Below are 53,081 nucleotides of genomic sequence, written 5' to 3'. Positions count from 1 at the left end.
GGCGGCGACAGCGTCAGGATCGCCGGCAGCGGCGCGGCCTGCCGTCTCCCCGCCGTGCTCAGCTATGAAACGGTCGGTGCGCTCAAGGTAGGCGCGCGTCTCGGCGGAAGGCGGCGCCTTGCCGGCGCGAACCGCCTCGGCCACACGGCCGCCGCCGTTGTAGTGCGCCATGGCCGCTCGCCAATCCCCGTCGTACTGCTTGCCGAGGTCGGCGAAGAAGTCGGCCGCCGCGTCGATGCTGGCCACCGGATCGCGCACGTCGCGACCCTTGCCGTACTGGCCCCATGTGGGGTCCATGAACTGCATGATCCCCTTAGCACCGACTGGCGACGTGGCGGCGCTGCTTTTCGACCGCTCGCCAGCATTCTTTGCCGCAAGCAGCACCTCTGGCGGTACGCCGGCACGCTGTGCCGCCGTGACTGCGTAGGCGTCCAGTCGGGGATCGTCATAGCGCAGCGCCTGGCGCTCGCTGGCGCCCATTTCCACCAGCGCGCGTGAGGCGATCGGGTCAGCGCCGGGCGTAGCCGGCGGGGCATTGCGCTGGCCGCGCGTGTGTAGCGCGCCGAATGCGGCGGGCGCAAGCACTGAGACTGCCAGCCCAACCGGGTCGAACGGGTCGTACTGGTCCGAGATCTTCGTGTAGTCGGCGTTCTTCAGGATCTCGCGCGACGCCGCCTGCTGGGCGATATAGCTGGCCGGGCCGCCGGCCACGACGAGCGCGGTGGTGCGGCCGATCGTCGAGCCTGCCACCGGAAGCGCCGCGCCGATCGTGGACGCAGCACCTACTACCGCGCCCACCTTTGTCCTCGTCTCGATGTCCACGCCCTGCTCTTTCAACCGCTCGGCCTCAGACAGTGCTTCATCGGCGCCGAACAGGACTGCGCCGGGGACGGGGCCGGCGGCCAGCCCATAACCGACCGCCTTGGTGATGGCGCGGGCGCCGCCAAACAGGACGTTCTCGACTGCGCCGGACGTGGCCGGGTCGGGCAGCAGCGACCGAGACGATGCCCGGATGCCGGTGCCCACCGGGTTGCTGAAGGCCTCGCCGGTATCGAGCTGCTTACGCGCCTTGTCTGCGTCGCGGCGGCGCTGCTCCATTTCTTCCGGGGACAGCAGCAGCGTGGGATCGGCCTGCGAACCGTAGGCACCGGCCGCACCGAATGCGCCGACCACATCGGCCACGAACCCGCCTGCGTCGGTGCCGCCCACAGCGATGCCACGTGGCACTGCCGTGATCGTCGGCCAGAGTGAGAATCCCGACTGAGGCCGCGGCGGCGCTACCGGGCGCTGCTGCCGATCGTCCAGAGTCTGATCGATCGAGTCCTGGTACATGCTATCGAGCATACATACGCTCCTGCTGCTGGTGCAGTTGCTCGGCGTACGCATCGGCCTGTGCAGCGGTGCTGAAGCGTCCGAGGTGCTCGCCGGTCTTCTTGAAATGCGCGATCGCCTGTTCGTTGGTCACAACCTTGTTGCCGACGACTGTGGGCAGCAGATACGTGCCGTCGTCAAAGGTCACGGACACTGAGCGGACGGTGCTCACCGAGCCATCCTTATTCTTCACACGGGGTCGGGCCGTCAGGTCAAGGTTGCCTCGTTGCGTCAGCCCATCGGGGCTGGACACGGCCGTGAATTTGTCTGGCATGCCCTGCGCGCCGTTCGGCGGCGCCGCGGTCGGTCGCGACGGGTTCAGGTCGATGGTGATGCGCTGGCCGGCGCTGTTGGTGATGGAGCCCTGTCCCGCGCGGATGTTGTACCGCCCCTGCCCGGCGTGCACCAGAGACGCGTTGGGCAGTTGCTGGATGAACTGGTCGATCGGAATTTCGGTCTTGCCACTGAAGACTCTGCCATCCGGCGCCTGCTGCGCGAGGTCGGCCGGCGTAATGCCAGCCATGCGTTGCGTGAAGGTGTCGTCGCTCATTCCATATGGGCGCGGGATCTTCGTTCCGTCGCGCTGCTCACGCACGCCACCAGTCGCCAGATTCACCGCCTGGTCGATGTCCGGCGACTTGCCTTCGGCCACGAGCCCAGCGAGGATCAAGTAGGCCGAATCCTTCCACGCCCGCGTCGTGTCCTGATTGAGCGACAGGCCGTTGATTCGCTTCGCAAGTTCAGCCTTCCAACCCGTCTCCTTGGCGCTGTCCACCTTCGCCGTGCCATCCTTCAGCGCAGCTTGCCCGCGCAGCACGAGTTCGGCGGTATAGCGTCCTGTGCTGGTCTGCGCGTTGGCGTACGCCATGGCGTTGGTGATGGCAGAGTTCTCGGTGCCCATCTGCTTGGCTAACGCCGCCACACGGTCAGCATCTTTGATCGCCGAGCCGAAGGCGCCAAGCGCAGTTGCCGCCTGATCCGGCGGAAGCGATTGAATCACCTTGCCGACCGTACGCGCCTCATCCGGCTGCAGTGGGCTCTCCTTCTTGCCGGTCCATTGCTCGACCTGCCCGATCTGTTGCATGCGGTTGACGATGATTTGCTGGGCATCTTGCACGTTGCCGATGTTGACGGTCGGAGCGCGGGTGATGACCCCGCTCTCCTGCGCCGCCTGCCACGCGTTGTCCTTGACCGCACTGTCAATATTTGCGTCGATGCGCGCGAGGTGGTCGAGTTGCTTCTGCCGTGCAGGGCTGGTTCCCTGCCCCTGCGTCACCGCGGCAGCGTTCTCCTGCTCGAGCAACGCTTTGCGCTGGACGGACGGCATGGTGGCGAAGCGAGCGGACTCGCCCTGGTTCTGCACGAGCTGCTGGGCCTGCGCGGCATAGGGGGTGCCTGCGGTGGTGTCGGCCAGCCCGTTGATCGTATCCATGTCGAGGTACTTACCGCGCAGCACGATGTCGGTGGCGGCGTTGACCGCGTCCTTCGCCTTTTCCTCGCGCGCCTCGGCCTCGCGCTTGGCCTTCTCCTGTGCCCGTACGCCCGCCGCCTCGATGCCGTTCTCGAAGCCGTACGCCTTGGTGATGAGCGCTGTCCGCTTTGCCGGGTCGATCGGCTCGCCGTCCGCGCCTTCGATCTTCGCGCGGGCAGCACGCACGAGTTCGATGTTGCCGGTTTGCGCGGCGCCTTCCAGCGTGGCGTTCGCGAAGTTGTAGGTGGCCGACTCGGTGAACGCCTGCTTCTTCTGAGCGATCTGCTCCGGGGTCCACCCAGCCTGCGGGCCGAGCGCGTCCACCGCGCCGTGATAGTTGGCAATTGCGCCAGGCAGATCGCGCTGGGCATTGCGCTGGAACTGCTCGCCGAGGCCCTCGATGCTGGCGCCGATCTCGCTCTGCTGGCGCTTCACGACGACCCCCTGCAGATTTCGCTCGAGTGAGCCGGTCGTGCGCACGAGGTTGGGCTCGATCACCTTGCGAGTGTCGGCGTCCATCCCATCGAATCGCTGGCTCTGCAACTCGCCCACGCGGGTACGCAGCGCGCTGATCGCGTCAGACGCCTTGATCTGTCCGCTATCGACCTGCCGCGTGATCTCGTCGTGCGCGTCCCGGGCGTCGTTATCGAACTGCGCCAGGGACAGCGCGGCGTCAGCACGGCGCTGCGCCTCGGTATTCGCCTGCATCTGAACCCCGAGGTCCTGAACCGCGGCGCCAAGCCGAGCAGCCCCCTGCGCGATGGCGCCGCCGGTGTCCGGCACGTTGATGCTCGGCGAGGGGCGTGCTACCGCGTTTCCAAAGTTGCCGAGATTGATCTTCACGAGATTGCCCCCGTCGAGCCGGCGGTGGGTGTCTTCTTCGTCCACCCTGCCTTGTACGCGGAGGCGGCGCCGGACAGCAGTGACCCCGTACCGCTGAGAATGCCGCCCGTCAGCGCTGCGTTACCACTGGCATCCATCAACCCAGCCTGCGCGTTGCTGGCCGCCGCCGCTCGGTTCCCACTGAGAATAGTCTGATATGCATCCTGCTCGGACGTCTTGTAGATCTCCTGGCTGATCCGGACAGGGGTCCCTGTGCCTACCGACACCCCGGACGCCGCAAGCGTGGCGGTGGCTTCGGCCTGCTGCTGGCGCGCAGCTTTGCGGATCTTCTCGGCCTGGGCGACGGCAGCATCCTGATCCTGTGCGGCCTGGCGGCGATCGAGTTCGGCCCGCGCCTCGGCCTGCTCCTTTTGCTGGATGCCGCCGTAAATTGACGCGCCAGCGGCAAGCGCGGAGCCGGCAGCGAGCGCGATTGTGGCTGCAGTGGTGGCTGAAATCCCTCCGGACATGTCACTCTCCCGTGATGATGGTGGTGTTTCGTTCTGGATCCGCACGCGACATCAGGCGCTCGAAATCGTCGGTGAACTCGGCTTCGGCTTCGGCGACCGTCTGCGCGCTGGTGGGGAAGACCATGGTGATGATCGTGTCCTCATACGCCCGGAAAGCGGTCTTCCGCCCCGCCGCCGCAGGCACCACCGACACGCCCACGATGTGCAGCGCTTCCTCGTTACCGCGCGAGACGAGCACGTTGCCGGCCACGATCAGCATGGTGGGTACCTTCACCAGCGCCCCGGTCAGCACCGTTTTTGCGGGCATAGCGATCGTGCGGGCATACAGTCCGGCATGCAGCACGTGGAGCGTGTCGATCTGCGTCTGCGGCTGGGCAAGCATCAGGCGCTCGAGTTCGGCTACTCGTGCGATAGCGTCCGGTTGCATGGGTTGCAGGGCAAGGGTCATCACAGTTCCTTGTAGAAAACGCGGCTGCCCTCCCGGTAGCCGATGCCAGGCACGACACGCTCAAGCACGCCGCCGACAGGTGCACTCAACAACAGGACAGGCGCGCCGGCCGCGCGGGCAAGGTCCTCCCCAGCGCGGATCAACCGCAGACCGGCGCCGGTACTTCGGTGATCGGCCGCCACGAACAGGGATTCGCTGACACCCACGAGCCGACTGAAGTGCGGCAGCACGGTGGTCAGCAGGAACATGAAGCCGATCAGGTGACCATCGAATCGCGCGGCGAGTGGATGTAGCAGGCCGCCGGCCTCCATCGCGCGGTAGGTCGCGATGTCGGGGCAAGCTGGCCCGATGCCGCTCTTCGCCGACTCGGCTTCGTACTCGGCCAACAGCGCGGGCAGCTCGGGGGATGCCACGATCTGGGCCAGCGACTCGCGGCCGATGGTCACCTCACTCATAGTGGAACTCCAGTCCGATGGAACAACGCACGAACCCCAGCCGCTCATACAGCGCAGCGACCATTTCGGGCTCGAGGCCGGTTGATGTGCCCGCATGCAGCCACGCCGCGCCTTTGCGCTGTCCCCACGACACCAGCGCGCAGATCAGCCGGCCCGCTGCCATGCCACCGCGGTACTCGCTGTCGATGAAGAGCGCGACCTCCTGTGCGATCGTCGCATCGCACGCCCAGTGCTTGTCCAGCACGCCAGCGATGCCACCGACGACCATGCCATCGCGCTCGTAGAGGAAGACGACGCCGGTGCCGTGAATCAGCCTGATCATGCTTTCCGACGCACGGGCCGGGTCGAAAGGGATGCGAGACCACCGCGCCGACTCGGCATGCATCTGCGTGCCGAGCTCGACGATGCGCGGAACATCGGCGAGGGTTGCAGTGCGGATGCTCATGAGTTCACCGTGAACTTGCGCACGATGGCTAGGACATGGAACGGATACGGCTGGTCCTGTATGAGCGTCAGCGGCGAGTCACCGCGCTGCCATCCGAGTGTGCCCAGCGTCTCGAACCCGCTCAGGTTCTCTGGCGGCTGGTCGAGCACGGGCTCGTTCTCCAGCAGATGCCGGAACGGGATCTCGATTTCCTTGTAGTCCGGGTCGGCGTCCCCGGTATCGACCTTGCAACCTGTGGTGTTGAGGAACAGCGGGGTGACTTCGCTGGTGCTCATCTGATTGCCCTGTGCGCTGCCTTCGCCCGTCTGAATCTCGGGGCGCAGCAGCTTGATTCGGCTCTCGAAGTTGATGCCGATCTCGACTTCGAAGGCATTCCGTTCGATCGTGACCTGGCCATCATTCACGACGAACTCGCCCTGATAGACGCCGTCCGCCTTCACGTCTACCGTCTTGCCCTCCAAATACCCGAGACCGCCCCACGTCGCGGAGCCGACCTGATTCGCCCCCTTGACCGCGCAATCCGTGAAGCAGGTTGCGTCGAATCGCTCGACATAGCGCTTCGTCTCGCTGTTGACCGTGCGACGAACGATGGCCCACACCTCGTTGCCAGTTGCGTTGGGAATCGACGCGATCGACTCGAAGTCGCCGTCGGTGCGCTGGGGCGTCCAGGCGGTAACGCCCTCGTCGCGGTCCAGCGTCAACGTCGCCATACGGCCATCGTTGCGTACGCACCAGAGGACCGACCGCGGCTCCTGCTGGTAGGCCATCTCCTTGATACCCGACTGCGTGATGTGCTCGGCAAGCACCGTCAGGTCCGGCGCCTTGTAGCTATACGTGTCCGGGTCGTAAGACACCGCGCGCACCTTGCGGCCGGCGCGCTGCACGAAGAGCATCTCGGTTCCGATCTTGGCAGGCTTCACGTCGTTAGATCCGAACGCAGAGCGCTGTTTCATCTGAGGGTTGGTCGGTGTCAGCGGCTTTTCGACGCCGCCATACAGAGTGAACTCACCGCCGTTCGTCAGGGGGATCAGCACGGTGGACGATGTCATGCGATTGATCGGATTGATCTCGCCCGTAGAAGGCAGCGTGAAGCTGAAGCCCTCATCATCATCCGTGCCCTGCGTGAAGTCGAAGTAGATCGCTGTGCGGCTGCCCCACACGGTCTGTGGGTAGCGCGGCGAGCCGGCCGCCGTCAGCCGCTGCTCATAGAACGCGCCGGTGCGCGGATAGCCGTCACTCGCGTTCCACACTGGGCCGTTCAGCACCCATGCATTGGCCGGTGCGGCGACAGTCGCAGTCAACTCCTTCTTAATCACTCCGCTCACCGAATTGGCGTTGGTGAAGGCGGTGATCTGCACCAGACCGCCATTGATATCGACGAACTTCCCAACGTCTTCGGATCGCCATCCATTGATGCCGGATCCGAAGTTGAGGGTGATCACGGCACCGACTGGCGTATCGGCGGACGGCGTCAAGGCGCTCTGCGGTGAGTCCTCCAGCAGCCACGTGCCGGCCTGTACCGAAGTGGAGCCGAACGCCTCGAGGATGTCGATCGTGACGGTATTGGCATTCGTGACCGCGGTGATCACGGCGAGGCCAGATCCCTGCGCGGTAATCCGACGGCCAATGTCAGGCGCGAGAAACACACCCAACGGCACGGTGGCCGTGCGTCCCGCGCCCACCGTGGTGGCGCTGAGAGTGAGTGCCGTGCCGAATCGATGGCCGGTCTCATCGAACGGGATGACCGTGAATGGCGCAGGCTGCAGCGTCCAACTGTCCGATGCGAGGCGACGCAGGGAATGAATGAAAACGTCCTCGTGGAAGATGAGCATCGTGTCGGAGCCCTGCGTAAAGTCGATCTCCTGCACCACTGCCTCGCTGTACGGCGAGGCTATCTCATAAGGCACCGCGCCAATCAGGATCTGCCCGCCGCTCGCGATGTAGAAGCGGATGTAGAAATCGCCGAACTCGAGCATGTAGGCCTGATCGCGCGAGAACACGAAAGGAACCAGCCGACTCCGCTTCTTCGAGTCCTTTGTCGGGGCGACGAACAGCGTGCCCTCACGCCTCTCCCCCCCGCCGTGGATGTTCACGATGCAGTTCTCCATCGATTCCGCCCCGTTTTGGTAGCGCGAGACGTCCACGCGGCCGTAGACCTTGGGTGAGATCTCGCCAGCCGTAAAGTTCGTTTGATCGAGCGTGACGCGCGGCATGGCCTACCTCGTGGTGAACCGCGACTCGAGCAGCGAGCCCTCGGCGAATTCTTCGGGGGGATCGTCCTGGCCGTCCACGGCCTTGGCGACCTTGAACGCCCGCACGAACTCATCGCGGAAGCTGTCACGGATCGAGCTGCTCTTCGTAACCGCGTAGGCCATCTTCGCCGCCATCTGCAGTTCGGCGAGTTCCACGAGGTTGGTGGACCACGACTGCTCGACGTCGTTGCGGAAGATGTAGACGATGGGGAGCACCGTCACGCTCGCAAGGATGCACCTGCCTTCGGAGCGGTAGGACAGTGGTTGCCGCTTCTCGCCGACCTGCAGCGTCCGTAGCCAGTCGCCAGGCAGTTCGAACTGGTATCCGAAATCGAACTTCGGCGCATCCACCAGCGGGGCGAGGATGTCGCGCTTCGTGGCGCAGTTCCATGGATGGGCACGGAGCAGGTCGTCACGCACCGACTGATACAGGTTGCTGCACAGCCGCGCGTGCTCCGTCTTCTCGTCCAGTGCGTTGATGGGTTTCGCGCCTAGCATCAGGAGCGCGTTCGAGCAGATAGAGACTGCGGTTGCCATATGAGCGCCTCAACAAAAAACCGGGGCACGCGGCCCCGGGTTGGAAACCCCGCTCGCGCGGGCGGAGGACAAGCGCTGCCCGGTATCAGTCGGTCACGTAGCCGACCTCGAACTTCAGTGCCTGGTTGGCGGCAATGGCGGCACCGGCCACGGTTGCGTAGACATCGACCCACTCGGCCGTCACGTACTCCGCACCGTTGGCAATCAACGCCCCGTTGTTGGCCAGCTTCTGGCCCGCCGCCGCGACGTCCACGCCGGAGGCAATGCCGGTGGCGCTGATCACGGTCTGCGTGCGCGTGGAGCGGATACCGATGCTGACCGTCGAGGACGCGGTGCCGGCCGCGCAACTGACCTGGCTGTCCAGCGTCAGACGCGAGTTCGGCGGAATGCGGCCGATGAAGATCGTGTCGGCGATCTGCGGCGACGCATAGGTTGCGGGCATCTTCGAGGCGAGGATGCGCTTGCGGCCGGCCTGTTCGTTCGGCAGCAGCTTCTGGTTCGCAGCGAGCTTCGCCGCCTGGGTGGTGTTGACTTCTGCCATGGTTGGCTCCTATCGAATGGCGGTTGCTGGCTTAGACGAAGTCGATCTGGACGACCTTCTCTTCTTCGGCGCGACCGGCGCCATAGGAAGCGGCCATCGACACCTGCATCAGATCCTTCTTGTCCGGGCGGCGGCTGGCCTTGCCCTCGACGTATCCGGTGCCGATATGCACTGCGGACTTCGCCCACGCGGCAGTGGAGTACGTACCCGCCGTGTTGAGAATCCCTTGGTAGGGAACCCACGTGAAGCCCATCCAGTTCTTCGAGACGTCACCGTCCTGCAGCATCTGAACCGCCAAGAAGTCGGCGGACGTCAGCGTGGTGTCGGACAGGATGTCCTCGAGCATCTCGTCGTTGTAAGCGATGAAGAGCTGCTCGCCGTTGTGCTTGTCGGCCTCGTTGCGGCGGAAGATCTTGCGGGTCGTCAGCAGCTTCGCCTTCGTGAAGCCAGTGCCGCCGGCCACGATCTTCTGCTGCGACGGCAGCGCGATCAGCGAGCCATCCTTCGCCTGCGCGTTGCCGAGCAGCGCCGAGAAGATGACGCGGTCCTGACGGCGGTTGCGGGCGGCGATCAGCGACGTCATATACGAGCCGTTGAGCGGATTGGCGAGCAGCTTCGGCTCGTCGTTGCGGTCCACCGGCAGCGCCTGGTAGAAGTCGCGCATCAGCGCAACGCGCGCGCTGTGAGGTGCTTCCGACCATTCGGTGTCGCCGTGTCGGACCGTGTTCTCGGGGGTGTCTTCGATGGGCGCGAGGCGGTTCACCGTGAACGACTCGCCCGTGATGTTGCCGCGGTCCGTCACGGTGCTGAACAGGCGCGATTCCATCTGCTGCGCCTGCTGGCGGATCGTCGTATCCCACTGGATGACGAAGGCTGTGGTGATGGTGTTGGACATGGTCCAGTTCTCCAAAAGGTGAGGATGTCGATGTCGCCTTTCGGGGTGTCCGGAGACTCCGGGCCCGTCCTACCTTCCCCCTTCGCGACCGGCTCACGTCGCAGCAGGGAGGGCATTTGCTGGGTGTCCGCGCGCCACCGCGGGCCAGTTGATGACCGCGATGCTCGCGCTGTGGGGGTGTCGGTTTCCCGACAGAATGGAAAAGGCCCGCTTTCGCGGGCCCCCTCGGCTGCTGGATGAATCGGTTGCTATGCGACGGCCTGCGTGCCGTGCTTCTTCACGAACCACGCGCTCACGATCTTGCTGACCTTCTCGTGATCCGGGTGCCGCGGATTCTTGTAGGCCTCGCCGAGCATCAGTTCGTTGATCTGCGCTTCGGTGCTTGCGCCTCCCATCGACTCACCGCCCGCGCTGGTGTCCTCGGCGAACTCGGGGCCGATCGCGGCCATGAGCTTCAGGAAGTCCTTGTTGTTGCCCAGGCGACTGGGCTGCATGATCTCGTCGATGTTCATGCCCGCCTTCTGCGCAAGCGCCGCGGCGCCTTGGAACGACAGTCGGATCTGATGATCGAAGCCGCCCTTCGCAGCCCACTCCTGCGTCAGGTCCGCCTTCACGGTGCCGGCATCGAGAATCGCGGCACCGGCGACCAGTTGCGGCGCCATCGTGAAATACTGCTCCATCACGCCGTCCATCTGCTTCTGCGTCAGACCGAGCGCGTGCATCTTCCCGGAGAACGCCTTGAAGCCCTCATCGGCCTTCGGGTCGAACGCGTCCTTGAACGCGTCGGGCACCGTGACGGTGTATTCCTCAGCCGACTTGGGCGGGATGTCACCGCCACCGATGCGCTTCTCCGCCGCGGTATAGGCGTCTGCCAGCTTGCGGCTCGACGCCTCGAGGTCGAGCGTGTTGTCCTCCTTCATGACCCGATACTTCTCGGGAATGAACTCGGCCGTCTGGCCGCCGGCCCCACCGGCCAGCAGGCTGCTTGGCTCGCCTTGGACATCGGCACCGGCTGCCGCACCGCCAGCTCCGCCGCCCTCGCCCACGCCAGCACCGCCGGCACCGGCTTCTTCCATCAGGACGTGGAAACGTCGAATCAGCATGTCTACTCTCCTAGGTCTTCGTTTGGATCGTTCACGCCATTGGCGCGGTTGATCTGGGTGACGATGTGCTCGAGTACGCGCCGCTGGCCGTCGCGAACATAGGTCTGCAGAATGGCGTCCACGCCTCCGGTCGTGACTGCCGGGCGAGCAAACAACTGCGTGAGGTGTTCGAGGATGGCCGCACCGCGGCGGTCATCCTCGAAGATCTGCTTGTAGAGGTCCGGGGAGATCTGGCTCATGCTGCTGCAAGGTTCTTCGCCATCTGCTGGGCGGCGGGCTGCATGATTTCTTGCTGTGCGGCTTGCTGCTGCGCCTGTTGGACCTGTTGCGCGCGCTGTTCGCGCATGGCGGCCACAGCGTCGCGATCCCGGATGATCCGGGCCGGTGCGCTGCGCCCTGCACCTACGACGCGCACCGCCTCATCCGTGTCGATGTTGTCCCAGACGCTCGGGTCCCCCTTGAGGGTTGCCATCTGCCCAACGGAGGCGACCGTCTGCTCGACGGCAGTGACCTCTTCTAGCTTCTGCGCCTGCGCTTGCGGGTTCTTGAACGTGACGCGGAACTCACGATTGTCCAGGCTCTGCGGAGGCGGCGTGAGAATGCCCGCGCGGTAAGCCAGCCAGAAGCAGCGCACCACCATGCCCTGCAGCCATTCCGCCTGCAGCCGGCCATAGATCGGCCCCAGCAATTGGCGGATGAGCTGAACGCGCACATGCACTTCGGTTGCCGTCATGGCAGGACCGTCCTGCGGCTGGAGTTGGTCCGCCAGCATGATCTTGCGGATCTGCCGCTGCAGTTCTTCCTTCTTCGTGAAGGACAGGTTGAAGTTGGCGCCCGACACCAGCGGCTTCATGCTGTCCACCGAGTTCGCCACGATGATCTTGCGAGGACCGATCTTGACCGTGCGTGGGTTGAGCACGCCGTCGTCCTCTGCGATCCACATGCCAGCCACGGCGATGTCTGCGTTGCTGTCCTCGAGGTACACAAGCCGGTTGAGTTGCTTCACGTCCGGCAGCGCGTCGTACATCGGGCCCATCGCATAGGGGGTGTCCTGAACCACCACCCAGCGCGGCGCCACGAACGGGCACTCGTGATAGCCGGATTCGCTCAGCGTGTGCTTGCTCGCGATCTCGACCTTGCACGAGGCGAACGGCATGTTCTTCGCCCGCAGCGCCCCGACGGCGTGGATGCGGCGCGGATAGATCGAATGCAGAAGCTGGATCTTGTTGTCGAACTTCTCATCCTCGTAAAGCTGGCGCACCTGATCGCTCACGCCATCGAGACCGAACTCGTTCACGAGCTGCTCGACGGTCTGCTCGTAGCGACGAATGATCGTGTCGGCCTGACCGCCGGACTTCGATGCAGCGATGTAGCAGCCGGCCAGCGGCCACTGTTCGAACAGGTAGCCGCCCTTCTCACGATCCACGTCGATGTACATCACGAACCAGCCAGCGCCGACCATGTCTTGGCAGCACTCATAGCCGACGGCGTCGTAGTTGCTGGCGTGGATGTTCTCCCAGATCGTCTCGGCGTTCTCGTCGAACCACCGTTTTTCCTCGTCGGTGTCCTGGCCAGCGGAGAGACCGAACCACCGCGAGTTGCTGGGGGTTCCGCCGGACATCAGGGCGGCAGCGAGGATGCGGCCCGAGTCTGTGGACGTAGAGTCCAGCAACTTGGCGCGCTTCGTCTGCATGCTGGTCGCATCGTCCTTGTTGCCGAAGAAGCCATTCCCGCGCATGGGGAAGCAGTGGTCGAAGCAATCAAGCCACACCGATTCGAGATCGGAGCGGACACCCTGCATCGCCGTCAGACGGCGGAGAAGCTCGGTCGCGCGGGAATCGCCTTGCATGGTCACTGGCCGAGTTGGGTTTTGCCGTACGCCATCACGCTGCTGGTCTGCGGGGTACCGCCGTTGCCGCCGCCGGCCCCTGCGGCGAGCAGAGACGAGCGCTGCCGCGCGCGGCGCAACTCGGCGGTCTTGGCGTTCGCCGCGGAGGCAGCATCGGCGTCAGCCTGCTCGCGCTGGACCTTCGGGTCCTCGGCAGGAGGGAGAGAGGGACCGCCGCCGCACATGGTTAGCTCACCTTCGGCTTCTGGCCGGATTGGTCGGGCGCGACCCATCCGTCCTTGGTCAACACCGCGGCGACCAGCTTCTTCGGATTCACCTTGTCCGCGCTCATGGAGCGGTACTTGTCACGGTCGGCCCGGGTGATGGTGGCGTCGGCGCGCTCGTCGGCGGCGATCGACGCTTCGAGGTCAGCTTTGACCTGCTTCTCCACCTCGGCGTCACCCTTGAGCTTCAGGTTCTCCGCTTCCAGTTCGCGGATCTTGCGCGCCATCTCGTAGGCCGACATCTCGGGAGCCCCGACGTGGCCGGAGGCATCGAAGATGACCGGCGGCGTCTCCGGCGTCAGCGAAGAATTCGGGTCGGCTGCCGTGTCGTGATCGGTTTCCGGCTGCTTCGGCGCTTCGCCGGGGGTCTGGACTTTGAGGGTGCGGGACATGGGTCAAGCTCCTGTGGAGGTTGTCGCGGAGTTTCGCTGGCGCCGCATGACGGTTTCCCGACAAGATTGGGCCCCTGGTGAGCCGTGCTAGATTCGCTCCACCCAACTACGAAGGAGATGGAAATGGCGAATCCGCTGACTCAGGAAGAAAAGGCAAAGGCTCCCGATCTGGCGTGGGAGTGCAAGGAAATAGCGGATCAGGCTGAGGCACTCGCGAGCTTTCTGAAGAACACCCTGTCGCACGAGTACGAAGAGCATCGCGTCCGCGTCGCGGAGAGCGGTATGGGTGGGCTGGTAGGCGATCTGATTCTCGAGACGCCTCTCGGCCGTTTGGCTGGGCGATTTCGCTATGTTTCAACCCCGCGCGGCGTGATGGGAATTCTCGAAATTTTCGTGGTCAAACGCACGCTGCAGGCGACTACCGAACTCGAGTTCGTACATGCGATGGCTTTCGATCGAAACGGCCGGGTTACGTACGATCGAACATTCGACGGAAGTATGGACTTTGTTCTGTCCAATGCGTCTCCACAACTTCCAGCCCGCACCATCGCGAAGATATTGCTCACGCGGCAATTCCAAGCACTTACGAAACCCTGAGCGCCAGTATCTCAGCGACCAACCTTGGCGGCAGACATCTCTACAGGCCGCATGGGGAGAGCCTGCCGCTCCTTCCCAAGCGCCTGGCACCAGAAGGCGATCATGCGTTCGCCTGTCGGGTGGTTCGGTTGCGCCCCGCCGTTCTTCCATCCCATGAACGTGGAGCGCCGGATGCCAGTGAAATGCTCGATGTCGGGCGTGCTATAGCCCTCGCGCTGCAGTTGCAGGAACAGCGCGTTCCAATCGACGACGAAATCGGCTGGGGCATTCGCCATTTGGTCGCTTAATCCTCTGAGGCCAACGGCGCGTCGTCCCTCGCGCGCGAAATGCGCGCGCGTACGCGAAGCGTTGGCACGCGGGCGTGGAGCATTACCGCGCGCCCCCGCGATTGAACACTTCGTTGGCATGGATATTCAGCGTCTGGCCGTCATTCGTCTCGACCACCATGTAGCCTCGCTGCTGCCCCATGCGGACGAACCTGGCACGCAATCGGGCCCTCGTGGGCCCGACAACCTCGAGGGGGTATGCGCCACTCGCGTCGCCCTTTGTCACCAACGCAAGCGCTGCCTGGAGCATCGCCCGGATGGCGTCGCGGTCCGGGCGTGCGGAGAGCACGTCGCGTTTGGCTCCGGCGTCCAATGCTGCGTCGATCATGCTTTCGGTCACCATCAGTTTCATGCTGTCCTCCATTCGGCTTCTTGAGTCGGTTCTGGTTGTCGATTGAATTCGATGTGCGCGAACGGCCGGCGCGAGGGCGAGTTGCTGAACTGCATCGTCGCGCGGTTGAAGAAAAGCCCGAGCTTCTTGTGCTGAACATCGCCGTTGCGCTGCTTGTGTAACTCGAGTACGGCATCCGGTTCGTCGTTCGCCTCTTCACCGTCCTGCTTCTGCGCAGACCAGACCGAGAAAACGTTGTCTGCGCCGTTGGTCAGGTTGCCGCTGCCTGCAACGTCCATCTTTCCGGGAGCGCGCCGTTCGTCTTGCCCTTTCCGCGGGTGTGCGACCAGGTGAAGATGCGCGCCCGTGCTGCGAGCGAATGTCGTCAGCTTGCGCATCGCCTCCTTCTGGGCCGAAAGCGCACCAGCGCCGTCCTCCGGAACGTCAGTCATCATCAGGCTGTCGATCACGAAGTGCCGAATGCCGTAGCGGCGGTAGCCGTAGCCGAAAACATCGAGCAGACGATCGATCGACGCGTTGCCGAGCAGGTTGAAGATCCACGTGCGATCGCGCAGCCAGTCCCCCATGGCATCGAGGTAATCGAGCGTCGGGCGATCGACCCCGCCCAGTTGCTTCGCCATACGCTTACCCTGCTGCTCCGGCTTCATCTCGCCCGAGAACACGCAGACGCGCTCGTTCTGCAGCATGAGCCCGATGAGCACCTGATTCAGCATCAGCGACTTGCCGTGACCGTTGTAGCCGGTCCATATCGTGATCTCGCCGGGCCGGAACTCGAACCAGTATTGCGGCGTGCCGCAGAATGCGAGGACCGCGTTGGTGATCGCATCGCGGGCGGGATAGAACATCGCCTTCACGCCGTCCCAGAAGTCCGCGAGCGAGCGCAGTTCCTCCGGATCGAACGGTTGCGCCTTGCGCACGCAATGCTCGAAATCTTCGCCGCCGGCTCCGGCAAGCAGGTACTCGTTCGCATCCTTTGAGCCGTCGAACAGCACGATGCGGCAGCGCTCGAGCCCTAGACGATTGGCCACCTCCCGCACGCCTTTCTGCCCCGCCGCGTCGTTGTCGTAGCACAGCAGGATCTCGCTGAAGCGCTCCAGTCGCTCCCAGTCGGAGTCGATCCACTGGTGATTTCCTGCCCCCGCGTTCACCGACAGAGCCGGGATACCGGCCTGGTGCAACGTCATCGCGTCGATCTCTCCTTCGCAGATCGCAATGACGCGCTGCTTGGGCTCGATCAGGTGCCAACCGAACAGGCACGGTTCCGCGCCTGCTTCCTGCCGCATGTCGTGCTTGTCCGCGATGTTCCGGTGCTTCGCGTTGATGAACTCGCCGTCGCGCATGTACGGGAACACGCAGTAGGTCTTGCCGTTACGCTCTTGCTCCGCGATCTTGAAAGCCGCGATTGTCTCGGCTGTGAGTCCGCGCGACAACAGCCATTCCAGGCCGCCAGCCGTTGCGGTATGGCACTTCGGCTTCTCCGGACGCTTGTACGTCGGCCGCGCAGGCCGTTCGGGCATGGTGTCACGCACGCCCATGTACGCCTTCGCCTCGCGCATGGCTTCAGCGGTAGACAGGCCGCGGCATGCTGCCCACAGGTCCAGCAGGTCACCGCCCTCTCCGCTCGAGAAGTCCTTCCAAAGCCCGCGCTTGGCACCAGCCACCCGCACCGACAGCGACTTTCCAGTTTCGCCCGCCACCGATCCGACTTTCCACTCCTGCCCGGCCTTCTTGCCGTTCGGCAGCAGGTACTCGGCGATGTCGATCGCACGGTCGGCCATGACCTGGCTGAGTTCCTGCGCGTTCATGCGGGCTCTCCTTCCGACCACGGCTCGACGTAGACGCCCTGAATCGGGCGAATGGGTCGAGCTTGTCGCCACAGGTGCGCGTTGCCCTCGGTGCAGCCAGCGTTCTCCGCCTCCCAGCGTTTGCCGAAGCCTGCGATGGCCCACCACTCGGCTGCAGACAACGCCGCAGGCGTAGGCAGCTGCCCGGCGTAGTTCGCGTAGTTCGTCGCGTTGAACAGCGTCGCAGGCCGGAGGTAATCGGCCATCTTCGGGTCATTCGCCCACTGCGCCACCTTCGCGTCGATCACGGCCCGACACTCATCCGCGGTCGCACCTTCCGCGATCCTTGCACGGACAAGCCTGAGGTTCGACTCGACCGCCCGGTACGCATGCCCCGAGCGATCGTTGAGGTACGCGATGATGGCCGCTGGCTCACCGCCATCGCCGTCACCGACCGACGTGCCAGCACCTTCCTCCGCCTGCTCCCCTTCATCGGCAAAAAGCCCGGGATCGTCGGGCTTGCCCGACAAGGGTTTTTCTTTTATCTCCTGCTCCTGCTCCTGTTCCTGATTGTCGGAAGAAAACGGGGATGGCTTCGGGGAAGGCTTAACGGAAGGCTTCGGGGAAGGCTTTCGACAAGACTCGACGAAAGCCTTCGCGTAAGCCTCCGAAGCCGCGTCCAGATTGGCTCTCAGGGTTTCGTATGCCTCTCTTTTTAGGTCGCATTCGGGCACCAAATCCCACTCGTCGCGCCACGACTTGATGACGTTCGGAGACTCGGGTCGATTGCACCGAATTGCGTTCGGAATCCACACCACTTTTGCCTTCCAGTCGGCTTTCACCAAGCCTAAGCGGAAGGCTTCCGCGAAGGCTTCGTCGAAGGCTTCCGTGGTCCAGTTCAGCTCGTCCGCGAGCGCGGCGCGACCTGCGCGGAAGAGACCCGGAATGGGACCGGTCTGCGGGCCGGTCAACAGGAAAAGCCATAGACCCTGACCACAGGGCGGCAGCGGGCTCAGCGCGCGAAACTTCTCGTCGCTCCATATGCGGACCTCGATTTTCCGGTAGCGCGCCCGCTTTTCGGGCTTGGGCGCACGATCGCCCGTCGGCTGTTGCTTTGCCATGTTCAGTACCTGCCGAGTTCGAGGCGATCGAAGATGCGCTGCGTCTTGGCCAGGCTAATCCAGCCGCGGCAGTAAGCCAGCACGAGTAGGTGTTTCAGGGCGTATTTCATCGACGAGACACCTACCTTCGAGGGGAATGGGCGCGCACCCGCAGCCGTGACAGAATCGGCAACTCTCACATCGCCTCCTGACAAGGAAGGGGTACGCATGGATTTCTGGACAGCATTCATTACCTTGGCACTCGCATTCGCCACCGCCGCGGGCAGTTGCGCGGTTTCCGTCCCCAAGCTATTCGACGCGGCGCTTCCATCGCTGAAGCGGATCAATGGCCGCCTCTGGCTCGCTGCCACGGCGTTCTTCATCGGCGCCGTTTTTGAAGAATCTTTGATTAAGGACGCAATCGGCGCCGACCCCGGCGTGAGCCTCACGAAGCTGAACCATGCGTTGGGTCTTGGAGCTAAGGCTTACCTGATCGCGATCACCTATTGGGTGATCGGCCTTGCAAGCACGAGTACCTACAACCTCTTGCACAGCACGTCCACGGGCAGTCAGCCAGACGGGCAGCAGCGAGACGAAACAGCACCAGAGAAGCCAGCAGGCGAATCCTGACTTAGCTCTCATCGCTTGCTCCGCTAGGCAACAACCGATTCGTCGGACACCGCGACTTTTCGCCGTGAGGTCGTCTTGAATAGGTCGGGGTAAAGGTCCTGACGGCGAACGCCGGTGGCCTTTTCAAATGCGATCAGGCGCTTCAGAGGGACCTCGCCGGTGTTGCACCACTTGGAGACTGCCTGTGACGTACAGCCGATCTTCTTAGCCACAGCGGTCTGGCCGCCCGCGACCTCGACAGCCCTTTTGAGTTCTTCCGGCGTCATTCCATTACTCGCGAAAGTTTCAATACAACTGAAAGTTACAACAACATGCAGGGAATTGCAACAGCGAATTTCAATGGACATTGAAACCTATAGTTGTAGAATCACAGCATGGACAAACAAGAGATTACCCAGACGCTCTCAAAACTCATCGCCGCTGCACGCGAAGCAAAGGGGTGGAATCAGTCTGAGCTTGCTCGCGCTATGGGCGTAACACCACAAGCGGTTCAGAAGTGGGAGGCGGGGACCGCTGTGCCACGCATGGCCAAAATGGCAGCAATTGCCCGCGTACTAGGAATCAGGGAACAACAGGCAATTGTCGACGCATACGGATTCCAACTCGCGGCGGACAAAGCTCAGACCAAAATACCGATGCCCAAAGCGGTAGAGCGTGAGGATAACTTAGCGAATCTTTCAGACGAGGAGAGGGCTATGCTAGTGATCTTTCGCTCGCTACGCGCAGACCTTCGCGAGACCGCCATTGCACAGATGAAGGCTCTTGCGGTTCTAACGGCATCACGCCGCTCGGCGAGCTAAGCGCGCCGCTTTACCGACGCAGGTCCTGAGCGTCAGCTTGCGTTATGGCATACCGCTATGCGCGAGCATTGCTCTGATGGTCGCCAGCAGGGTCTCAAGCTCTCGTCGATTGCCCGGCTTGAGCAACCGCTCGGCCCAAACCTGTACACCATGATCGATCTTCGCGCCAGGCGGCAAGGTCCGCTCGGGGAGATCTGGTTCGCTTGCAATATCATCGGCGTCGAGCGAAAGCCGGACCCGCTCAATGATCTCGTCGCTCAGGGAGCGGCCATTTTTCTCCGCAGCGGCCTTCAGGCGCCCTTCAAGATCATCCGGAATTTGAAGCTTTAGCCAGCCTGGGGGTACGAAAACGTTCTGCCACTGCTCCAGAAACGACCCCACCACTGCGCTCATTTCTTCGGTGAGAGTTCGCCCCGACGCGGCAGCCCGTCGCCTAAGTATGCGTAGTTCTTCGTCCGTCAGATCGGCTACGAGTTCATGTCTTTTCGCGGGATCGTTAGGGTCGTGTCCATTTATCGGGCCCTCGGCCCGCTCCAGCCACAGCGGAGAGACGTCCAGAGCCGCCGCCATCTTGTGCAGAGTTTCGGGGCGGGGCGTTGCCTTGCCCTTCTCCCAGCGAGCCACTTGAGTCGCGGCGACACCAAGCTGTGTTGCCAATTCAGCTTGACTCATGCCCTGGGCTGCGCGCGCGCGCACGATCCGCGAGCCAATAGGTTCAGATTCGTTCATTTTGGTCAAAAAAGGCTTTACACGTGCTTGTGCAGTGGATATGCTAAACCTAAATAGACTTCAATGTACTTTTATTAACACTGAGTGTGGCATATGGACGACAAACGCACCGAAACCATCGCCGTCAAAGTGCGGCCCGAACTACGCGAATGGCTTGCTCGGCGAGCAAAAGGGGAGCTCCGCACGATGTCGGCGGAGGCGTGCCTGCACCTCGAGGCCGCTTTTCGAAAGGAACGCGATCAGATACCGCAACAAATCAGCCGTGGAGAAGACAGCATCAACTGATCCACCAAAAAGAAAAAAGCCGCGACCAGCCTTCGCAGGGCTGACGCGGCTCTCCCGGGAAATCAGCGTTCGCAGCGCCACTTCCCTAATCTCTAAGCATTGGACGGAACCATGCAAAAAGACACTACCTCGCAGAGGCAGGTGGGAACACCCACGCGACACACTGTAGCAAATGCTACGCACTTACTCAATGAGTGCTCGCAAGATGCTATCCGCGTCACTCGCGAAGATTCTCTGATGGGCCACAGTGCAAATGCAATGCGCTGGATCGGCGACAACATCGGCCAGCCGGCCGGCACCAAGATCGAGATCGTCTTCGCCGAGGCGGACGGCACTCAAGTCCGTGCCTCGGTCGCCAGCATGCTCATCATGAGCAACCGCATCCAGCCCGACGAGCGGCACCGCATCCTCAGCGCCCTCCGCCATCAGGCAGAACGTGGCGAACTACATCCCGAGGATCTGCAGGCATACCGCGCGTGGGAGCAGACCAACTGCACCGCGGCCGCGCTCAACGTTGGCCAGGTCACGTCCCTGCTGTTCTCGCTGAATTGGGCCGGCGAGAAGTGTGAAGCCGCCCACGACTTCGAACAGTTCCACGTGCTGGCCCTCGAACTCATGCCGCGCATGGCGTTGGTTCTCGAGCGCGCGGTCGAGCGCATGGGCTGTGCTCCGACCGGTCTGTTCGCCGCCGTGGAGGCCGCTCATGACTAACACGCTGCTCACGCGCAACGAGTGTCTAGGCGTAGCGCAACCAGAAGTGGTCCAGCTCATGGCGTGGATCGATCTTCACGACCGCCCTGCACTCACGCAGTTCGATCCTCAGACTGGCGAGCTCGTCGTCTACTCGATCGAGATCAAAGCCGGCAAACCGGTCGAAGTCTCCGAGCGCATTGCGGCCACGCTGCAGGCCGCCCGCGCGGTACTCGGATATTGAGGGACGCCGAACATGCACGAACTTACCAAGCCCCACAGTTTCGTCAGCGACGCGGCATTCGATTTGGCGGCCAGTGGCGGGCTGCCGCCCAAGCACTCTCTGGAATTCTTGAACCTGCTCGATACCGTGCGCGATGTCGCAGCCGGGACATCTCTCGTGCTTCGCATGGTGGTCAATGCAGACGTCATGGATGCCTGCGAAGGTCCGAAGCCGCAGATCTCGCGCACCGACCTTTTCATGCTGCAGACGCTCTGCCAAGCAGCCCAAGGCATGATCGAATCTCGTGTCGAAAAGCTTCTGGATGACATCAACGACGCGGCTGAAACCTACGAGGCGAGCCATGGATGAACACCGTTGGCAACTCCCGTGGACGGGTGACAGCATCGGCAGAAGCGCGACTGAACCCGCGACGATCGATCTGGTCAACGCCAATCTCGAACTGGTCTCCGTGTCCGTCAAGGAGGCTTTGGCACGGCTCGACCGCATCAAGGTTTGCGGTCGCGCACGAATCATCACCGGCCTGCGCCACGCGGCCGAGAACGGCACGCTGCATCCGGACGACCTCGCGGCATTCCGCAACTGGGAGGCAAGTCATGGCTGACATCATTCGCCTGCCGAATGCGGCGGCGGCGCGCGTATTGCAAAAGCGCGGCCGCGGGCGTCTGCCCAAGTCGGTCGCGACCCTCTGGAGCGCGCGTGCTGCGCGAGCTCAACGGCTGGAGGTGGAGGCGGCGGGGAGTCTCCACCCGGAGCCAAACGGCCGGATCGTCATCACGCCGCTGCCCGATGGGACGTGGGAGTGTCTCTCCTACGGCTGCTTCGCACGGGATGCGGAGCGCGCATGGGACGTGCTCCGATCCGTCACCGCGCACTTTGAATCTGAAATCGCCATGTCACGCAGCCAGCGCGGCCGTGCACTGTCACTCGTAACGGAGGGGAAGAAATCATGATGATGATGCTGAAAGAACTCCGTATCCCGGAGCAAACGACCACGATCGACATCGTGAGCGCTATCGAGAATTCGCTGCTGCAGTTGAGCGGCGCGGTGGTTGTCGCCAGACGCGTCGCAGGCCATGACGATGACGAAGCGCTGATGAATATGCTGTGGGGCGTCGAGGGCCACGTGTTCGAGTTGCAGGCGGCGTTCGACGCGCTGCGTGCGCGCCAGCGGGCCGCTCACTCTGACATCGACCGGCTCCGCAAGGTCCTCGATCGCGTGTCGCCAGAGGCGTTGGCCGCCGCGGGCATCTTTCCGCTCGCCGACGCCAACTGCGGCGACGACGAACTGCGGAAATTCGTGGACGAAGCGGATGATGTCGCGGCACTGTCGGAGGTCGCACATGGCTGAGCAGACTCAACAGCAGCATCGGCTGATTCGCCTGCCTGATGTATTGAAGCGCGTGGGCCTCAGCCGCACCAGCGTCTACACCCGCATCCAGGCAGGCACCTTCCCCTCGCCCATTAAGATGGGCTACTCGAGCAGGTGGGTGGAATCGGAAGTGCAGGCTTGGATCGATCAGCAGATCGCTGCGACGCGAGATTCAGCGTAACCTCGTTCCTTGAGCACACAGCGGCGGCCAGTGCGCCGCCGTTTCTCATTCAGGCACGCGGCCAACCAGCGCAACCGGAGACTACATGCCAGCAGAAATCACGCACCCATGGCAGCGCATGTCCGCACACAATGTGAAGCGCGCAACAATGCTTTGGCAAACCATCCAACGCGGGGCTGAGTCATCAGGCTTTTCCGTCTGCATTGAGGGAAACCGCACTTACGTCGCGCGCGACGGCTTCAGAATGTGGGCCCGTCTAATCGATCCGTCTGCCAAGGCGCAGGACATCGTGAATGCGCGCGCACAAAAGAGACCTAGCTCGCTAAAACTGGTTTTTACAGGCGGCTGGGCATCAGCTCGGTTTGAGGACAAGCCAGGCAGGCCACTGGAAGGTCAAATCCGGGAGATATGGAATCGCCTTAGCAGCGCAATTCGTCGAGAGGTAATCGAGGGCAAGAAGTTTGAAGCATCCCTCAGCGAGATGCGAGCACGCGAGGCAACTCGATTGGCAAAGGTTGCCGAGGCGTCAGCGCTAGAGAATGCGCGGAAAGAAGAAGAACGCGTCATGGCAGAGCGACGCGCGCAGCTCATCCTCGAAGCAGATCGATGGGGCCAGGCAACGCGTATCAGATCATATCTTGCGGCCGTGCGCGCAGCCTCTGCGGCGGCAGACCCAGAAGTTGCATGCGCGTTGAGCCGATGGACCACATGGGCCGAGTCCGTTGTTCTCGAACTAGACCCATTGCCGGGGCGGGTAGCCCGGATTGATGAGGGCGAGTGGAAATCCGAAGCTTCGACGGACCCCGCACGCCCAGACTAGACCATAGATGCCGGCGCAACTTGGCCGGGGCCAATGCACAGGGGCCCATCCAAGTCCAGCATGTCGGCATAGTTCTGAAGCATCTCCCTTCGCTCTTGGAGGTACTCCGCTCGGTTGTAAGCCGCCTCGACCTTATCGCTGATCTCGTGCGCCAATGCGCGCTCGATCACCACGGTACGGTAGCCTGCCTCATTCAGGATGGTCGATCCGAGCGCGCGGAAGCCGTGGCCTGTCATACGGCCCCGATATCCCATCGACCAAAGCGCGTAGAGCATCGCGTTCTCGCTCATCGGCCTGTCGCCCTTCCGCTCATGCGGGAACAGGTACTCGCGATCCCCGGTGTATCCCCGCAACTCCTTCAAGGCTTCGACGGCCTGGCGGCTTAGCGGCACGTCGTGCGCGCGATTTGCCTTCATCCGCGTCGCGGGAATACGCCAGACGGGCGCCTCCCCGTCGAGATCATGAAACTCTGCCCACGTCGCGCCGCGGATTTCCTTTGTCCGGGCCAGCGTAAGCATGGTCAGTCTGAGCGCGATGCGGACAATGATGCCTGGATACGCGCTCATGACTCGCAACAGTGCTGGCAGTTCCTCCCGGCTTATACAGGCGAACGACTCGGTAGGGTTAATCTTCAGAGCCTGAGCGCGGAGCTTGGTGAACTCCTTGGCGACGAGCGGCACCGGATCACGGTCGATGTACTCGCGCAGGACTGCGAACTGGAAGACGCCGGCTAGGCGTTGACGAACTCGCCGCGCGGTCTCTGCCTTCCCTTCTGCAAGCATTTTCTGAAGGACGGCGAGGATGTCGGCGGTCCCAATCGTTCGCATCGGCTTCGCTCCGATGATTGGGAGGACGTGATCCCGTAACGACTGCCAGTTCTGGTGCGCGTGCTGCACGGACCAGCCGGAGCGATATGCCTCGATCCACTCTTCGACCACAACGGCCAACGTACGCTTCGCGTCGCCGGCGGCTATCTTCTTCGCCTGCGCCTCGGCGAGGCGTGCCGCTCTGACTTCCCGGGCCGCGGTCCGAGCTTGTTCGGCCTCAAGCTTGAGTCGGGCTGACTCCGCCTGTCGATGCGCGGCCGGGTCCAGACCGCGACTCAGCATGTCTCGCAACTCATCCCGCCGCTCGCGCGCCTCGGAGAGCCGCATCGTGACCCGCTCTGTGCCCTTCTTCCGATAGACACCGACCTGCGTCAGCTTCTCCTTCCCGTCGAGCGTGTAGCGCACGCGCCAGTACATCGAACCGTCCGGGTTGACGAGCAGGAAGAGCCCGCGCTCGTCGTAAATCTTGCGGGCTTTCTCTCCAGGCTGTTCGTTCTTGAGCTGGATCTCGGTGAGTCGTGGCATCGCCCTCGTCCTCGGGGTACAAAGCTCGCGTTCGCGCTTGCTTGGGGTACCCCGCGTATCGTTGATGAGACCAGTTTACCCCACTATGTACCCCGGATTTTTACCGGCTGTGGATGGACGACTACGCACGACTTAGGACAGCATATTGCCTGCAAACCCTTGCTGCATAAGGGATAGAAAACAAAAAAGCCGCCCAATTGGACGGCTTCGGATGACTTCGTACTTGTTCTTGGCGGAGAGAGGGGGATTCGAACCCCCGATAGGCTATTAACCTATACACGCTTTCCAGGCGTGCGACTTAAACCACTCATCCATCTCTCCGGGAAGTCCGCGATTATAGCAGAGCCACTCGCGCTGTCCAGAGGCGCCCTACCCGCGCCGAAGATAACTCACCAGCCGGTCGATCACCGGTGCGTTCCGTGGCGTAATCAGGCTCACGATGATGGCCGCGGCAAAGCCTGCCGGCACGCCGAATGCCCCGGACGCGATGGGGTCCACGCCGAACCAGCGGTTGCCGAAGATCCCCGTGATGCGCGTGAAGAACGGATAGTTGACGAAAATGTAATAGACCGCGACCGCCAGTCCCGTGGCCATCCCCGCCACCGCCCCGGCCGCTGTCGTCCGCCGCCAGAAGATGGCCAGCACCAGCACCGGAAAGAAGCTCGACGCCGCCAGCGAGAACGCCGCGCCGACCAGGAACAGGATGTTCCCCGGCCGTAGCGACGTCACGTACGACGCAAACAGCGCCACCCCCAGCAGCACGATCTTCGCCGTCGTCACCCGCCGCTGATGACTCGCCTGCCGATCGACCATGTGGTAGTACACGTCGTGCGACAACGCATTGGCGATCGTCAGCAGCAGCCCGTCGGCCGTGGACAGCGCCGCCGCCAGCGCGCCCGCCGCGATCAAACCCGAAATCACGTAAGGCAACCCGGCAATCTCCGGCGCCGCCAGCACGATCATGTCCGGCTGGATCAGCACCTCGGCCCACTGCACGATGCCATCGCCGTTCATATCCCGAATGCCGAACACGGGCGGATCCACCTTGCGCCACTGCACGACCCACTGCGGCAGATCGCCATACGACGTGCCCACCAGATGGTGAAAGAACTCGTACTTGACCAGCGCCGCCAGCGTCGGCGCGGAGACGTATAGCAGCGCGATGCAGAACACCGCCCACGCCACCGAATTGCGGCTCTCGCGCACCGACGGCGTCGTATAGAGCCGCGTCAGGATATGCGGCAGGCTCGCGGTCCCAAGCATCAGGCAGAACACCAGCAGCACGAAGTTCAGCCGCTTGGTCGCGCGCTCCTCCTCGGTCGCCGCCGGATAAGGCTCCGTCGACGGCGTCGAGGGCTGGCTCCGTGCCAGCGCCTCGTCGCGCATCAGCGTCCATTGCTGAAGCGCATCGGCCGCGTCCACCGGAAACGTCGCCCGCTCCCGCTCCACGGTCTTGATCTCGCGCAACGGCGCATTCCGTACCCGCAACTCCAGCAGCCGCGCATCGAGCGCGGCGCGCTCTTCGTCGAACGACTGCGGCAGACGCGCGATCCGCTCGTCCAGCGCCCCCGCCTGCCGGCGAAAGATCTCGCGGACCTGGATCTCGGCCGGCGACTGTTCGAGCGCCTGCTCCTGCCTGTCCAGCTGACTGAGCAGCGACCCATAGCTGACCTGCGGCAGTATCTCGCCATGATGCTTCCAGGCAATCAGCGACACGGTCAGCAGAAACGCGACGATCAGCATGATGTACTGCGCCACCTGCGTCCACGTCACCGCCCGCATGCCGCCGAGAAACGAACACACCAGAATGCCCGCCAGCCCGAAGAACACCCCGACCGCGAACTCCACGCCGATAAAGCGCGTCACGATGAGCCCCACGCCCTGGATCTGCGCAACCAGATAGACGAACGAACACAGCGACGCCGCCAGCACCGCGATCGCCCGCACGGGCAGATTGCCGCCCGGCTTGCCATTGCCATACCGCGCCGCCAGGAAATCGGGAATCGTGTAGCCGCCATACTTGCGCAGATACGGCGCAAGCAGAAACGCCACGAGGCAATAGCCGCCGGTCCAGCCCATCACATAGGCCAGCCCCTCATACCCAGAGGCAAACAGAATGCCCGCGAGCCCGATGAACGATGCCGCGCTCATCCAGTCCGCGGCAATCGCCATGCCGTTGAACATCGCCGGCACGCGCCGCCCCGCGACGTAATACTCGTTGAGGTCCGAAGTCCGGCAGATCAGCCCGATGCACGCATAGATCGCGATCGTGACGAAGAGGAACACATACCCAAGCCACAGCGCATCGGCATTGGAGTGCTCGAGCAACCCCATCATCGCGACGAAGCCCAGCAGCCCCAGCGTGAAGAGGCTGTAGTAGAGCATCAACCGGCGGCGGAATTTCGACTGCGCGTCAGACATGAAGGTGGCGACCGATGAAGAACGCGCTCGGCAAAATGCCAGACAAGCGCGGACAGAAAAGCGCCCCTCTCCCGCTAGGCGGCAGAGGGGCGCATGGCGTCAGGCACTCGGCCCAGCCTCGGCGGACAGAACTTACTGTGCCTGCTTCAGCTGATCGAGAATCGCCGGATTCTCGAGCGTGGACGTGTCCTGCGTAATCTCTTCGTTCTTGGCCAGAGACCGCAGCAGACGACGCATGATCTTGCCCGAGCGCGTCTTCGGCAGGTTGTCGCCAAAGCGGATGTCCTTCGGCTTGGCGATCGGACCGATCTCCTTGCCCACCCAGTTACGCAACTCGGCCGCAATCTTCACGGCCTCTTCGCCCGTCGGCCGCGAACGCTTGAGCACGACGAACGCGCAGATCGCCTCGCCCGTCATGTCGTCGGGGCGGCCCACCACGGCGGCCTCGGCCACCAGCGAGTTCGCCACGAGCGCGGACTCGATCTCCATCGTGCCCATGCGGTGGCCCGACACGTTCAGCACGTCGTCGATGCGGCCCATGATCGTGAAGTATCCGGTGTCCTTGTCGCGGATCGAGCCATCGCCCGCCAGATACAGCTTGCCGCCGAGTTCTTCCGGGAAGTAGCTCTTCTTGAAGCGCTCCGGATCGCCCCAGATCGTCCGGATCATCGACGGCCACGGACGCTTGACGACGAGAATGCCGCCGCTGCCGTTCGGCACGTCCTGCCCGGTCTCGTCCACGATCGCGGCCATGATGCCCGGCAGCGGCAGCGTGCACGAACCCGGCACCAGCGGCGTGGCACCCGGCAACGGCGTGATCATGTGCCCGCCGGTTTCGGTCTGCCAGAACGTATCGACGATCGGGCAACGCTCGCCGCCGATATTCTTGTAGTACCACATCCATGCTTCCGGATTGATCGGCTCGCCCACCGTGCCCAGCAGGCGCAGGCTCGACAGATCGTACTGGCGCGGATGAATCTTCTCGTCGGCCTCGGCCGCCTTGATCAGCGAACGGATCGCGGTCGGCGCGGTATAGAAGATCGACACCTTGTGGCGCTGGATCATGTCCCAGAAGCGGCCGGCATTCGGGAACGTGGGCACGCCCTCGAACACGACCTGCGTCGCGCCCGCCGCCAGCGGACCGTACGCGATATAGGTGTGCCCCGTGACCCAGCCGATATCGGCGGTACACCAGAACAGGTCGTCCGGCTTGATATCGAACGTCCAGCGCATCGTCATGAGCGCCCACAGCAGATAGCCGCCCGTGCTGTGCTGCACGCCCTTCGGCTTGCCGGTGGAACCCGACGTGTACAGCACGAACAGCGGATGCTCGGCATCCACGGGCTCGGCCGGGCACGTATCCGGCTGGCCGGCGGACACATCCTCCATCCAGCGGTCACGGCCTTCGGTCCAGGCGACCTTGCCGCCCGTGCGGCGATACACGACCACATGCTTCACGGCTTCGCAGCCGCCCAGCGCGAGCGCCTCGTCGGCAATGGCCTTCAGCGGCAGCGCCTTGCCCCCGCGCATCTGCTCGTCCGCGGTAATCAGCGCCACGGCGCCGACGTCCACCAGACGCTCCTGCAGGGACTTCGCCGAAAACCCGCCGAACACGACCGAATGCGTGGCCCCGATGCGCGCGCACGCCTGCATGGCCACCACGCCCTCGACCGACATCGGCATGTAGATGACCACGCGGTCGCCCTTCTTGATGCCAAGCGCCTTCAGCCCGTTGGCAAAGCGGCTGACGCGCGCGAGCAGCTCGTTGTAGCTGACGCGCGAGACGGCGCCGTCGTCCGCCTCGAACACGATCGCGGTCTTGTCGCCAATGCCCTTCTCGATATTCCGCTCGAGGCAGTTGTACGACGCGTTGATCTGCCCGTCCTCGAACCACTTGTAGAACGGCGCGTTGCTCTCGTCGAGGACCTTCGTGAACGGCTTGTGCCAGTGGAGCAGGTCGCGCGCATGGCGCGCCCAGAAACCCTCGTAGTCGCGGGCCGCTTCGTCGCACAGCGCCTGGTAGGCCTCCATGCTCGGGATCGAGGCGGTCTTGGCGAGCGACTCGGGAGGATTGAAAACGCGATGCTCCTGCATCACCGACTCGATGGCGGACATGAGGTTGTCTCCTGATCTGGATGGAATGCTTTTGGCTGCAAGGTACGCCCGGCGCCTTACTCAAACCTGACGGTCGAAGGAACGGTCTCGCTCGGCGGCATGCTGCGACGCAGCAGCAAGCCGGGCGCGCATGTGCAGTCGGCTCCATTAGGCTAGCACAGCTACAATGCCGCGAGCCACCCGCAATCGCGCAGACCGTATTGCGCCAACGCACGCCTCCCTGCTTCGCCAACGTGTCCTTCCACGCCCTGTTATTGATCGCCGCGATGGCCCTCGTCGGCAGCAACGTCGGCCTCGGCAAGTCCATCATCGCCGAGGTCCCCGTCCTGCTGTTCGCGCTGCTGCGGTTCGTCATCGCCATCGTCTGCCTCGTGCCGTGGTATCGCCCCGCCCGCATGCGCGCGGTCTCGCGCGCGGAATGGCGCAACCTCTTCCTGATGGCGTTCTTCGGCACGTTCGGCTTCACGCTGCTGATGCTCGGCGGCGTGCGGCTGACCAGCGCGATGGCCGCGGGCGTGATCACGAGCACGATCCCAGCGACCGTGGCCCTGCTGTCATGGCTGCTGCTGCGCGAGGCGCTGTCGCGCCGGACCGTCGCCTCGGTACTGCTGGCGGTGGCCGGCATCGCGGTGCTCAATATCGCGCGCGGTGGCGATGACCATGGTGCGGGCCACGCCGCCGATGGCGGCACGCATGCACTGCTCGGCAACCTGATGATCCTCGGCGCCGTGGTCTGCGAATCGATCTACGTCATCCTGTCGCGGCGGCTGTCCCAGTCGCTCGCCGCGATCGAGATCTGCGCGTACACGCACCTGATCGGCGGTCTGCTGATGCTGCCGCTCGGCATCGTGCCGCTGCTGTCGTTCGATGCGGCTGCCGTCTCTCCGCATGTCTGGGCGCAGATCGTCTGGTACGCGCTGTCGGCAAGCATCTTCTCGTTCTGGCTCTGGATGAAGGGCATCCGCCATGTGCCCGCGCAGCTGGCCGGCGTGTTCACCTCGGTGCTGCCGATCGCGGCGGCGGTCTACGGCATCGTGTTTCTGGGCGAGCGGCCAGGCTGGGCGCATGGCGTCGCGCTGGCCTGCGTGCTGGCGGGCATCGCCATCGCCAGCTGGCCCGGGCCGATCGCGCGGCGCGCGATGGCCGCCCCCCGCGCTGAAACAATCGGTAGCGAATCAGCGGGGCCGAAAAGGTAGGGTAAACGGCAGGCAGACGGTACAATCGACGCCGCTTTGAATGTCTGCAACGAATGTCCGCCATCCAACCGTCCGCATCCTCCATGGCCCACACTCCCCTGCGTCCCATCCCCAGCATCATCTTCGCCTCGCGCTGGCTGCAACTGCCGCTCTACCTCGGCCTGATCGTCGCGCAGGGTGTCTACGTCTATCACTTCCTGATCGAGGTCTGGCATCTGGTCTCGCATGCGGCCACGTTCGACGAAGCCAAGATCATGCTCGTGGTGCTCGGCCTGATCGACGTCGTGATGATCTCGAACCTGCTGATCATGGTGATCGTGGGCGGTTACGAGACCTTCGTCTCCCGCCTCGGCATCGACAACCACCCCGACGAACCGGAATGGCTCGACCACGTCAACGCCGGCGTGCTCAAGGTCAAGCTGTCGATGGCGCTGATCGGCATCTCGTCGATCCACCTGCTCAAGACCTTCATCGACGCCGAACAGCGGTCGGAACACACGATCATGTGGCAGGTCATCATCCATCTGGCCTTCCTGCTGTCGGCGGTCGCCATGGCATGGGTGGACCGCATGACGTCGCATCCCGCGCCGGCCCACGACCCCGCCGGCACGGCGGGCGCTCCCGCCACGGCCGATCACTGACACCCGTCGGACGGCCCAGGGCGATCGTCCGGCCGCCCGATGTCGCCCCGGCCCCACATCCGGGCACCTCTCGGGCACCTCTCGGGCGCCTCTCGGACACGAAAATGGCTGTCGACGCCTGTATGCAACCGGGCAGCCGCGCCGCGCACGGTGTATCATCCCGGGCTGTGTTTCACCGCAGCCCCACCCCCACAAAATGACAGTCATCAAGCAAGAAGACCTCATCCAGAGCGTCGCCGATTCCCTGCAGTACATCAGCTATTACCATCCGATGGACTACATCACCAGCCTGGGCCGCGCCTACGAGCTGGAGCAGAGTCCGGCCGCGAAGGATGCGATCGCGCAGATCCTGACCAACAGCCGCATGTGCGCCGAAGGCAAGCGTCCGCTGTGCCAGGACACCGGCATCGTCACGATCTTCGTCAAGGTGGGGATGGACGTGCGCTGGGATGGCGCCACCATGGGCCTGACGGACATGATCAACGAAGGCGTGCGCCGCGGTTATACGCACCCCGACAACGTGCTGCGCGCGTCGATCGTGAACCCGCCCGAAGGCGGCCGCAAGAACACCAGGGACAACACCCCGGCCGTGATCCACTATGAAGTGGTCCCCGGCAACACCGTGGATATCCAGGTCGCGGCCAAGGGCGGCGGCTCGGAGAACAAGTCCAAGTTCGTGATGCTGAATCCGTCGGATTCGATCGTTGACTGGGTCCTCAAGACCGTGCCGACGATGGGCGCCGGCTGGTGCCCGCCCGGCATGCTGGGCATCGGCATCGGCGGCACCGCCGAGAAGGCCATGGTCATGGCCAAGGAATCGCTCATGGAGTCGATCGACATCCACGAGGTGATCGCCCGCGGCCCGAAGGACTGGATCGAGGAAATGCGCGTCGAGCTGTACGAGAAGGTCAACGCGCTCGGCATCGGCGCGCAGGGCCTGGGCGGCCTGGCCACCGTGCTCGACGTCAAGATCATGGGCTACCCGACCCACGCGGCCTCGAAGCCCGTGGCGATGATCCCGAACTGCGCGGCCACCCGCCACGTGCACTTCACGCTGGACGGCAGCGGCCCGGCCCAGCTGGAAGCGCCGGACCTGTCGGCCTGGCCGAAGGTGGAATGGGCACCGGACACCGAAACGTCGAAGCGCGTCGATCTGAACACGCTCACCCCCGAGGAAGTCGCCTCGTGGAAGCCGGGCCAGACGCTGCTGCTGAACGGCAAGATGCTGACCGGCCGCGATGCCGCGCACAAGCGCATCGCCGACATGCTGGCCAAGGGCGAGAAGCTGCCCATCGACTTCACGAACCGCGTGATCTACTACGTCGGCCCCGTGGATCCGGTCCGTGACGAAGTGGTTGGCCCGGCAGGTCCCACCACCGCTACCCGTATGGACAAGTTCACCGAGACCATGCTCTCGGAGACGGGCCTGATCTCGATGATCGGCAAGGCCGAACGCGGCCCCGTCGCCATCGAGGCCATCAAGAAGCACAAGTCGGCATATCTGATGGCCGTCGGCGGCGCCGCCTACCTGGTGTCCAAGGCCATCCGCGGCGCGAAGGTCCTGGCCTTCGAAGACCTCGGCATGGAAGCCATCTACGAGTTCGACGTCAAGGACATGCCCGTGACCGTCGCCGTGGACAGCTCGGGCACCTCGGTCCACAAGACCGGCCCCGCGGAATGGCAGGCCAAGATCGGCAAGATCCCCGTCGCCACCGCGTAATACATCCCCGATGTCCCCCCTCTCCCCCGGGAGAGGGGCCACTTCACCTCTGCGTTGAACCCCTCCCCGATCGGCGTCTTCGATTCCGGCCTCGGCGGCCTCTCCGTGCTGCGGGAGATCCGCGCGCTGCTGCCGCACGAATCGCTGCTGTACGTCGCCGACTCGCGCCACGCACCCTACGGCGAAAAACCCGAATCGTTCGTCGAATCCCGCACGCTGGACGTCTGCGAATGGCTGGTCGCGCAAGGCTGCAAGGCCCTCGTCATCGCCTGCAATACCGCGACGATGCACGCGGTGCAGGCCGTGCGCGCGCGCTTCACCACGCTGCCCGTCATCGGCGTCGAGCCGGGCCTCAAACCCGCGGCCGCGGCCAGCCGCAGCAAGGTGGTCGGCGTGCTGGCCACCGCCAACACGCTCAAGAGCGACAAGTTCAACCGGTTGCTGGGCACGCTGCAGCACGCCAGCCGCTTCGTCTGCGAAGCGGGACTCGGCCTCGTGCCGATGATCGAGCAGGGAGATATCGACAGCGCCGCGATGCGCGCGCGCCTGCAGTCGCTGCTCGCGCCGATGCTGGACGCGGGCGCCGATACGCTGGTGCTCGGCTGCACCCACTATCCGTTTCTGACGCAAACCATCCGCGAGATGGTCGGTGACCGGCTGACCATCGTCGATACCGGCGTGGCCATCGCGCGCCAGCTTGCGCGCAAGCTCGCCGAGTTCGATCTTGCCGCCCCGTCCGACGCCGCACCGCGAGACCGCTATGTCTCCACGCGCGACGCCGCGCATCTGCGGGCCATGGCGGCAGCACTGCTCGGCGTCGATGCGGCCGCCGAAACTGTGACGATCGGTACCGACCTCACTGCGTAAAGCCGAGCGGCCGATGCTGCCGCACCTCGGGCTTCACCGCATGCTCCTGCCGCAGCTGCGCCAGAAACTCGTCGGCCGTCAGCGCTTCCCCCAGCACCACGCCCTGCCGCTTGACCGTCGCGAAGTCGCCGGGCGTCAGGCAGTCCATCGCCAGCAGCTCGGCGCGAATCGCATCGGTCAGGGCCGCCTCGTCGCCTGCCAGCGCTTCCTCGACGAACATCCGTACCCGCTGCGCGGGCTGCAGTGCCTGAAAACGGATCTTGAACGAGAAGCGCCGCAGCGCCGCTTCGTCGATACGATCGAACAGGTTGGTCGTGCAGATGAAGATGCCGTTGAAACGCTCCATGCCCTGCAGCATCTCGTTGACCTCGGACACCTCGTAGTTGCGCACCGCGCGCTGCCGGCTCTGCATGAAGCTGTCGGCCTCGTCGAGCAGCAGCACCGCGCCGTCCTCTTCCGCGCGCGCGAACATCGCGGCGATCTGCTGCTCGGTCTCGCCCACGTACTTGCTCATCAGGTCCGATGCGCGGCGGATCATCAGCGGCAGGTCGAGCGCGCTCGCGATATGTTCGGCCAGCGCGGTCTTGCCGGTCCCCGGCGGCCCGTAGAAACACAGCGTGCCGCGCTGCCGCGCCCCGAGCGCGGTAATGATCTTGTCCACGGCAAAACGCGTCTCGAGGTGCAGGTTGTCGAGCCGATAGTGCGTGACCACCGCGCGCGCCTCGGCCTCGGGCCGCATGCCCATCGCGCGGTCGGCATGCTCCAGTTGCCGCAGGATCAGCGCCTCGGTCGGCTCCTCCACGCTCGGCCGCGCGAGCTCGACGAACCGCGCCGCCGATTGCACCTGCGCCGGCGTCAGCGTCTTGCGCGCGGCCAGCGTGGCAATGAACGCATCGCTCACGTCGAGCGCGCCCAGATGCTTGCGGATGATGTTCTCGCGCACGAGTGGCGGCGGAATCTTGAGTTCCAGGTGGAACTGAAAGCGACGCAGATACGCGGGATCGATCTGGCGGATCGAATTCGAGATCCAGATCACGGGCACCGGATTCTGCTCGAGCGTCTGGTTGACCCACGCCTTGCCGTTCACGGACGCGCGCGTATCCTCCTGCCCGAACAGGCTCATCAGCTCGCGCGCGCTGCCCGGAAACACGTCCTCCACCTCGTCGAACAGCAATGCCGTGCGCGGCCGCCCGCGCAGAAAGGCCTGCGATACCTGCAGCGATCGATAGCGGTCGCGCCCGGACAGGCTGTTGCCGTCGCGATCGAGGCAATCGACCTCGTACAGTTCGCACCCCGCCTCGCGCGCGATCAGCCGCGCGAACTCCGTCTTGCCGGTACCGGGCGGCCCGTAGATCAGCACGTTCACGCCGGCCGCGCTCTGGCGCGTGGCGTTGCCGAGCAGCGCGGACAGATACCGCGCATCGGTTTCCACATGCGGATAGTCGCCCGTGCCGAGTGTCGGCGCCGCGGCGGGCCGCGTGAAGACGGCCATCATCTCGGCCTCGGTCGCATAGTTGCCGAGCAGCACATGCAGCAGCCGGTCGGACAGGCGCATCAGGTCGCCCAGATCGGTCACGCTGTTCTCGGGCAGCGGCTGCTCGATCAGGTTCAGCGTCTCCAGCCGCGAGCCGGGCCGCAGCGACATGGCCACCTCCCCCGCGCTCGCACCGGTCAGTCCCGCGAGAATCTGGAACGCCTCCTGGCTGTGCGCGACCTTGCAATCGACCATCACCGCGCGCAGGTCGCGCTTGTACTTGGCCAGCGCCGCATAGAGCAGCAGCTTGCGTTCATGGTCGGGCAGGTTGAGCACGTGACTCAGCATGTCGATATTGCGCACGAGCAGCACGCGCTCGCCCTGCAGGCGCCCCGCGATCGCGGAGGCCGACGCGTCGAACACCGCGAACATGTCCTTCGCATGGTGCTTCACGTACTCGTCGAGGTAATAGAACAGCGCGCTTTCGTCGAAGGCGCTGTTCCACTGGCCATGCCGGTCGAGAAATTCCTCGGGCGTCAGGCGCGAGGCGCCCTTCCACGCGGGCATGTCGGCGCAGCGCGCGGCGAGGAACCGCTGCACGCGCAGCACCACGCCGTATGGCCACACCATTTCCTGCGCGCTCACGGTCAGCACGTCGTTGATATTGCTGCGCAGGTTGAAGCGCGGGCCCAGCGTGCAGACCACGCGCAGCGCAAACTGCGCGCACATCCAGTCGAGCGCGGAACTCGACGCCGCCCCAGTCGTCGGACGTAGCAGCGTGGAGCGATCGTCTTCGGCGAAGCGTGTGAAGTCCATGCCTGTTCCCTTCGCACGGGATGTGGCCGGCGGACCCTTGTCGCGTCGCGCCTGCCTACCCGGTTACGTTCGCGGTGTTCTCTCGCAGTCTGTTAATCGTAGCGCGCTTTAGGATTTGCGTGACATCCGCGAGAACCCGCGCAGGGCGCGTCGCACGGACGTTTGGAGCGGGCGGCCACATTGCGGAATGGAAGCTTCGGCCACAACGATCCGCTGCGTGCATTGCACAATGCGCAACAAATAAGAATCATTATCGTTTATACTGCTGCGCTGATAACGCTGCCCCAGAGTGGCGCTTCCCCTTCGGATTCGTGTATTTCGAAGTGCCTTTCGGAGCGTTTATCATGGAACTGCTGCTTAGCCTGCTGGTTGGTTGTGGCATCTCGCTGATCCTGTTCTATCGCAAGTAACGCGCGGTAGTTCTAGTTGCCCTTCACATGTTCGATCAACGTTTTCTCAAGATCACCGTTGCTGTTCTGCTGTTTCACGCGGGGCTGCTGTACCTGATCCAGAGCGGTCTCGGCCGCAAGATGACCGAGGCGATCATCGCGCCGGAAATCATCGCCCATATCATTCCGATGGAGCCGCCCAAGGCGCCGCCCGCGCCGGAGCCTCCCAAGGCCAAGCCCGAGACGCCGCCCAAGCAGGTGAAGGTGGTCACGCCGCGCCCGACGCCGCAGCCGCCGAAGCCCGCGATCGAGCCGGCGCCGTCGCTGCCGCCGTCGCCCACCGCGATCGAGGCACCGCCCGCGCCGCCTGCGCCGCCCGCGCCCGAGCCCGCCCCCGCGCCGCCCCCGGTCAGCGCCGCGCCGCGCGCCATCGGCATCGGCGAGGTACAGTGCTCGCAGCCGGCCCCGACCTATCCGCGCCAGTCCATCCGCCTCAACGAGACCGGCACGACGATGATTCGCCTGACGATCGACGAAGGTGGCCGTATCTCCAAATCGAGCATCACGCAATCGAGCGGTTCGTCGCGACTCGACGAGGCCGCGCTCGACGCCGTTCGCCGCATGCGCTGCCAGCCCTATATGGACAACGGCCGGCCGATCTCGGTCACCGCGGTGCAGCCGATCAATTTCGAATTGAAGTAGCCATCCCATCAACGTAAGTGCCCGGTTCGCCCGGATCTCCAAACAACAGACTCATCAGGAACAACCATGCAGGACCTCGGACTCTCCCACCTCTGGACGCAAGGCGATTTCGTCATGCGCGCGACCGCGATCATTCTGCTGATCATGTCCCTTCTGTCCTGGATCGTGATTCTCACGAAGGCGTGGGATCTGGTCCGTCTCAAAAAGATGGCGCATGGCGCGGAAAAGCGCTTCTGGCACTCGGACGAATTCGACCACGCGCTGGAAACGCTGGGCTCGAACGACAGCAACCCGTTCCGCATGCTCGCACTGACCGGCAAGGAAGCCGCGCAGCATCACCGCGCAAGCCAGCCGCAGCTGCATGACGCGATGGATATCTCGGACTGGCTGACGCGCTCGCTCAAGAGCTCGATCGACGAAGCCGTGTCGCGCATGCAGTCGGGCCTCGCCGTGCTGGCATCGGTGGGCTCCACCGCGCCGTTCGTCGGCCTGTTCGGCACGGTGTGGGGCATCTATCATGCCCTGATCGGCATTGGCGCCTCGGGCGTCCCGACCATCGACAAGGTGGCCGGCCCCGTCGGTGAAGCGCTGATCATGACCGCCTTCGGCCTGGCCGTGGCCATCCCGGCCGTGCTCGGTTACAACGCGCTGTCGCGCGGCAACAAGGGCGTGATCTCGAAGCTCAACCGTTTCGCGCACGACCTGCACGCCTACTTCATCACCGGCGCGCGCCTGCGCCCGACCGCCCGTGGCGCCGCCTCCGATGACGCTTCGGTGCGCCTGGCCGTCAAGAACTAAGCTGCAAAGAGGAATCCATCATGGCATTCGGCACGCTCGACGGGGACGATGACGAGGTGATGAGCGAGATCAACATGACGCCGCTGGTGGACGTCATGCTGGTGCTGTTGATCATCTTCATCATCACGATTCCCGTGATCAACCACGCGGTCAAGATCGATCTGCCGCGCGCGACCAACCAGCCCAACGACACGAAGCCCCAGAACATCAACGTGGTCGTCGATGCGCAGGGCAAGGTGTACTGGAACCAGCAGGAGGTCGACCAGCCCACGCTGGAAGCGAACATCGCGCAGGCCGCGCAGCTGCAGCCGCAACCGGAACTGCATCTGCGCGCGGACCGCGACGTCCGCTACGAGGCGGTCGCGGAAGTCATGGCCGCCGCGCAGCATGGCGGGCTGGGCAAGATCGGCTTCATCACCGAGCCCAAGCGCTGAGCGCGGGGGTTTCGGCAAAAAAAAGGCATCCGCATGGATGCCCTTTTTTTATTCGCCGCACGCCACCGACGCGCCGATCGAACAACCGTGTAAATGGATGTGAACACGCTTGTAATGATAACGGTTCTCATTTATGATCGCTCCATCAATCGATCAATGGATCGCGTCTGGAGAAGAACATGAGCACTCTCAGCCTGCCAATGCAGCAACCGCGAGAAGTCTCGCGTCGCCGTCTGTCGCTTCGTCGTGTGGAGGTTGCCCCGCAGCAGCCCCGCCGCGAAGCCTCTTCGGCCATGGCGTCGGTCCGCTCGGCGGTCGCCGCCCTGCCCGCCCGCCTGGAAGCGCTGATGCGCGTGGAAACCATTGCGCCGGCCGCGCAGACGACTGCGCCCGCCGTGCCGCTGGAATCGCTGATGCAAGGCGCGACGACGCTGCCGATCCTGCATAACGGCGACGTCTATACGCTGCGCATCACGCGCTATGGGAAGCTGATCCTGACGAAGTAGGTTCGCCGGATAGAAGACCTGCCGACCTGCCGAAACATCGCCCCGCGGACATTGCGCCCGCGGGGTTTTTCATTGTGCTACGGGCGCCGAATGGCTCAGATGCCCAGCGCGGCAATGCCGGCGCGCGCGATCTGCGCGTCTTCGGTGGACTTCACGCCCGACACGCCGACGGCACCCACGTACTGGCCGTTCACGACGATGGGCACGCCGCCCTCGAGCATGCCCTGCAGGTTCGGCGCCGTCAGGAACGAGTAGCGGCCATTGTTGATCATGTCCTCGTAGATCTTGGACTCGCGGCGGCCCATTGCGGCCGTGCGCGCTTTCTCGGTGGCGATATAGGCCGAGATCGGTGCCACGCCGTCGAGTCGCTGCAGGGCGAGCGGATGGCCGCCATCGTCCACCACGGCGATCGTGACAGCCCAGTTATGAAGCTTGGCTTCCGCTTCGGCGGCCGCAACCAGCTTCTTCACGTCGTCAGCCGTCAGTACGGTCTTTTGCTGCATACCCTCTCCTAAGGTGTGTCATCAAGGTCGAGGCCGCAGTATATCGTGCGACGTGCGCGCGCCCGCCGACAAAGCGCGTCCCATCGCGCCGCCGCTCGCGAACATCGCACAAAAAAAGCCCGCCTGGCGGCGGGCTTCTTCAGCGAGGGGAAATCGCCGGCGGACGATCAGGCGCCGTCCGTGAACGCATCGCGGCGATCGGTCACGCGCGCGCCGTCGGTGAACGGATCGGCCCGGCCATGCGCGCCGTCGGGCACGTAGCCATCGCGATTGCTGATGCGCGCGCCATCGGTGTACGGATCGGGGGCGGCCACGCGGTTCGTGGTGGAGTATGCGTTGTCGGCGTTCATCGGCGCGGCGATGGCCGATGCCGAGGCGGCACCGAGTGCAAGAAGCGCGACAGAAGCGGCTGCGGTAGCAATGCGTTGGATGGACATTTGGGAATCCTCTGCGTTCGTGGACGCTGTTCGTTGGTGACACGGCATCGTTGCAGTGCAGCAGCGATGTCACGAAAGCAGTGTAGGTGGTAACCCTGAGCCACTCGGCCAATGTGATTGATCGGTCTGGTCAAATAAATTGAGCGTCGAATTTTAGTTGGAACCGACACGCGCAATTTCCATTCATCGAATGTCGGAAGATGCTGACGCCCCTCTACCAAAGAACCGTGTGCATCCAACAAAAAAGCCCCCGAAGGGGCTTTTTCGCAGGCATGTATTTCGAATCAACGGTGGCCGTGACCGCCGTGGTAACCGCCGTGATAGTGGCCGTAGCCGCGATAGCCGGGGCCGTAGTAGTAGCGCGGGCCAGCGTAGTAGCCAGGACCGTAGTAGACCGGGGCCGGACGTACCACCACCGGCGGCGGGCCATAGTAGACCGGGGCCGGGGCCACCACGACGGGCGGCGGCGGCGAGTAGTAGGCGGGCGCAGGCGGGTAGTACGCGGGACCGCCGACGACGACGCCAGGGACGCCAATGCCGATGTCCACGTTCACACGGGCCATTGCAGCGCCAGACGCCAGCGCGGCGGCCACACCAAATGCTGCAAGGAACCAGCGTTTCATGATCGTTGCCTCGTAAAGTGAGCTTTGATGAGGCGTATTCTAGCGCTCGGCAAAAATTCAGGTGAAACCGCACGCGCTACATTGTTACCGCCGGTAACAGCCAGATCACATGATGCCGGCGATGCGTCGTGCTTGCGGAGTCGCGCCTAAGCCACCACAATATCGGGCTTGCCATGCGGCCGTGGAGAAATTGGTAGACTCAGCAGACTTAAAATCTGCCGCCTTTCCAGGCTTACGGGTTCGAGTCCCGTCGGCCGCACCAGAGCACCCACTATCGCCCCACCACCGCCCCGCCATCGCCCCGCCCTCGGCCTCGGATCGCCTCAGATCACCGCGTAGCAGAGCAGCGCGCCACCCACCATCAGGAACACGAACAGCACCGCCGCCAGGCCGAGCGGCTTGCGCCCCGCGCGTAGCAGATCGCCGATGCGTGTGTGCAGACCGATCGCGAGCATCGCGCAGGCCAGCATCCAGTTGTCGAGCGCGATCAGCGGCGTCTTCCAGTCCTGCGGCACCAGCGATGCCGAGTTGAGCGCCATCACCGCGACGAACCCCAGCGCAAACCAGGGCACCGCGCGCAGCAGCGCGCGCCAGTCGCGCGCCTTGGCCCGAGCCTCGGCATCGCCCTCGGCAGCCTTGCCCTGCGGCCACAGCGCCATGATCAGCAGCAGCGGACCGAGCGCAAGCACGCGCACCATCTTGGCCACCACGGCCGCATCGGCGGTCGCGTCGCTGACCATCTTGCCCGAGGCAATCACCTGCGCCACCTCGTGCAGCGTTGCCCCCGTGAAGATGCCGAACGCGCGCTCCGTGATCGCCAGATGCCAGTGCTGCGTGGCCAGTTCGTAGAGCCACGGATAGAGCAACATGCCGACCGTGCCGAACAGCACCACGGTCGCGACCGCGACCGCCGTCTGCCGATCGTCGGTACGCACCACGGAGGACACGGCAATCGCCGCCGCCGCGCCGCACACCGCGCTCCCCGCGCTGACGAGAATCGCCTCGCGCCGCGACAGGCCGAAGAACGTCGAGCCCACCCACGTGCCGAGCAGCAGCGTCGCCACCAGCATCGTCAGCGGCACCACGACGCCCGCCGCGCCCAGCGCGGCGATGGCGCCGAACGTCAGGCGCAGGCCGTAGAGCGCCACACCCAGACGCAGCGAATGATGCCGCGCGAGCTGCATGCCCGGGCCGAGCGGCGCGAGCCAGTGCCGCGGCATCGTGTTGGCCGCGACCATCCCCGCGCACATCGCCAGCGTCAGCGCGCTCAGGCCATACCGCGACACCGCCGGATGATCGGCCAGCGTCATCATCAGCCACGCGATGCCGCCCAGCGGAACCAGCGCGATCAGACGCGTCGGCCACGAGGCGACGGCCGGAGCGGAAGGCGTGGACGGCGTGGAAGCAGCGGCGGGCGCGGAAATGGGGTTCGAGGACATGGCAGTGGGGGGAGGTCTGCGTCGATGTCCCTAAGCGTAGTGATCGCCGCTCAATCAGTAAAACGGGTAATATCGTTATGCCTTAACTGTTTTATCGATAGAACAATGGAATACCGCCCGCTTCGTCTCACCCTGCGCCAGCTTTCCGTGTTCGTGGCCGTCGCCCAGCACGGCAGCACCATCGCGGCCGCCGAGGCGCTGGCGATGTCGCAGTCCGCGGTCAGCGCCTCGCTCGCGGAACTGGAACGCGCGCTCGACGGCCCGCTGTTCGACCGGGTGGCGCGGCGGCTCAGCATCAACGAATCGGGGCGCCAGTTCTTTCCGCGCGCGCTATCGCTGCTCGACCAGGCACACGAGCTCGAGCGCTTCTCCGCGCAAAGCGGCGTCGCACTGCGCATCGCCGCCAGCAATACCATCGGCAGCTACATCCTCCCGCCTCTGCTCGCGGGCTTCCGCAACGCGCAGCCGGGCCCCTGCTCACTCGACCTGCGCATCGGCAATACGCAAGACGTCCTGCAGTCGCTGCTGCAGTTCGAGGTCGATATCGGGCTGATCGAAGGCACGAGCCACGAGCGCGAACTGCGCAGCGTGCACTGGTGCGACGACGAAATGGTGGTCGTGGTGGGGCCTTCGCATCCGCTGGCGCTGGCGTCGCAGCGGCCGGAGACGCTGCACGACATGCTGCGGGAAGCCGACTGGATCGTGCGGGAACCGGGCTCGGGCACGCGCGAGATCATCGAGTCGCGGCTCGTGCCCGCGCTGGGCACGCTGCGCTATGCGCTGGAACTGGGCAATGCGGAAGCGATCAAGCGCGCGGTGATGAGCGGTTTCGGCGTGAGCTGCCTGTCGTTGCACGTGGTACGCGACGAGATCGCGCGCGGGCTGCTGCTGCCCCTACGGGAAGGATTGCCGCCCGTCATCCGGCCGCTGCAGCTCGTGGTGCATCAGGACAAGTATCCGACGCAGGGGTTGCTCGCGTTCAGCGAGTATCTGCGCGCGGCGGCGCCGGGAATCAGTGCGTAATGCCAAAGCAAAACGAACCAAAGCAAAACGGCGTCGTTTTCACGACGCCGTTCGGCAAAACAGAACACTTGGAGGCGGAGGTCGGAATCGAACCGGCGTACACGGCTTTGCAGGCCGCTGCATAACCACTCTGCCACCCCGCCTTAGGGAACTGGAGCGGGAGACGAGTCTCGAACTCGCGACCTCAACCTTGGCAAGGTTGCGCTCTACCAACTGAGCTACTCCCGCATACGACTTGCTTTACAACATGTCCGCCGGCGTATGCAAACCGTCGAACAACTTAACCTGGAGCGGGAGACGAGTCTCGAACTCGCGACCTCAACCTTGGCAAGGTTGCGCTCTACCAACTGAGCTACTCCCGCAGGGTCCTGCATACTACTGAAAAGCAGACAATCGCGCAACATCTTTTAACTACGCATTATCGTGCTTCGTTCCGACGCCAAAACCGTTTAATCTTGCTCGATTCGTTTGCGTCAGCAGCAGCGAGAACGAGATTATTGCAAAGACCGAACGGCCCCGTCAACAACTTTTTTAATCCGATTTACTTTTGCGTGCGTGCGCCACTCACAACACTGGCGCGCTCGCGAATCTGCGGCCATGCGAGCTTCATGTAGTAGAACATGGACCACAGCGTCAGCACCGCCGCCACGTAGATCATCCAGCCGCCGAGCACCGACGCATCGAAGCCGAACAGCGAGTCATGGAACAGCAGCAGCGGAATCGCGATCATCTGCACCATGGTCTTGAGCTTGCCCAGGAAATTCACGGCCACGCTGCGCGAGGCGCCAATCTGCGCCATCCACTCGCGCAGCGCGGAGATCGTGATCTCGCGGCCGATGATGACCAGCGCGATCAGGTCGGCCACGCGGCCCAGTGCCAGCAGCGACAGCAGGGCCGCGGTGACCATGAGCTTGTCCGCCACGGGGTCGAGAAACGCGCCGAAGGCCGACGTCTGGTTCCAGCGCCGGGCCAGGAACCCATCGAGCCAGTCCGTCACGGCGGCGACGATAAAGAACGTGGCTGCGGTGACGTTCTTCATCGGCATCGGCATCCATGCCTCGGGCAGGTAATAAACGCCCACCACGAGGGGAATCATGGCCACGCGAAGCCAGGTCAGCAGAATGGGAATGTTCAGTGGCATGGAGCGGAGGGCGACGGAGGCTGGGCCGGGTCGATCAATGGAATGCCGCGATTGTCGCCGATTTCCGCCACCGCATGCCAATTCGTGACTTCCGGTCCCTCAATGCAGCTGGCGATAGATCTCCTCGGCCAGCGCGCGCGAGATACCCTCGACGCTCGCGAGTTCGTCGATGCTCGCCGCCATGACGCCGCGCAGGCCGCCGAATCGCGTCAGCAGTTTTTGACGCCGGCGCGCGCCGATGCCTTCGATCTCCTCCAGCCGCGACGTGGTGCGCGCCTTCGCGCGCTTGGCGCGCATGCCCGTGATCGCGAAGCGGTGCGCCTCGTCGCGGATCTGCGCCACGAGCATCAGCGCCGCGCTGCCCTGCCCGAGTTCGAGCGAGGGCCTGCCGTCCGCGAAGATCAGCGTCTCGAGCCCGACCTTGCGGCCTTCGCCCTTGGCCACGCCCACGAGCAGGCCGATATCGAGCCCGAGTTCCTCGAACACCTGCCGCGCCACCTCCACCTGCCCCTTGCCGCCATCGATCAGCACGATGCGCGGCATCTTCGAGCGCTCTTCCGCCACGGCCGTGCCAGGCTCCGCGCCGGCGTCTTCCTGCATCTGCTCGACGAGCTTCTGGTAGCGGCGCGTCAGCACCTGCCGCATCGCCGCGTAATCGTCGCCGGGCGTGATGTCGTTGATGTTGTAGCGCCGGTACTCGCCGTTCTGCATCGCGTGGTGATGGAACACGACGCACGACGCCTGCGTGGCCTCGCCCGCGGTATGGCTGATGTCGAAGCACTCGATGCGCAGGGTGGCAAGGTCCTCCAGATCGAGGGCGATGGTCTCGGCCAGCGCGCGCGTGCGCGCCTGCTGGCTGCCCTGCTCCGCCAGCCGCCGCGACAGGGCAAGCGCGGCGCCCTGCTGCGCCATCTCGAGCCACACGCGCCGCTGGCCCTGCGGCTGGCGCACGAGCGCGACCTTGCGGCCCGCCTGCATCGAGAGCGCCTCCACCACCGCGCCATCGGCGGGCATATGGCTGACCACGATGATCGGCGGCGCGCCCTGGTCGAGGTAATGCTGGATCATGAACGCCGACAGCACGCGCGCGGCGACCCGATCCACTGCGCGATCCATCGATAAGTCCGCCCCGGCCTCCACGGCCTCCACGGCCTCCGCTTCCTCGCCGTCCTCGACGATGACCGCCGCCTCGTCGGCATGCGCCGGGAAATAGGCCTTGTCGCCTAAATGCCGCCCGCCGCGCACCATCGCGAGGTTGACGCACGCGCGCCCCCCCTCGACGGCCACCGCGAGGATATCGATATCGCGCGCCTGCCCCACTTCCTCCACGGCCTGCCGCTTGAGCACCGTCGACAGCGCGCCGATCTGGTCGCGCACGGCCGCGGCCTGTTCGAACTCCAGCTGCATCGCATGCGATTCCATCTTGGCCTGCAGCGCGGCCAGCACCTCGTTCTCGTGGCCCTGGAGAAAGCGCGCGGCATTGCCGACGTCGCGCGCGTAGTCCTCTTCGGTAATCGCGTTCACGCACGGCGCCGTGCAGCGATGGATCTGATGCAGCAGGCAGGGACGCGTGCGGTTGTTGAAGACGGTGTCCTCGCACGTGCGCAGCTGGAACACCTTCTGCAGGATCTGCATGCTCTCGCGCACCGCATACGCGCTCGGGAACGGCCCGAAGTACTGGTGCTTGCGGTCCGTCGCGCCGCGGTAGTACGCCATGCGCGGAAACTTGTGCGAGGTCAGCTTGAGCAGCGGATAGGACTTGTCGTCGCGGAACAGGATGTTGTACCGCGGCGCGAGCGCCTTGATCAGGTTGTTCTCGAGCAGCAGCGCCTCGGCCTCGGTGCGCACCACCGTGGTCTCGATGCGGGCGATCTTGCTCACCATCAGCGCGATGCGCGGCGACAGCTGCGTCTTGTTGAAATAGCTGGAGACGCGCTTCTTCAGGTCGCGCGCCTTGCCCACGTACAGCACGTTGCCGGCCGCGTCGAAATAGCGGTAGACACCGGGCAGGCCGGGCAGGCGCGCGATGATCGGCCGCGCGTCGAACACGGCCTCCCCGACCGGCTCTACCGGCTCGGCCGGATCGGCCTGCTCGGCGGCGTCCGCGTCGGTCAGCGCATCGGCAATCTTGGGTTCTGCGGGCGTGGCGGGATCCTGCTCGGGCATCGGATTCGAATGGAGGTAAGGCTGGGGATAAGGCTGGGGACGTTCTAGAATCGCAAGTTTAGAGCATTCCTTTGCCGGCCTCCCGCATGACTATCCGCTCCTGGGACATCTTCTGCACCGTCGTCGACAACTTCGGCGATATCGGCGTCTGCTGGCGCCTCGCGCGCCAGCTTGCACAGGAGCACGGCCACGCGGTCCGCCTCTGGGTCGATGACCTGCACAGCTTTGCGCGCCTGGCGCCCGAAATCGATCCCACCGCCCCCACGCAACGCCTGTCGGGCGTGGAAGTCCGGCCATGGCAACAGGGGACCGATGCCCCCTTCCCGACCGAAGACGGTTTCCTGCCGCACGACGTCGTGGTCGAGGCCTTCGCCTGCGATCTGCCGTATGCGCTGCTGCAGCGCATGGCCGCCGCGCCGCGCAAACCTGTATGGATCAACCTCGAGTACCTGAGCGCGGAGTCCTGGGTCGCCGAGCACCATCGCATGGCATCGCCGCATCCGCGCCTGCCGCTCGTCAAGCATTTCTTCTTTCCGGGCTTTGCGCACGATACCGGCGGCCTGCTGCGCGAGTCGATGCTCGGCGCGCAGCGCGACGCGTTCCTGTCGAGCCCGGCCGCGCTGGCCGCGCTCTGGCATCGGCTCGGCTTCCAGCCCGTCGCCGGGGCGCTGCGGGTGAGCCTGTTCGCCTACGAGAATCCGATGCTCCCCACCCTGCTCGCGCACTGGCGCGACGGCGCGGAACCGGTGCAGTGCCTCGTCCCGCAGGGACTCGCCGCACAGCAGGCCGCGCAGGTGCTCGGCACGGCGGCCACGCCGGGCACCCGTCATGCGCAGGGCAACCTGACGCTCAACGTGGTGCCGTTCGTGCGGCAGGAACTGTTCGACGAACTGCTCTGGGCCTGCGACGTCAACTTCGTGCGCGGCGAAGACTCGCTGGTGCGGGGGCTATGGGCGGCGCGGCCGCTTGCGTGGCATATCTATCCGCAGGACGAGCATGCGCACCGCGTCAAGCTCGACGCCTGGCTGGCGCGCTTCGCACGCGCCGGCGTGGCCCCGGAGACCGCCGCGGCCATGACCGGCCTGTGCCACGCGTGGAACGCCTACGACGACTACGCCGATCCGGCACGGCAAGTGGCCGCATGGGAGGCGTTTCGCGCACAATTGCCGGCCCTCGCCAAGGGCATGGACCGCTGGCAGCGGCAGCTTCAGCACTTGGGCGATCTGGCCGCCAACCTGGTGTCGTTTTGCGAAATTCAGGTAGAATAGCCGGTTGATTTCCGTGGCGAGTCAGTGAGCAGCCACAGCGTCGCCCGCCTTACACGATACTCCGGGGACGCAACCACCCCCCGGACAGATTTTTTCAGGAAACGGATCAAATGAAGATCGCACAGGAACTCCGCGTCGGCAACGTGTTCATGATTGGCTCGGACCCGATGGTCGTGCAGAAGGCCGAATACAACAAGTCGGGCCGTAACGCCGCCGTCGTGAAGATGAAGTACAAGAACCTGCTGACGGATGCCCCGGGCGAGTCGGTGTTCAAGGCCGACGACAAGTTCGAAGTGGTCGTGCTCGAGCGCCGCGAGTGCACCTACTCGTACTTCGCCGATCCGATGTACGTGTTCATGGACACCGACTACAACCAGTACGAAGTCGAGAAGGACAGCATGGGCGACTCGCTGAACTACCTCGAAGACGGCATGAACGTCGAAGTGGTGTTCTACAACGACAAGGCCATCTCGGTGGAAATGCCGACGACCCTCGTGCGCGAGATCGTCTACACCGAACCCGCCGTCAAGGGCGACACCTCGTCGGGCAAGGTGCTCAAGGGTGCCAAGATCAACACCGGCTTCGAACTGCAAGTGCCGCTGTTCTGCAACATCGGCGACAAGATCGAAATCGACACGCGCACCGGCGAATACCGCAGCCGCGCGAACTGATCTCGCACGCTCGATAAAAAAAGGCAGCCTCGGCTGCCTTTTTTTATTGTTGTCCCCGCCCGGTCATGCGATCAGGTCATGGCTCTTGAGCAGCGCCAGCGCCGCGCGGTACTCGGGCTCCTGCTGCAGGCGATTCCACTCGAGCGGTTTCCTGCGGCCGAACAGCTTGCGGATACGGCGCTGCGACGCCTTGCCGATGCGCACGTCCAGCTCCGCGAGCAGCTGGTCCGCGCGATCGGGATGATTGCAGATCAGCACCATGTCGCAGCCGGCATCGATCGCCGCGCGCGCGGCCTGCGTGACGGTGCCCGCAACGCTGGCGCCTTCCATGCTGAGGTCGTCGCTGAAGATCACGCCTTCGAAACCGAGCTGCGAGCGCAGGATGTCCTGCAGCCAGAAGCGCGAGAAGCCCGCCGGATTCGGATCGACCCTGGGATAGATCACGTGCGCGGGCATCACCGATGCCAGCGCCTGCCCCATCCAGTCGTAGGGACGTGCATCGCGTTCGAGGATCTCGTCGAGCGAACGCTCGTCCACCGGCACCGCCACGTGCGAGTCCGCCGCGACGAAACCATGCCCCGGAAAATGCTTGCCGCAGTTGCTCATGCCCGCGAGCAGCAGGCCATGCGTCAGGTGATTCGCCAGCATCGTCACCACGCGCGGATCCGCATGGAACGCGCGATCGCCGATCACGCCGCTACTGCCGTAATCGAGGTCGAGCACGGGCGTGAAGCTCAGGTCGATATCGCAGGCGCGCAGCTCGGCTGCCAGCACGTAGCCGCACGCGATCGTGGCCTTGGTGGCCGCCAGCACGTCCTGATCCCACAGCGCGCCAAGCTTTGCCATCGCGGGCAGATGCGTGAAGCCGTCGGTCTTGCAACGCTGCACGCGGCCGCCTTCGTGGTCGATGCAGATCAGCACGTCCTGCCGCACCTCGCGGATGGCGCGCGTGAGCGCCACGAGTTGCGCGCGCGACTCGAAGTTGCGCGCGAACAGGATCACGCCACCCGTCAACGGATGTGCGATACGGCGGATATCCTCGTCATCGAGCTGCTTGCCGACGACGTCGAGCACTACCGGGCCCGGCCGCTTGCCGGAGGTCTTCTTGTTCATAGTGTCTGATTGGATTCGTTGGAGGGCACGCCACGCTCGGCGATCGCGAAGGCGACCGCATACGCGTGTTCGTCGCTGACACTGACCCGAATGGTCAGCCCGCGTTCCCGAACCCACTCGGCCAGCTCGCCCGAGCAGACCGGCGTGGGCTCGCCCGACGGCAGGTTCACCAGTTCCATCGCGCGCCACGTCATGGGCCAGCGCATGCCGAGGCCGATGGCCTTGGAAAACGCCTCCTTGGCCGCGAAGCGCGTGCACAGGAACGCGAGCCCGCGCTTTTCCGAGCGTGCCTTGCGTGCGTGATAGATCTTGAGTTCGCGTGGGCCGAGGATCTTCTCGGCAAAGCGTCCGCGCGTGCGCTCCATCACGCCGCGCACGCGGTCGATCTCGATGATGTCGGTGCCGATGCCGGAGATCACGCGGACTTTCCGGCGAACGTCGAAACCGACGGATAGCGCGTACCGAGGCGCGCGGCGACCATGATGGCCTTCATCTCGCGCACCGCGTTCTGCCAGCCCGCGAACACCGCGTGGGCGACGATTGCATGGCCGATATTGAGTTCCTTGATGCCCGGCAGCGCCGCGATCGGCTGCACGTTCGTGTAATGCAGGCCATGACCGGCATTGACGATCAGGCCGTGGTTCTCGCCGGCGACCACGCCCGCCGCCACACGCTCGAGTTCCGCGGCCTGCTCCGCCGCATCGTGCGCATCGGCATAGCGGCCGGTGTGCAGTTCGATGACGGGCGCGCCGACGGCCTTCGACGCCGCGATCTGTTCGGGATCCGGATCGATGAACAGCGACACGCGGATGCCCGCCGCCGCAAGCTGGCGGCATGCGGCTTCCACCTGCGCGTAGTGCCCCACCACGTCGAGACCGCCCTCGGTCGTGACCTCCGTGCGCTTCTCGGGCACGAGGCAGACGTCCTGGGGCTGGATCTCGCATGCGATATCGAGCATCTCGGCGGTAATCGCGCATTCCAGGTTCATGCGCGTGGCGAGCTTCGGGCGCAGCGCGCGCACGTCGGCATCGCGGATATGGCGACGGTCCTCGCGCAGGTGCAGCGTGATCAGATCCGCGCCAGCCTCCTCGGCCTGCAGCGCGGCCTGGATCGGATCGGGATAGACCGTACCGCGCGCGTTGCGCAGCGTGGCCACGTGGTCGATGTTGACGCCGAGGTCGATGACGCCGGGATTCGCGTGGAAAATCATGCTGTCTTCATTAGAGGAATTGCAGGTCGATCAGGATCTGCCGCGTTTTCAGCGGCACGCCCTGCAAATGATAATGCAGCAGGAACCGCATCAGGCCACGGCTCTGCGCGACGGTCTGCGCGCGCCCGTAATCGTCCTGTGCCATATCGAGCAGGGTCTGCCCCGACACCACCGGCCAGCTGGACGGATCGCTCGCCTGCGCGCGGCGCACACCGCGTTCGGGCTGGTACACATAGTCGAGGCCGGGCTGCACGCGTTCGTCCGTGCCCGCGCAGCGGTCGAACGCCACGGCAAACCCGGTCTCCTGCAGCAGCACGCGCTCGAAACTCCGCAGCACGAGCCCCGCGGCCTCGCCATGGGCCAGCCGCGTGAGCGTGATCATGTAATGCTTGAACAGCGCGGGATGGGCATCCTCGCGCGGGCAGAACCGCAGCAGCAGCTCATTGAGGTAGAAGCCGGAGAGCAGCGCATCGCCCGCCATCGGCAGCATGCCCCCGACGTACTCGGCCTTCGTCAGCGTCTTGACTTCGCCGCGGCCGCTCCAGGACAGCGAGATCGGATGAAAATGCTGAAGCACGGCGCGCAGCGCGGAGTGCGGACGCTTGGCGCCCTTGGCGACCATCGCCATGCGGCCATGATCACGCGTGAAGACATCGAGGATCAGGCTCGTTTCGCGGTACGGATAGGCATGGAGCACGAAGCCCGTCTCGTTCGTGACGCGAGCCTCGCTGCGCGCGGGCACGATGCGCATCGCGCGGTCCATCATCTCGCGCCCGAGCGCGACGGAAGCGCTCATGGACGGCACCGCCTGCGTGGCAAGCAGCTCGGCGGCCTCCTCGGCAATGGGATCGGCGCGGCGCACGTTGCCGGCGCCGCGGCGCGCTTCAGCCATGCCCCTTACTCGTATCCGTAGGCACGCAGTCCCGCTTCGTTGTCGGCCCAGCCGCTCTTGACCTTGATCCACATCTCCAGGTAGACCTTGCCGTCGAACAGCTTCTCCATGTCGAGGCGCGCCTCGGTCGAGATCTGCTTGAGCTTGCTGCCCTTGTTGCCGATGATCATCGCCTTGTGCGCGTCGCGCTCGACGAGGATCGTCGCGAACACGCGCCGCAGGCGGCCTTCGGTCTCGAACTTGTCGATGATCACCGTGCTCGTGTACGGCAGCTCGTCGCCGGTCCAGCGGAACACCTTCTCGCGGATGATTTCCGACGCGAGGAAACGCTCGCTGCGATCGGTCATCGCGTCCGCGTCGTACATCGGCTCGCCTTCCGGCAGGTACGGACGGATGATCGCCATCAGTCGATCGATATGGTCGCGCGTCTTGGCCGACATCGGCACCACTTCCCGGAACGGGAACTGGTGTCCCATCTTTTCCAGGAACGGCATCATGACCTCGGCGCGGTTCTCGCCGAGCCGGTCGAGCTTGTTGGTCACGAGCAGCACCGGCGTATTCTTCGGCAGCAGCGCGAGCACCTTCTCGTCGTCGGGGCCGTAATACCCGGCCTCGACCACGAACAGCACGAGGTCGACCGACGACAGCGTGGACGTGACCGCGCGGTTCAGCGAACGATTGAGCGCGCTGGCATGGCGCGTCTGGAAGCCCGGCGTATCGACGAACACGAACTGCGCGTCGTCGGTGGTCTGGATGCCGACGAGGCGGTGGCGCGTGGTCTGCGCCTTGCGGGACGTGATGCTGATCTTCTGGCCGACCAGCGCGTTCATCAGCGTGGACTTGCCGACGTTGGGACGGCCAACGATGGCCACCGTGCCGCAGCGGAACGCCGGGGCATCGGGGTTGCCCGCCGCTTCTTGCGACGGAGGCTGTAATTCGGTCATTCCTTCAACCTGAGAGACAACTGGGGATCGGGTGGCACAGGTTGCTTGCGTGTCTTGCCCGTGCGCTCGGCGCGGCTGCGCTTGAGCAGCTGCGGCACGAGCTTCTGTACTTCGTCGAGTGCAAGCTTCGCTGCCGCCTGTTCGGCCGCGCGCCGCGAGGCGCCCGTGCCGAACACGCTGACTTCCAGTTTAGGCACCGTGCATTCGACTTCAAACTGCTGGCTGTGCGCGGCGCCATGGGTGGCGACGACGTTGTACTGCGGCAGCGCGATTTTGTGCCCCTGCAGATACTCCTGCAGCAGGGTCTTGGCGTCCTTGCCCAGCGTGCGCGGATCCACCTGCTCGAGAATCGGGATATACAGCTTGCGGATCAATCCGCGCGCCGCATCGAAGCCCGAGTCGAGGAACACCGCGCCGACGATGGCCTCCAGCGCGTCCGCCAGGATCGACGGACGGCGGAAGCCGCCGCTCTTGAGCTCGCCCTCGCCCAGCCGCAGCGTGTCGGACAACTGCAGCATCTGGGCGATCTCGTACAGCGCCTGCTGCTTTACGAGGTTGGCGCGCACACGCGACAGGTCACCTTCGTCGAGCTTGCCGAACATGCCGTAGAGCATGTCCGCCACGGCGCAGTTGAGCACCGAATCGCCCAGGAATTCGAGGCGTTCGTTGTGCTGGGCGCTGTGGCTGCGGTGCGTCAGCGCTTGTTGCAGCAATTCGGGCTTGCTGAATCGGTAGCCGAGCCGTTGCTGCAATGCGTCGAGGTTCATGTCAGTGCTGCGTTCCCGAATAGGTAATCAATAGACTCACGGCGCCGTAGACGGGAATCTCGGTCCGGTACGAAAAATCGATCGCGCGCACGCGACCGCCTTCATCTTCCTGCACGTCCAGATCCTCACCCTTGATCGAGGAAATCTGGTCGATCTGCGCCTGCTTGTCGAA

Annotated in this window: 61 protein-coding genes and 5 tRNA genes (2 of these 66 running past the window's edge); 24 read left to right on the top strand and 42 right to left on the bottom strand. The window is 64.4% G+C overall.

What is annotated here, in order from left to right:
• The 15 genes from AAHB16_RS22305 to AAHB16_RS22235 all read right to left on the bottom strand — a co-directional run.
• Positions 1-1,344 carry the 5' portion of a lytic transglycosylase domain-containing protein gene (locus AAHB16_RS22305; RefSeq protein ID WP_342052000.1) on the bottom strand. It extends 948 nt beyond the left edge of the window, so only the first 1,344 of its 2,292 coding nucleotides appear in the window; the start codon lies at positions 1,342-1,344; the stop codon falls past the left edge of the window.
• Complete coding sequence (locus AAHB16_RS22300) at positions 1,334-3,730, bottom strand: hypothetical protein (protein ID WP_342051999.1); 2,397 nt, start codon at positions 3,728-3,730, stop codon at positions 1,334-1,336. Before AAHB16_RS22300 ends, AAHB16_RS22305 begins: the two co-directional genes overlap by 11 nt.
• Entirely contained in the window at positions 3,682-4,194 is a 513-nt protein-coding gene (locus AAHB16_RS22295; protein WP_342051998.1) for a hypothetical protein, read from the bottom strand. The genes AAHB16_RS22300 and AAHB16_RS22295 overlap by 49 nt, the downstream gene beginning before the upstream one ends.
• Before the next feature lies 1 nt (position 4,195).
• Entirely contained in the window at positions 4,196-4,642 is a 447-nt protein-coding gene (locus AAHB16_RS22290; protein WP_342051997.1) for a hypothetical protein, read from the bottom strand.
• Positions 4,642-5,097: a GNAT family N-acetyltransferase gene (locus AAHB16_RS22285; protein WP_342051996.1), complete on the bottom strand. Its 456-nt coding sequence runs from the start codon at positions 5,095-5,097 to the stop codon at positions 4,642-4,644. The genes AAHB16_RS22290 and AAHB16_RS22285 overlap by 1 nt, the downstream gene beginning before the upstream one ends.
• Complete coding sequence (locus AAHB16_RS22280) at positions 5,090-5,542, bottom strand: GNAT family N-acetyltransferase (protein ID WP_342051995.1); 453 nt, start codon at positions 5,540-5,542, stop codon at positions 5,090-5,092. The genes AAHB16_RS22285 and AAHB16_RS22280 overlap by 8 nt, the downstream gene beginning before the upstream one ends.
• The gene (locus AAHB16_RS22275) at positions 5,539-7,755 is read right to left on the bottom strand and encodes a hypothetical protein (protein ID WP_342051994.1); all 2,217 of its coding nucleotides are present in this window, start codon (positions 7,753-7,755) and stop codon (positions 5,539-5,541) included. The genes AAHB16_RS22280 and AAHB16_RS22275 overlap by 4 nt, the downstream gene beginning before the upstream one ends.
• 3 nt (positions 7,756-7,758) lie before the next feature.
• Positions 7,759-8,331, bottom strand: coding sequence for a hypothetical protein (locus AAHB16_RS22270; RefSeq protein ID WP_342051993.1), 573 nt, complete (start codon positions 8,329-8,331; stop codon positions 7,759-7,761).
• 85 nt (positions 8,332-8,416) lie between these two features.
• Complete coding sequence (locus AAHB16_RS22265) at positions 8,417-8,872, bottom strand: hypothetical protein (RefSeq protein WP_342051992.1); 456 nt, start codon at positions 8,870-8,872, stop codon at positions 8,417-8,419.
• Between the two features lie 31 nt (positions 8,873-8,903).
• Complete coding sequence (locus AAHB16_RS22260) at positions 8,904-9,767, bottom strand: phage capsid protein (protein ID WP_342051991.1); 864 nt, start codon at positions 9,765-9,767, stop codon at positions 8,904-8,906.
• Between the two features lie 248 nt (positions 9,768-10,015).
• Positions 10,016-10,870: a hypothetical protein gene (locus AAHB16_RS22255; RefSeq protein WP_342051990.1), complete on the bottom strand. Its 855-nt coding sequence runs from the start codon at positions 10,868-10,870 to the stop codon at positions 10,016-10,018.
• 2 nt (positions 10,871-10,872) lie between these two features.
• Positions 10,873-11,109 (bottom strand): Bbp19 family protein, encoded by a 237-nt coding sequence (locus tag AAHB16_RS22250; RefSeq protein ID WP_342051989.1) that lies wholly within the window; start codon positions 11,107-11,109, stop codon positions 10,873-10,875.
• Positions 11,106-12,719 (bottom strand): portal protein, encoded by a 1,614-nt coding sequence (locus AAHB16_RS22245; RefSeq protein WP_342051988.1) that lies wholly within the window; start codon positions 12,717-12,719, stop codon positions 11,106-11,108. The genes AAHB16_RS22250 and AAHB16_RS22245 overlap by 4 nt, the downstream gene beginning before the upstream one ends.
• Before the next feature lie 2 nt (positions 12,720-12,721).
• A complete protein-coding gene (locus AAHB16_RS22240; RefSeq protein ID WP_342051987.1) occupies positions 12,722-12,943 on the bottom strand; it encodes a hypothetical protein in 222 nt (73 codons plus the stop codon).
• A 2-nt stretch (positions 12,944-12,945) separates the two neighbouring features.
• Positions 12,946-13,374 (bottom strand): hypothetical protein, encoded by a 429-nt coding sequence (locus tag AAHB16_RS22235; RefSeq protein WP_342051986.1) that lies wholly within the window; start codon positions 13,372-13,374, stop codon positions 12,946-12,948.
• 123 nt (positions 13,375-13,497) lie between these two features.
• Here AAHB16_RS22235 and AAHB16_RS22230 point away from each other — a divergent pair, with 123 nt between their 5' ends.
• Positions 13,498-13,971: a hypothetical protein gene (locus AAHB16_RS22230; RefSeq protein ID WP_342051985.1), complete on the top strand. Its 474-nt coding sequence runs from the start codon at positions 13,498-13,500 to the stop codon at positions 13,969-13,971.
• Between the two features lie 11 nt (positions 13,972-13,982).
• Here the strand turns inward: AAHB16_RS22230 and AAHB16_RS22225 are convergent, their stop codons facing one another.
• From AAHB16_RS22225 to AAHB16_RS22210, 4 genes are all read right to left on the bottom strand, one after another.
• Positions 13,983-14,246 (bottom strand): hypothetical protein, encoded by a 264-nt coding sequence (locus tag AAHB16_RS22225; protein ID WP_342051984.1) that lies wholly within the window; start codon positions 14,244-14,246, stop codon positions 13,983-13,985.
• 94 nt (positions 14,247-14,340) lie between these two features.
• Positions 14,341-14,649: a hypothetical protein gene (locus AAHB16_RS22220; RefSeq protein ID WP_342051983.1), complete on the bottom strand. Its 309-nt coding sequence runs from the start codon at positions 14,647-14,649 to the stop codon at positions 14,341-14,343.
• Positions 14,646-16,454: a toprim domain-containing protein gene (locus AAHB16_RS22215; protein WP_342051982.1), complete on the bottom strand. Its 1,809-nt coding sequence runs from the start codon at positions 16,452-16,454 to the stop codon at positions 14,646-14,648. Before AAHB16_RS22215 ends, AAHB16_RS22220 begins: the two co-directional genes overlap by 4 nt.
• Positions 16,451-17,554: a conserved phage C-terminal domain-containing protein gene (locus AAHB16_RS22210; protein ID WP_342051981.1), complete on the bottom strand. Its 1,104-nt coding sequence runs from the start codon at positions 17,552-17,554 to the stop codon at positions 16,451-16,453. Before AAHB16_RS22210 ends, AAHB16_RS22215 begins: the two co-directional genes overlap by 4 nt.
• Before the next feature lie 207 nt (positions 17,555-17,761).
• Here AAHB16_RS22210 and AAHB16_RS22205 point away from each other — a divergent pair, with 207 nt between their 5' ends.
• Positions 17,762-18,163 (top strand): hypothetical protein, encoded by a 402-nt coding sequence (locus AAHB16_RS22205; RefSeq protein ID WP_342051980.1) that lies wholly within the window; start codon positions 17,762-17,764, stop codon positions 18,161-18,163.
• A 23-nt stretch (positions 18,164-18,186) separates the two neighbouring features.
• Here the strand turns inward: AAHB16_RS22205 and AAHB16_RS22200 are convergent, their stop codons facing one another.
• The gene (locus AAHB16_RS22200; protein WP_342051979.1) at positions 18,187-18,429 is read right to left on the bottom strand and encodes a transcriptional regulator; all 243 of its coding nucleotides are present in this window, start codon (positions 18,427-18,429) and stop codon (positions 18,187-18,189) included.
• A gap of 108 nt (positions 18,430-18,537) precedes the next feature.
• Here AAHB16_RS22200 and AAHB16_RS22195 point away from each other — a divergent pair, with 108 nt between their 5' ends.
• Positions 18,538-18,963, top strand: a complete 426-nt coding sequence (locus AAHB16_RS22195; protein WP_342051978.1) for a helix-turn-helix domain-containing protein — start codon at positions 18,538-18,540, stop codon at positions 18,961-18,963.
• A gap of 42 nt (positions 18,964-19,005) precedes the next feature.
• Here the strand turns inward: AAHB16_RS22195 and AAHB16_RS22190 are convergent, their stop codons facing one another.
• A complete protein-coding gene (locus AAHB16_RS22190) occupies positions 19,006-19,692 on the bottom strand; it encodes a helix-turn-helix domain-containing protein (RefSeq protein WP_342051977.1) in 687 nt (228 codons plus the stop codon).
• 93 nt (positions 19,693-19,785) lie between these two features.
• Between AAHB16_RS22190 and AAHB16_RS22185 the strand changes: the two genes are divergently transcribed.
• The 9 genes from AAHB16_RS22185 to AAHB16_RS22145 all read left to right on the top strand — a co-directional run bounded on the left by AAHB16_RS22185 (position 19,786) and on the right by AAHB16_RS22145 (position 23,281).
• Entirely contained in the window at positions 19,786-19,977 is a 192-nt protein-coding gene (locus AAHB16_RS22185; RefSeq protein ID WP_342051976.1) for a hypothetical protein, read from the top strand.
• 258 nt (positions 19,978-20,235) lie between these two features.
• Complete coding sequence (locus AAHB16_RS22180; protein ID WP_342051975.1) at positions 20,236-20,688, top strand: hypothetical protein; 453 nt, start codon at positions 20,236-20,238, stop codon at positions 20,686-20,688.
• Complete coding sequence (locus AAHB16_RS22175) at positions 20,681-20,911, top strand: hypothetical protein (RefSeq protein WP_342051974.1); 231 nt, start codon at positions 20,681-20,683, stop codon at positions 20,909-20,911. Before AAHB16_RS22180 ends, AAHB16_RS22175 begins: the two co-directional genes overlap by 8 nt.
• A gap of 12 nt (positions 20,912-20,923) precedes the next feature.
• Positions 20,924-21,259 carry a hypothetical protein gene (locus AAHB16_RS22170; RefSeq protein ID WP_342051973.1) on the top strand — a complete coding sequence of 112 codons (336 nt, stop codon included), beginning with the start codon at positions 20,924-20,926 and terminating at the stop codon, positions 21,257-21,259.
• Positions 21,252-21,512 (top strand): hypothetical protein, encoded by a 261-nt coding sequence (locus AAHB16_RS22165; protein ID WP_342051972.1) that lies wholly within the window; start codon positions 21,252-21,254, stop codon positions 21,510-21,512. Before AAHB16_RS22170 ends, AAHB16_RS22165 begins: the two co-directional genes overlap by 8 nt.
• Entirely contained in the window at positions 21,505-21,861 is a 357-nt protein-coding gene (locus tag AAHB16_RS22160) for a hypothetical protein (RefSeq protein WP_342051971.1), read from the top strand. Before AAHB16_RS22165 ends, AAHB16_RS22160 begins: the two co-directional genes overlap by 8 nt.
• Positions 21,858-22,259, top strand: a complete 402-nt coding sequence (locus AAHB16_RS22155; protein ID WP_342051970.1) for a hypothetical protein — start codon at positions 21,858-21,860, stop codon at positions 22,257-22,259. Before AAHB16_RS22160 ends, AAHB16_RS22155 begins: the two co-directional genes overlap by 4 nt.
• Positions 22,252-22,461 carry a helix-turn-helix transcriptional regulator gene (locus AAHB16_RS22150; RefSeq protein ID WP_342051969.1) on the top strand — a complete coding sequence of 70 codons (210 nt, stop codon included), beginning with the start codon at positions 22,252-22,254 and terminating at the stop codon, positions 22,459-22,461. The genes AAHB16_RS22155 and AAHB16_RS22150 overlap by 8 nt, the downstream gene beginning before the upstream one ends.
• A gap of 85 nt (positions 22,462-22,546) precedes the next feature.
• On the top strand, positions 22,547-23,281 hold the full coding sequence (locus AAHB16_RS22145; RefSeq protein WP_342051968.1) for a hypothetical protein: 735 nt from the start codon (positions 22,547-22,549) through the stop codon (positions 23,279-23,281).
• On the opposite strand, the gene AAHB16_RS22140 is transcribed toward AAHB16_RS22145, so the two are convergent.
• The 4 genes from AAHB16_RS22140 to acs all read right to left on the bottom strand — a co-directional run bounded on the left by AAHB16_RS22140 (position 23,278) and on the right by acs (position 29,169).
• Entirely contained in the window at positions 23,278-24,633 is a 1,356-nt protein-coding gene (locus AAHB16_RS22140; protein ID WP_342051967.1) for a tyrosine-type recombinase/integrase, read from the bottom strand. The two genes, AAHB16_RS22145 and AAHB16_RS22140, sit on opposite strands and share 4 nt — an antisense overlap.
• Before the next feature lie 230 nt (positions 24,634-24,863).
• A tRNA-Ser gene (locus AAHB16_RS22135) sits at positions 24,864-24,954 on the bottom strand.
• Positions 24,955-25,002: 48 nt separating this feature from the next.
• Entirely contained in the window at positions 25,003-27,054 is a 2,052-nt protein-coding gene (locus AAHB16_RS22130; protein WP_150371182.1) for a sodium:solute symporter family protein, read from the bottom strand.
• 132 nt (positions 27,055-27,186) lie between these two features.
• Positions 27,187-29,169, bottom strand: a complete 1,983-nt coding sequence (gene acs / locus AAHB16_RS22125; RefSeq protein ID WP_150371181.1) for an acetate--CoA ligase — start codon at positions 29,167-29,169, stop codon at positions 27,187-27,189.
• Positions 29,170-29,402: 233 nt separating this feature from the next.
• On the opposite strand from acs, the gene AAHB16_RS22120 reads away from it, so the two are divergent.
• The 4 genes from AAHB16_RS22120 (at position 29,403) to murI (ending at position 33,593) form a co-directional block, all read left to right on the top strand.
• Positions 29,403-30,365, top strand: coding sequence for a DMT family transporter (locus tag AAHB16_RS22120; protein ID WP_342051966.1), 963 nt, complete (start codon positions 29,403-29,405; stop codon positions 30,363-30,365).
• Positions 30,366-30,448: 83 nt separating this feature from the next.
• Positions 30,449-31,006, top strand: coding sequence for a TIGR00645 family protein (locus AAHB16_RS22115; RefSeq protein ID WP_150371179.1), 558 nt, complete (start codon positions 30,449-30,451; stop codon positions 31,004-31,006).
• A gap of 196 nt (positions 31,007-31,202) precedes the next feature.
• Positions 31,203-32,726, top strand: coding sequence for a fumarate hydratase (locus AAHB16_RS22110; RefSeq protein WP_150371178.1), 1,524 nt, complete (start codon positions 31,203-31,205; stop codon positions 32,724-32,726).
• A gap of 54 nt (positions 32,727-32,780) precedes the next feature.
• Positions 32,781-33,593, top strand: a complete 813-nt coding sequence (gene murI, locus AAHB16_RS22105; protein WP_150371177.1) for a glutamate racemase — start codon at positions 32,781-32,783, stop codon at positions 33,591-33,593.
• Here murI and AAHB16_RS22100 read toward each other — a convergent pair.
• A complete protein-coding gene (locus AAHB16_RS22100) occupies positions 33,583-35,883 on the bottom strand; it encodes an AAA family ATPase (RefSeq protein ID WP_150371176.1) in 2,301 nt (766 codons plus the stop codon). The two genes, murI and AAHB16_RS22100, sit on opposite strands and share 11 nt — an antisense overlap.
• A 437-nt stretch (positions 35,884-36,320) precedes the next feature.
• On the opposite strand from AAHB16_RS22100, the gene AAHB16_RS22095 reads away from it, so the two are divergent.
• From AAHB16_RS22095 to AAHB16_RS22080, 4 genes are all read left to right on the top strand, one after another.
• A complete protein-coding gene (locus AAHB16_RS22095) occupies positions 36,321-36,974 on the top strand; it encodes an energy transducer TonB (protein ID WP_150371175.1) in 654 nt (217 codons plus the stop codon).
• Between the two features lie 66 nt (positions 36,975-37,040).
• Positions 37,041-37,772, top strand: coding sequence for a MotA/TolQ/ExbB proton channel family protein (locus AAHB16_RS22090; protein ID WP_150371174.1), 732 nt, complete (start codon positions 37,041-37,043; stop codon positions 37,770-37,772).
• A 20-nt stretch (positions 37,773-37,792) separates the two neighbouring features.
• Positions 37,793-38,206 (top strand): ExbD/TolR family protein, encoded by a 414-nt coding sequence (locus AAHB16_RS22085; protein ID WP_150371173.1) that lies wholly within the window; start codon positions 37,793-37,795, stop codon positions 38,204-38,206.
• Between the two features lie 179 nt (positions 38,207-38,385).
• Positions 38,386-38,712, top strand: coding sequence for a hemin uptake protein HemP (locus tag AAHB16_RS22080; protein WP_150371172.1), 327 nt, complete (start codon positions 38,386-38,388; stop codon positions 38,710-38,712).
• A gap of 95 nt (positions 38,713-38,807) precedes the next feature.
• Here the strand turns inward: AAHB16_RS22080 and AAHB16_RS22075 are convergent, their stop codons facing one another.
• From AAHB16_RS22075 to AAHB16_RS22065, 3 genes are all read right to left on the bottom strand, one after another.
• Positions 38,808-39,215 carry a GlcG/HbpS family heme-binding protein gene (locus AAHB16_RS22075; protein ID WP_150371171.1) on the bottom strand — a complete coding sequence of 136 codons (408 nt, stop codon included), beginning with the start codon at positions 39,213-39,215 and terminating at the stop codon, positions 38,808-38,810.
• A gap of 167 nt (positions 39,216-39,382) precedes the next feature.
• A complete protein-coding gene (locus tag AAHB16_RS22070; protein WP_342051965.1) occupies positions 39,383-39,652 on the bottom strand; it encodes a hypothetical protein in 270 nt (89 codons plus the stop codon).
• Positions 39,653-39,936: 284 nt separating this feature from the next.
• On the bottom strand, positions 39,937-40,275 hold the full coding sequence (locus AAHB16_RS22065) for a hypothetical protein (protein ID WP_150371169.1): 339 nt from the start codon (positions 40,273-40,275) through the stop codon (positions 39,937-39,939).
• A 175-nt stretch (positions 40,276-40,450) separates the two neighbouring features.
• Here AAHB16_RS22065 and AAHB16_RS22060 point away from each other — a divergent pair.
• Positions 40,451-40,537, top strand: a tRNA-Leu gene (locus AAHB16_RS22060).
• A 61-nt stretch (positions 40,538-40,598) separates the two neighbouring features.
• Here AAHB16_RS22060 and AAHB16_RS22055 read toward each other — a convergent pair.
• Positions 40,599-41,714 carry a YeiH family protein gene (locus AAHB16_RS22055; RefSeq protein WP_342051964.1) on the bottom strand — a complete coding sequence of 372 codons (1,116 nt, stop codon included), beginning with the start codon at positions 41,712-41,714 and terminating at the stop codon, positions 40,599-40,601.
• Positions 41,715-41,819: 105 nt separating this feature from the next.
• Between AAHB16_RS22055 and AAHB16_RS22050 the strand changes: the two genes are divergently transcribed.
• Positions 41,820-42,737 (top strand): LysR family transcriptional regulator, encoded by a 918-nt coding sequence (locus AAHB16_RS22050; protein ID WP_342051963.1) that lies wholly within the window; start codon positions 41,820-41,822, stop codon positions 42,735-42,737.
• A gap of 69 nt (positions 42,738-42,806) precedes the next feature.
• On the opposite strand, the gene AAHB16_RS22045 is transcribed toward AAHB16_RS22050, so the two are convergent.
• The 5 genes from AAHB16_RS22045 to uvrC all read right to left on the bottom strand — a co-directional run bounded on the left by AAHB16_RS22045 (position 42,807) and on the right by uvrC (position 46,044).
• Positions 42,807-42,880, bottom strand: a tRNA-Cys gene (locus AAHB16_RS22045).
• 9 nt (positions 42,881-42,889) lie between these two features.
• Positions 42,890-42,965, bottom strand: a tRNA-Gly gene (locus AAHB16_RS22040).
• A 58-nt stretch (positions 42,966-43,023) separates the two neighbouring features.
• Positions 43,024-43,099 (bottom strand) — tRNA-Gly (locus tag AAHB16_RS22035).
• A 179-nt stretch (positions 43,100-43,278) separates the two neighbouring features.
• Positions 43,279-43,878, bottom strand: coding sequence for a CDP-diacylglycerol--glycerol-3-phosphate 3-phosphatidyltransferase (gene pgsA / locus AAHB16_RS22030; RefSeq protein ID WP_150371166.1), 600 nt, complete (start codon positions 43,876-43,878; stop codon positions 43,279-43,281).
• A 99-nt stretch (positions 43,879-43,977) separates the two neighbouring features.
• Positions 43,978-46,044, bottom strand: a complete 2,067-nt coding sequence (gene uvrC / locus AAHB16_RS22025; protein ID WP_342051962.1) for an excinuclease ABC subunit UvrC — start codon at positions 46,042-46,044, stop codon at positions 43,978-43,980.
• A gap of 86 nt (positions 46,045-46,130) precedes the next feature.
• Between uvrC and earP the strand changes: the two genes are divergently transcribed.
• Together earP and efp are read left to right on the top strand one after the other, a co-directional pair.
• Complete coding sequence (earP, locus tag AAHB16_RS22020) at positions 46,131-47,312, top strand: elongation factor P maturation arginine rhamnosyltransferase EarP (protein WP_342051961.1); 1,182 nt, start codon at positions 46,131-46,133, stop codon at positions 47,310-47,312.
• 110 nt (positions 47,313-47,422) lie between these two features.
• Positions 47,423-47,983, top strand: coding sequence for an elongation factor P (gene efp / locus AAHB16_RS22015; protein ID WP_150371163.1), 561 nt, complete (start codon positions 47,423-47,425; stop codon positions 47,981-47,983).
• Positions 47,984-48,046: 63 nt separating this feature from the next.
• Here efp and nagZ read toward each other — a convergent pair whose 3' ends face one another.
• The 7 genes in view from nagZ to AAHB16_RS21980 are tightly spaced (at most 10 nt apart) and all read right to left on the bottom strand, a layout consistent with a single transcriptional unit that may run on beyond the window.
• Positions 48,047-49,096 carry a beta-N-acetylhexosaminidase gene (gene nagZ, locus AAHB16_RS22010; RefSeq protein WP_150371162.1) on the bottom strand — a complete coding sequence of 350 codons (1,050 nt, stop codon included), beginning with the start codon at positions 49,094-49,096 and terminating at the stop codon, positions 48,047-48,049.
• Positions 49,093-49,515, bottom strand: a complete 423-nt coding sequence (gene acpS / locus AAHB16_RS22005) for a holo-ACP synthase (protein WP_150371161.1) — start codon at positions 49,513-49,515, stop codon at positions 49,093-49,095. The genes nagZ and acpS overlap by 4 nt, the downstream gene beginning before the upstream one ends.
• Complete coding sequence (gene pdxJ / locus AAHB16_RS22000; protein ID WP_150371160.1) at positions 49,512-50,306, bottom strand: pyridoxine 5'-phosphate synthase; 795 nt, start codon at positions 50,304-50,306, stop codon at positions 49,512-49,514. Before pdxJ ends, acpS begins: the two co-directional genes overlap by 4 nt.
• A gap of 10 nt (positions 50,307-50,316) precedes the next feature.
• A complete protein-coding gene (recO, locus tag AAHB16_RS21995) occupies positions 50,317-51,198 on the bottom strand; it encodes a DNA repair protein RecO (protein WP_150371159.1) in 882 nt (293 codons plus the stop codon).
• Positions 51,199-51,203: 5 nt separating this feature from the next.
• Complete coding sequence (gene era, locus AAHB16_RS21990; RefSeq protein ID WP_150371158.1) at positions 51,204-52,142, bottom strand: GTPase Era; 939 nt, start codon at positions 52,140-52,142, stop codon at positions 51,204-51,206.
• On the bottom strand, positions 52,139-52,909 hold the full coding sequence (gene rnc, locus AAHB16_RS21985) for a ribonuclease III (protein WP_109580567.1): 771 nt from the start codon (positions 52,907-52,909) through the stop codon (positions 52,139-52,141). Before rnc ends, era begins: the two co-directional genes overlap by 4 nt.
• 1 nt (position 52,910) lies before the next feature.
• Positions 52,911-53,081, bottom strand: the 3' portion of a protein-coding gene (locus AAHB16_RS21980; RefSeq protein ID WP_150373717.1) for a DUF4845 domain-containing protein. Its footprint extends 153 nt past the window's final position; 171 of the gene's 324 nt are visible here — the last part of the coding sequence; the start codon falls outside the window, past its right edge — the gene reads right to left on this strand; the stop codon is at positions 52,911-52,913.

This window comes from Cupriavidus sp. OTU4054 (assembly GCF_038440175.1).
GTDB classification, from domain to species: domain Bacteria; phylum Pseudomonadota; class Gammaproteobacteria; order Burkholderiales; family Burkholderiaceae; genus Cupriavidus; species Cupriavidus pauculus_D.
Note: the sequence above shows the minus strand (reverse complement) of the source record. Positions and strands in the feature narration are given on the sequence as shown.

What these genes read in the sequence shown, in the direction of transcription:
- uvrC (WP_342051962.1), bottom strand. Translation starts at nt 46,044, where the DNA reads ATGCCCGAGCAGGATCCCGCCACGCCCGCAGAACCCAAGATTGCCGAT.
- recO (WP_150371159.1), bottom strand. Translation starts at nt 51,198, where the DNA reads ATGGCTGAAGCGCGCCGCGGCGCCGGCAACGTGCGCCGCGCCGATCCC.
- AAHB16_RS22150 (WP_342051969.1), top strand. Translation starts at nt 22,252, where the DNA reads ATGGCTGAGCAGACTCAACAGCAGCATCGGCTGATTCGCCTGCCTGAT.
- pdxJ (WP_150371160.1), bottom strand. Translation starts at nt 50,306, where the DNA reads ATGATTTTCCACGCGAATCCCGGCGTCATCGACCTCGGCGTCAACATC.
- AAHB16_RS22160 (WP_342051971.1), top strand. Translation starts at nt 21,505, where the DNA reads ATGGCTGACATCATTCGCCTGCCGAATGCGGCGGCGGCGCGCGTATTG.
- AAHB16_RS22295 (WP_342051998.1), bottom strand. Translation starts at nt 4,194, where the DNA reads ATGTCCGGAGGGATTTCAGCCACCACTGCAGCCACAATCGCGCTCGCT.
- AAHB16_RS22235 (WP_342051986.1), bottom strand. Translation starts at nt 13,374, where the DNA reads ATGTCCCGCACCCTCAAAGTCCAGACCCCCGGCGAAGCGCCGAAGCAG.
- era (WP_150371158.1), bottom strand. Translation starts at nt 52,142, where the DNA reads ATGACCGAATTACAGCCTCCGTCGCAAGAAGCGGCGGGCAACCCCGAT.
- AAHB16_RS22130 (WP_150371182.1), bottom strand. Translation starts at nt 27,054, where the DNA reads ATGTCTGACGCGCAGTCGAAATTCCGCCGCCGGTTGATGCTCTACTAC.
- AAHB16_RS22230 (WP_342051985.1), top strand. Translation starts at nt 13,498, where the DNA reads ATGGCGAATCCGCTGACTCAGGAAGAAAAGGCAAAGGCTCCCGATCTG.
- earP (WP_342051961.1), top strand. Translation starts at nt 46,131, where the DNA reads ATGACTATCCGCTCCTGGGACATCTTCTGCACCGTCGTCGACAACTTC.
- AAHB16_RS22220 (WP_342051983.1), bottom strand. Translation starts at nt 14,649, where the DNA reads ATGAAACTGATGGTGACCGAAAGCATGATCGACGCAGCATTGGACGCC.
- AAHB16_RS22140 (WP_342051967.1), bottom strand. Translation starts at nt 24,633, where the DNA reads ATGCCACGACTCACCGAGATCCAGCTCAAGAACGAACAGCCTGGAGAG.
- AAHB16_RS22170 (WP_342051973.1), top strand. Translation starts at nt 20,924, where the DNA reads ATGCACGAACTTACCAAGCCCCACAGTTTCGTCAGCGACGCGGCATTC.
- AAHB16_RS22275 (WP_342051994.1), bottom strand. Translation starts at nt 7,755, where the DNA reads ATGCCGCGCGTCACGCTCGATCAAACGAACTTTACGGCTGGCGAGATC.
- AAHB16_RS22215 (WP_342051982.1), bottom strand. Translation starts at nt 16,454, where the DNA reads ATGAACGCGCAGGAACTCAGCCAGGTCATGGCCGACCGTGCGATCGAC.
- AAHB16_RS22115 (WP_150371179.1), top strand. Translation starts at nt 30,449, where the DNA reads ATGGCCCACACTCCCCTGCGTCCCATCCCCAGCATCATCTTCGCCTCG.
- acs (WP_150371181.1), bottom strand. Translation starts at nt 29,169, where the DNA reads ATGTCCGCCATCGAGTCGGTGATGCAGGAGCATCGCGTTTTCAATCCT.
- AAHB16_RS22245 (WP_342051988.1), bottom strand. Translation starts at nt 12,719, where the DNA reads ATGCAAGGCGATTCCCGCGCGACCGAGCTTCTCCGCCGTCTGACGGCG.
- AAHB16_RS22090 (WP_150371174.1), top strand. Translation starts at nt 37,041, where the DNA reads ATGCAGGACCTCGGACTCTCCCACCTCTGGACGCAAGGCGATTTCGTC.
- rnc (WP_109580567.1), bottom strand. Translation starts at nt 52,909, where the DNA reads ATGAACCTCGACGCATTGCAGCAACGGCTCGGCTACCGATTCAGCAAG.
- AAHB16_RS22075 (WP_150371171.1), bottom strand. Translation starts at nt 39,215, where the DNA reads ATGCAGCAAAAGACCGTACTGACGGCTGACGACGTGAAGAAGCTGGTT.
- AAHB16_RS22155 (WP_342051970.1), top strand. Translation starts at nt 21,858, where the DNA reads ATGATGATGATGCTGAAAGAACTCCGTATCCCGGAGCAAACGACCACG.
- AAHB16_RS22100 (WP_150371176.1), bottom strand. Translation starts at nt 35,883, where the DNA reads ATGGACTTCACACGCTTCGCCGAAGACGATCGCTCCACGCTGCTACGT.
- nagZ (WP_150371162.1), bottom strand. Translation starts at nt 49,096, where the DNA reads ATGAACAAGAAGACCTCCGGCAAGCGGCCGGGCCCGGTAGTGCTCGAC.
- AAHB16_RS22210 (WP_342051981.1), bottom strand. Translation starts at nt 17,554, where the DNA reads ATGGCAAAGCAACAGCCGACGGGCGATCGTGCGCCCAAGCCCGAAAAG.
- AAHB16_RS22225 (WP_342051984.1), bottom strand. Translation starts at nt 14,246, where the DNA reads ATGGCGAATGCCCCAGCCGATTTCGTCGTCGATTGGAACGCGCTGTTC.
- efp (WP_150371163.1), top strand. Translation starts at nt 47,423, where the DNA reads ATGAAGATCGCACAGGAACTCCGCGTCGGCAACGTGTTCATGATTGGC.
- AAHB16_RS22280 (WP_342051995.1), bottom strand. Translation starts at nt 5,542, where the DNA reads ATGAGCATCCGCACTGCAACCCTCGCCGATGTTCCGCGCATCGTCGAG.
- AAHB16_RS22255 (WP_342051990.1), bottom strand. Translation starts at nt 10,870, where the DNA reads ATGCTGATTCGACGTTTCCACGTCCTGATGGAAGAAGCCGGTGCCGGC.
- AAHB16_RS22200 (WP_342051979.1), bottom strand. Translation starts at nt 18,429, where the DNA reads ATGACGCCGGAAGAACTCAAAAGGGCTGTCGAGGTCGCGGGCGGCCAG.
- AAHB16_RS22085 (WP_150371173.1), top strand. Translation starts at nt 37,793, where the DNA reads ATGGCATTCGGCACGCTCGACGGGGACGATGACGAGGTGATGAGCGAG.
- AAHB16_RS22165 (WP_342051972.1), top strand. Translation starts at nt 21,252, where the DNA reads ATGGATGAACACCGTTGGCAACTCCCGTGGACGGGTGACAGCATCGGC.
- AAHB16_RS22080 (WP_150371172.1), top strand. Translation starts at nt 38,386, where the DNA reads ATGAGCACTCTCAGCCTGCCAATGCAGCAACCGCGAGAAGTCTCGCGT.
- AAHB16_RS22180 (WP_342051975.1), top strand. Translation starts at nt 20,236, where the DNA reads ATGCGCTGGATCGGCGACAACATCGGCCAGCCGGCCGGCACCAAGATC.
- AAHB16_RS22175 (WP_342051974.1), top strand. Translation starts at nt 20,681, where the DNA reads ATGACTAACACGCTGCTCACGCGCAACGAGTGTCTAGGCGTAGCGCAA.
- AAHB16_RS22270 (WP_342051993.1), bottom strand. Translation starts at nt 8,331, where the DNA reads ATGGCAACCGCAGTCTCTATCTGCTCGAACGCGCTCCTGATGCTAGGC.
- AAHB16_RS22050 (WP_342051963.1), top strand. Translation starts at nt 41,820, where the DNA reads ATGGAATACCGCCCGCTTCGTCTCACCCTGCGCCAGCTTTCCGTGTTC.
- AAHB16_RS22195 (WP_342051978.1), top strand. Translation starts at nt 18,538, where the DNA reads ATGGACAAACAAGAGATTACCCAGACGCTCTCAAAACTCATCGCCGCT.
- AAHB16_RS22240 (WP_342051987.1), bottom strand. Translation starts at nt 12,943, where the DNA reads ATGTGCGGCGGCGGTCCCTCTCTCCCTCCTGCCGAGGACCCGAAGGTC.
- AAHB16_RS22205 (WP_342051980.1), top strand. Translation starts at nt 17,762, where the DNA reads ATGGATTTCTGGACAGCATTCATTACCTTGGCACTCGCATTCGCCACC.
- AAHB16_RS22110 (WP_150371178.1), top strand. Translation starts at nt 31,203, where the DNA reads ATGACAGTCATCAAGCAAGAAGACCTCATCCAGAGCGTCGCCGATTCC.
- AAHB16_RS22190 (WP_342051977.1), bottom strand. Translation starts at nt 19,692, where the DNA reads ATGAACGAATCTGAACCTATTGGCTCGCGGATCGTGCGCGCGCGCGCA.
- AAHB16_RS22065 (WP_150371169.1), bottom strand. Translation starts at nt 40,275, where the DNA reads ATGAAACGCTGGTTCCTTGCAGCATTTGGTGTGGCCGCCGCGCTGGCG.
- AAHB16_RS22250 (WP_342051989.1), bottom strand. Translation starts at nt 11,109, where the DNA reads ATGAGCCAGATCTCCCCGGACCTCTACAAGCAGATCTTCGAGGATGAC.
- AAHB16_RS22265 (WP_342051992.1), bottom strand. Translation starts at nt 8,872, where the DNA reads ATGGCAGAAGTCAACACCACCCAGGCGGCGAAGCTCGCTGCGAACCAG.
- AAHB16_RS22055 (WP_342051964.1), bottom strand. Translation starts at nt 41,714, where the DNA reads ATGTCCTCGAACCCCATTTCCGCGCCCGCCGCTGCTTCCACGCCGTCC.
- AAHB16_RS22145 (WP_342051968.1), top strand. Translation starts at nt 22,547, where the DNA reads ATGCCAGCAGAAATCACGCACCCATGGCAGCGCATGTCCGCACACAAT.
- AAHB16_RS22260 (WP_342051991.1), bottom strand. Translation starts at nt 9,767, where the DNA reads ATGTCCAACACCATCACCACAGCCTTCGTCATCCAGTGGGATACGACG.
- pgsA (WP_150371166.1), bottom strand. Translation starts at nt 43,878, where the DNA reads ATGCCACTGAACATTCCCATTCTGCTGACCTGGCTTCGCGTGGCCATG.
- AAHB16_RS22290 (WP_342051997.1), bottom strand. Translation starts at nt 4,642, where the DNA reads ATGACCCTTGCCCTGCAACCCATGCAACCGGACGCTATCGCACGAGTA.
- AAHB16_RS22285 (WP_342051996.1), bottom strand. Translation starts at nt 5,097, where the DNA reads ATGAGTGAGGTGACCATCGGCCGCGAGTCGCTGGCCCAGATCGTGGCA.
- AAHB16_RS22185 (WP_342051976.1), top strand. Translation starts at nt 19,786, where the DNA reads ATGGACGACAAACGCACCGAAACCATCGCCGTCAAAGTGCGGCCCGAA.
- AAHB16_RS22095 (WP_150371175.1), top strand. Translation starts at nt 36,321, where the DNA reads ATGTTCGATCAACGTTTTCTCAAGATCACCGTTGCTGTTCTGCTGTTT.
- AAHB16_RS22070 (WP_342051965.1), bottom strand. Translation starts at nt 39,652, where the DNA reads ATGTCCATCCAACGCATTGCTACCGCAGCCGCTTCTGTCGCGCTTCTT.